The organism is Dorea sp. ICN-14282, from assembly GCF_037890115.1.
Classification (GTDB): domain Bacteria; phylum Bacillota; class Clostridia; order Lachnospirales; family Lachnospiraceae; genus Dorea_B; species Dorea_B phocaeensis.
In genome coordinates this window covers 1-57,671 of the sequence record NZ_JBBKBH010000001.1, presented here as the reverse complement: position 1 = coordinate 57,671, position 57,671 = coordinate 1, and the positions used below count along the sequence as shown (strand labels likewise).

Annotated in this window: 45 protein-coding genes, 1 other RNA gene, 2 pseudogenes, 1 riboswitch and 1 other annotated feature (1 of these 50 running past the window's edge); of the genes and pseudogenes, 7 read left to right on the top strand and 41 right to left on the bottom strand. The window is 43.8% G+C overall.

What is annotated here, in order from left to right; genetic code table 11:
* A protein-coding gene (locus WKT00_RS00240) for a CapA family protein (RefSeq protein ID WP_340260197.1) crosses the window boundary here: on the top strand, nt 1–241 show its 3' end. It extends 992 nt beyond the left edge of the window; only the last 241 of its 1,233 coding nucleotides appear in the window; the start codon falls outside the window, past its left edge; the stop codon is at nt 239–241.
* Between the two features lie 89 nt (nt 242–330).
* On the opposite strand, the gene WKT00_RS00235 is transcribed toward WKT00_RS00240, so the two are convergent.
* The 6 genes from WKT00_RS00235 to WKT00_RS00210 form a co-directional block, all read right to left on the bottom strand.
* The gene (locus tag WKT00_RS00235) at nt 331–1,269 is read right to left on the bottom strand and encodes an AEC family transporter (RefSeq protein WP_340260195.1); all 939 of its coding nucleotides are present in this window, start codon (nt 1,267–1,269) and stop codon (nt 331–333) included.
* Nucleotides 1,269–2,918: a hypothetical protein gene (locus tag WKT00_RS00230; RefSeq protein ID WP_101694698.1), complete on the bottom strand. Its 1,650-nt coding sequence runs from the start codon at nt 2,916–2,918 to the stop codon at nt 1,269–1,271. The genes WKT00_RS00235 and WKT00_RS00230 overlap by 1 nt, the downstream gene beginning before the upstream one ends.
* 30 nt (nt 2,919–2,948) lie before the next feature.
* The gene (locus tag WKT00_RS00225; protein ID WP_340261514.1) at nt 2,949–4,394 is read right to left on the bottom strand and encodes a TrkH family potassium uptake protein; all 1,446 of its coding nucleotides are present in this window, start codon (nt 4,392–4,394) and stop codon (nt 2,949–2,951) included.
* A 10-nt stretch (nt 4,395–4,404) separates the two neighbouring features.
* Nucleotides 4,405–5,781, bottom strand: coding sequence for a Trk system potassium transporter TrkA (gene trkA / locus WKT00_RS00220; protein ID WP_445292923.1), 1,377 nt, complete (start codon nt 5,779–5,781; stop codon nt 4,405–4,407).
* A gap of 113 nt (nt 5,782–5,894) precedes the next feature.
* Nucleotides 5,895–7,970: an elongation factor G gene (locus tag WKT00_RS00215; RefSeq protein ID WP_340260190.1), complete on the bottom strand. Its 2,076-nt coding sequence runs from the start codon at nt 7,968–7,970 to the stop codon at nt 5,895–5,897.
* Between the two features lie 118 nt (nt 7,971–8,088).
* Nucleotides 8,089–8,844, bottom strand: coding sequence for a DUF1638 domain-containing protein (locus WKT00_RS00210; protein WP_340260188.1), 756 nt, complete (start codon nt 8,842–8,844; stop codon nt 8,089–8,091).
* Between the two features lie 234 nt (nt 8,845–9,078).
* On the opposite strand from WKT00_RS00210, the gene WKT00_RS00205 reads away from it, so the two are divergent.
* Both WKT00_RS00205 and aroA read left to right on the top strand, forming a co-directional pair.
* A complete protein-coding gene (locus WKT00_RS00205; protein WP_340260186.1) occupies nt 9,079–10,173 on the top strand; it encodes a prephenate dehydrogenase/arogenate dehydrogenase family protein in 1,095 nt (364 codons plus the stop codon).
* Nucleotides 10,163–11,551, top strand: coding sequence for a 3-phosphoshikimate 1-carboxyvinyltransferase (aroA, locus tag WKT00_RS00200; protein WP_340260184.1), 1,389 nt, complete (start codon nt 10,163–10,165; stop codon nt 11,549–11,551). Before WKT00_RS00205 ends, aroA begins: the two co-directional genes overlap by 11 nt.
* A 68-nt stretch (nt 11,552–11,619) precedes the next feature.
* Here the strand turns inward: aroA and WKT00_RS00195 are convergent, their stop codons facing one another.
* From WKT00_RS00195 to WKT00_RS00115, 17 genes are all read right to left on the bottom strand, one after another.
* Entirely contained in the window at nt 11,620–12,792 is a 1,173-nt protein-coding gene (locus WKT00_RS00195; protein ID WP_173814081.1) for a SpoIIE family protein phosphatase, read from the bottom strand.
* A 2-nt stretch (nt 12,793–12,794) separates the two neighbouring features.
* Entirely contained in the window at nt 12,795–14,507 is a 1,713-nt protein-coding gene (locus tag WKT00_RS00190) for a [Fe-Fe] hydrogenase large subunit C-terminal domain-containing protein (RefSeq protein WP_340260181.1), read from the bottom strand.
* Entirely contained in the window at nt 14,498–14,749 is a 252-nt protein-coding gene (locus WKT00_RS00185) for a (2Fe-2S) ferredoxin domain-containing protein (protein WP_101694707.1), read from the bottom strand. The genes WKT00_RS00190 and WKT00_RS00185 overlap by 10 nt, the downstream gene beginning before the upstream one ends.
* A 109-nt stretch (nt 14,750–14,858) precedes the next feature.
* Nucleotides 14,859–16,601: an NADH-dependent [FeFe] hydrogenase, group A6 gene (locus WKT00_RS00180; protein WP_340260177.1), complete on the bottom strand. Its 1,743-nt coding sequence runs from the start codon at nt 16,599–16,601 to the stop codon at nt 14,859–14,861.
* 15 nt (nt 16,602–16,616) lie between these two features.
* Complete coding sequence (gene nuoF, locus WKT00_RS00175) at nt 16,617–18,527, bottom strand: NADH-quinone oxidoreductase subunit NuoF (protein WP_340260175.1); 1,911 nt, start codon at nt 18,525–18,527, stop codon at nt 16,617–16,619.
* Between the two features lie 26 nt (nt 18,528–18,553).
* Nucleotides 18,554–19,048: an NADH-quinone oxidoreductase subunit NuoE family protein gene (locus WKT00_RS00170; protein WP_340261511.1), complete on the bottom strand. Its 495-nt coding sequence runs from the start codon at nt 19,046–19,048 to the stop codon at nt 18,554–18,556.
* A 270-nt stretch (nt 19,049–19,318) separates the two neighbouring features.
* Complete coding sequence (locus WKT00_RS00165; RefSeq protein WP_340260173.1) at nt 19,319–20,926, bottom strand: ABC transporter ATP-binding protein; 1,608 nt, start codon at nt 20,924–20,926, stop codon at nt 19,319–19,321.
* The gene (locus WKT00_RS00160) at nt 20,923–21,807 is read right to left on the bottom strand and encodes an energy-coupling factor transporter transmembrane component T (RefSeq protein WP_340260171.1); all 885 of its coding nucleotides are present in this window, start codon (nt 21,805–21,807) and stop codon (nt 20,923–20,925) included. The genes WKT00_RS00165 and WKT00_RS00160 overlap by 4 nt, the downstream gene beginning before the upstream one ends.
* A complete protein-coding gene (locus WKT00_RS00155) occupies nt 21,798–22,523 on the bottom strand; it encodes an ECF transporter S component (RefSeq protein ID WP_340260169.1) in 726 nt (241 codons plus the stop codon). The genes WKT00_RS00160 and WKT00_RS00155 overlap by 10 nt, the downstream gene beginning before the upstream one ends.
* Entirely contained in the window at nt 22,499–23,200 is a 702-nt protein-coding gene (locus tag WKT00_RS00150) for a DUF4430 domain-containing protein (RefSeq protein WP_340260167.1), read from the bottom strand. Before WKT00_RS00150 ends, WKT00_RS00155 begins: the two co-directional genes overlap by 25 nt.
* Nucleotides 23,188–26,679 (bottom strand): immunoglobulin-like domain-containing protein, encoded by a 3,492-nt coding sequence (locus tag WKT00_RS00145; protein ID WP_340260165.1) that lies wholly within the window; start codon nt 26,677–26,679, stop codon nt 23,188–23,190. Before WKT00_RS00145 ends, WKT00_RS00150 begins: the two co-directional genes overlap by 13 nt.
* A gap of 184 nt (nt 26,680–26,863) precedes the next feature.
* A riboswitch (cobalamin riboswitch) is annotated at nt 26,864–27,051 on the bottom strand.
* A 94-nt stretch (nt 27,052–27,145) separates the two neighbouring features.
* Nucleotides 27,146–28,315 (bottom strand): CD0519/CD1768 family membrane protein, encoded by a 1,170-nt coding sequence (locus WKT00_RS00140; protein ID WP_173814076.1) that lies wholly within the window; start codon nt 28,313–28,315, stop codon nt 27,146–27,148.
* Nucleotides 28,316–28,404: 89 nt separating this feature from the next.
* Nucleotides 28,405–28,881, bottom strand: a complete 477-nt coding sequence (locus WKT00_RS00135; RefSeq protein ID WP_101694714.1) for a superoxide dismutase family protein — start codon at nt 28,879–28,881, stop codon at nt 28,405–28,407.
* A gap of 80 nt (nt 28,882–28,961) precedes the next feature.
* Complete coding sequence (queA, locus tag WKT00_RS00130) at nt 28,962–29,987, bottom strand: tRNA preQ1(34) S-adenosylmethionine ribosyltransferase-isomerase QueA (protein WP_101694715.1); 1,026 nt, start codon at nt 29,985–29,987, stop codon at nt 28,962–28,964.
* A gap of 32 nt (nt 29,988–30,019) precedes the next feature.
* Nucleotides 30,020–32,440, bottom strand: coding sequence for a phenylalanine--tRNA ligase subunit beta (pheT, locus tag WKT00_RS00125; protein WP_340260160.1), 2,421 nt, complete (start codon nt 32,438–32,440; stop codon nt 30,020–30,022).
* A gap of 58 nt (nt 32,441–32,498) precedes the next feature.
* Entirely contained in the window at nt 32,499–33,518 is a 1,020-nt protein-coding gene (gene pheS / locus WKT00_RS00120; RefSeq protein WP_101694717.1) for a phenylalanine--tRNA ligase subunit alpha, read from the bottom strand.
* Nucleotides 33,519–33,638: 120 nt separating this feature from the next.
* Nucleotides 33,639–33,871, bottom strand: a binding site (T-box leader).
* Between the two features lie 56 nt (nt 33,872–33,927).
* Nucleotides 33,928–34,800: a YihY/virulence factor BrkB family protein gene (locus tag WKT00_RS00115; protein ID WP_101694718.1), complete on the bottom strand. Its 873-nt coding sequence runs from the start codon at nt 34,798–34,800 to the stop codon at nt 33,928–33,930.
* Between the two features lie 124 nt (nt 34,801–34,924).
* On the opposite strand from WKT00_RS00115, the gene WKT00_RS00110 reads away from it, so the two are divergent.
* Nucleotides 34,925–35,494 (top strand): xanthine phosphoribosyltransferase, encoded by a 570-nt coding sequence (locus WKT00_RS00110; protein WP_101694719.1) that lies wholly within the window; start codon nt 34,925–34,927, stop codon nt 35,492–35,494.
* Between the two features lie 49 nt (nt 35,495–35,543).
* On the opposite strand, the gene WKT00_RS00105 is transcribed toward WKT00_RS00110, so the two are convergent.
* The 9 genes from WKT00_RS00105 to WKT00_RS00065 form a co-directional block, all read right to left on the bottom strand.
* The gene (locus tag WKT00_RS00105) at nt 35,544–37,004 is read right to left on the bottom strand and encodes a SpoIID/LytB domain-containing protein (protein ID WP_330595858.1); all 1,461 of its coding nucleotides are present in this window, start codon (nt 37,002–37,004) and stop codon (nt 35,544–35,546) included.
* Between the two features lie 183 nt (nt 37,005–37,187).
* Nucleotides 37,188–37,369, bottom strand: a non-coding RNA gene (gene ssrS / locus WKT00_RS00100) — 6S RNA.
* 89 nt (nt 37,370–37,458) lie between these two features.
* A complete protein-coding gene (pckA, locus tag WKT00_RS00095) occupies nt 37,459–39,063 on the bottom strand; it encodes a phosphoenolpyruvate carboxykinase (ATP) (protein WP_101694720.1) in 1,605 nt (534 codons plus the stop codon).
* A gap of 389 nt (nt 39,064–39,452) precedes the next feature.
* Nucleotides 39,453–40,970, bottom strand: a complete 1,518-nt coding sequence (thrC, locus tag WKT00_RS00090) for a threonine synthase (protein ID WP_101694721.1) — start codon at nt 40,968–40,970, stop codon at nt 39,453–39,455.
* Nucleotides 40,971–40,991: 21 nt separating this feature from the next.
* Nucleotides 40,992–42,269, bottom strand: a complete 1,278-nt coding sequence (locus tag WKT00_RS00085) for a Na+/H+ antiporter NhaC family protein (RefSeq protein WP_173814073.1) — start codon at nt 42,267–42,269, stop codon at nt 40,992–40,994.
* A 29-nt stretch (nt 42,270–42,298) separates the two neighbouring features.
* Nucleotides 42,299–42,793: a 3-isopropylmalate dehydratase small subunit gene (locus tag WKT00_RS00080; RefSeq protein ID WP_101694723.1), complete on the bottom strand. Its 495-nt coding sequence runs from the start codon at nt 42,791–42,793 to the stop codon at nt 42,299–42,301.
* Nucleotides 42,793–44,067 (bottom strand): 3-isopropylmalate dehydratase large subunit, encoded by a 1,275-nt coding sequence (leuC, locus tag WKT00_RS00075; protein ID WP_101694724.1) that lies wholly within the window; start codon nt 44,065–44,067, stop codon nt 42,793–42,795. Before leuC ends, WKT00_RS00080 begins: the two co-directional genes overlap by 1 nt.
* Before the next feature lie 20 nt (nt 44,068–44,087).
* On the bottom strand, nt 44,088–45,605 hold the full coding sequence (locus tag WKT00_RS00070; RefSeq protein WP_340260144.1) for a thioester domain-containing protein: 1,518 nt from the start codon (nt 45,603–45,605) through the stop codon (nt 44,088–44,090).
* A gap of 226 nt (nt 45,606–45,831) precedes the next feature.
* A complete protein-coding gene (locus tag WKT00_RS00065) occupies nt 45,832–46,596 on the bottom strand; it encodes a putative ABC transporter permease (protein ID WP_173814071.1) in 765 nt (254 codons plus the stop codon).
* 168 nt (nt 46,597–46,764) lie between these two features.
* Between WKT00_RS00065 and WKT00_RS00060 the strand changes: the two genes are divergently transcribed.
* Both WKT00_RS00060 and feoB read left to right on the top strand, forming a co-directional pair.
* Nucleotides 46,765–46,995: a FeoA family protein gene (locus WKT00_RS00060; RefSeq protein WP_101694726.1), complete on the top strand. Its 231-nt coding sequence runs from the start codon at nt 46,765–46,767 to the stop codon at nt 46,993–46,995.
* Nucleotides 46,992–49,040 (top strand): ferrous iron transport protein B, encoded by a 2,049-nt coding sequence (gene feoB, locus WKT00_RS00055; RefSeq protein ID WP_173814070.1) that lies wholly within the window; start codon nt 46,992–46,994, stop codon nt 49,038–49,040. Before WKT00_RS00060 ends, feoB begins: the two co-directional genes overlap by 4 nt.
* 68 nt (nt 49,041–49,108) lie before the next feature.
* Here the strand turns inward: feoB and WKT00_RS00050 are convergent, their stop codons facing one another.
* The 8 genes and pseudogenes from WKT00_RS00050 to WKT00_RS00015 all read right to left on the bottom strand — a co-directional run.
* Nucleotides 49,109–49,930, bottom strand: coding sequence for a PHP domain-containing protein (locus tag WKT00_RS00050; RefSeq protein ID WP_101694728.1), 822 nt, complete (start codon nt 49,928–49,930; stop codon nt 49,109–49,111).
* Between the two features lie 104 nt (nt 49,931–50,034).
* Entirely contained in the window at nt 50,035–50,208 is a 174-nt protein-coding gene (locus tag WKT00_RS00045; RefSeq protein ID WP_159459848.1) for a hypothetical protein, read from the bottom strand.
* A 68-nt stretch (nt 50,209–50,276) separates the two neighbouring features.
* Complete coding sequence (locus WKT00_RS00040) at nt 50,277–51,086, bottom strand: hypothetical protein (RefSeq protein WP_173814069.1); 810 nt, start codon at nt 51,084–51,086, stop codon at nt 50,277–50,279.
* Nucleotides 51,087–51,149: 63 nt separating this feature from the next.
* Complete coding sequence (locus WKT00_RS00035) at nt 51,150–51,731, bottom strand: DUF6465 family protein (RefSeq protein WP_340260135.1); 582 nt, start codon at nt 51,729–51,731, stop codon at nt 51,150–51,152.
* A 77-nt stretch (nt 51,732–51,808) separates the two neighbouring features.
* The gene (locus WKT00_RS00030) at nt 51,809–52,666 is read right to left on the bottom strand and encodes a putative manganese transporter (protein ID WP_340260133.1); all 858 of its coding nucleotides are present in this window, start codon (nt 52,664–52,666) and stop codon (nt 51,809–51,811) included.
* Between the two features lie 108 nt (nt 52,667–52,774).
* Nucleotides 52,775–53,395 carry a cytidylate kinase-like family protein gene (locus WKT00_RS00025; protein WP_101694732.1) on the bottom strand — a complete coding sequence of 207 codons (621 nt, stop codon included), beginning with the start codon at nt 53,393–53,395 and terminating at the stop codon, nt 52,775–52,777.
* 18 nt (nt 53,396–53,413) lie between these two features.
* A pseudogene (locus WKT00_RS00020) lies at nt 53,414–54,565 on the bottom strand (ABC1 kinase family protein); the annotation flags it as partial.
* Nucleotides 54,553–54,663, bottom strand: a pseudogene (locus WKT00_RS00015) (diacylglycerol kinase); the annotation flags it as partial. The pseudogenes WKT00_RS00015 and WKT00_RS00020, both read right to left, overlap by 13 nt.
* A 200-nt stretch (nt 54,664–54,863) precedes the next feature.
* Here WKT00_RS00015 and WKT00_RS00010 point away from each other — a divergent pair.
* Nucleotides 54,864–55,850, top strand: a complete 987-nt coding sequence (locus WKT00_RS00010) for a P1 family peptidase (RefSeq protein WP_173814067.1) — start codon at nt 54,864–54,866, stop codon at nt 55,848–55,850.
* Here WKT00_RS00010 and WKT00_RS00005 read toward each other — a convergent pair.
* Nucleotides 55,847–57,502, bottom strand: a complete 1,656-nt coding sequence (locus tag WKT00_RS00005; protein WP_340260124.1) for a Na/Pi cotransporter family protein — start codon at nt 57,500–57,502, stop codon at nt 55,847–55,849. The two genes, WKT00_RS00010 and WKT00_RS00005, sit on opposite strands and share 4 nt — an antisense overlap.
* Between the last annotated feature and the right edge of the window lie 169 nt (nt 57,503–57,671).

Genomic DNA, 57,671 nt, shown 5'->3' with positions numbered 1-57,671 from the left:
CAGTCTTGGCAATTTCTGCTTCGGTGGAAACTCCAATCCCGGAGACAAGGACACGATGATCTTTCAGCAGACCTTTACCTTAAAAGAAGGAAAACTGGAAAAAACGGATGATGTTAACATTATTCCTTGTTCACTTTCTACCGCCAGTGGATACAATGACTATTGTCCGATTCCATTGGAAGGCGATGAAAAACAGCGAGTTCTTGATAAAATTGAAGAATACAGCAATCAAATTCCTTAATCTCTTTCTAAAAAAAGAGTAGATCATCTCAACGAAACGATCCACTCTTTTTTGAGTTCAATTTTTATTTTTCTATCCTCTTTCTTTCACTACAACATATAGAGGAACTCATACAACATCACCACTGCCGGCATCGTAATAATGCAAAACAACACGGACATCACATTGATAACGCTTGCATACTGTTCATCCTTATGATAAATCTGTGAAAGCTGTGTAATCATAGCCGCTGCCGGCGCCGATGTAGCAATCAGAGAGACCATCAGAATATATTCTGCATCTTTGTGAATTCCCATGCGTCCCACCCATGCAAACACTGCTGCTGCCAAAACCGGCACCACAATAAGCCGCAGAAAACAAATCAGATAAGGACGCTTTTTCCGAAACACCTGTCCTAATTTCACTTTTCCAATAATCATTCCAATTACCAGCATGCTTGCCGGACTGATCATATCACCAACCCCTTCAATACAGCTTGCCGGTATGGACGGAATCCGAATCTTCGTCAGGAACAAAGTCAATCCAATTGCTGTTGCAATAATATTAGGATTCCTCAAAATCTTACGATAATTCCCTTCTGATTCTCCTCCCAGGAGTCGGACTCCATGTGTCCAAATCAGTATCGTCTGAACCAGAATATAGGCCGTTGTATAAAATACCCACTCTTCTCCCAGAACCACATCCACAAGAGGAATGACCAGATATCCCGCGTTCGAGTAAATCACAGAAGCTTTCTCAATGCTGGTAAGTCCAAGCGGTTTTTCCAGTAGCTTTACCAGTATAATCAGCACCGCATGAACTGCTACTGCCGCTGTCATTGCCAACAGAAGTCCCTGCACTTTATCCGGCGTCATATCAATCTGAAAGGAATTGACAATTACACACGGCGAACAGATATAGACAACCATGTTGGAAATAACCCGGCTGTCTTCCGACCGGAACAATCCCAGCTTTACCACAGCGTATCCAACTGCCATGGTAAGAAACATCACGATGATCTGTTCTGCCAGCAATCCACTAAGCGCCATTACTCTGCCACCTCATCTTCAGAAGCTTCTGCATTTGCAGGCTCTGCCCCGTCAAACGTCAGTGACATCACTGTATTGGCTTTCTCGCCCTTCTTGTATTCCATCGTAATTTCCTGACCCACTTCACATCTGACAACATCGATGAAGTCCACAACCGATGCATCGAAGATCTCTTCAGATCCTTCCACCATCAGATAGTAGTGAGACGTACCATCCAGTACCGCCTGTGCAATTTTCGTAATCTTACCGGAAATCTCAAGTACCTCTCTGGTATCCTTCTCTTCTTCCTTCACTCCATTACTTAACAAAAGTTCCAGATAATTCTCTTCACACTGGCTGACACTATCTCCAATCGCTACAATCTGGTATCTCTGTACATTAACCATCGCATACTTCTTCACCAGACCCGCATCATCCTTCAACGCAATAAAATACGTCGGCTCGCCGGAAATATTCAAAAGCAGCGGGAATGTAGCCGTATATTTCAGGTTCTGTACCTGACCTTCCGCAGAAGACATTGCCGCAGCCTCAGTAGCGCCTTCTACCTCATAGTATCTTGTCTCCATAGTCCGCTGGTTAGAAAGCACGAATCCAACGTTGGACTGATCTCCATTGACAGAGGTTACTCCTGTGTACATCCACACATCATCCTCAAGAGCCAGATAATTATAACCATCCGTCGTCTCTAGACAGTCTTTCTGGCTTAATACACTATTTAAAAATCCATGCTTTAAAGTTCCATAATAATCAAACAGCTGTACCAGCAGATCTGCGGAATAAACACGATCCACCCACTGCGGAACATCCTCTACATCGTAAGTCTTCATCTCTCCTGTTACCGCATTACAGAGTACCACTTTCCCAACTGTCTCACCGCCAAACAAGCCAATATTGTACTTCTTTACCGGTGCAATCCAATAAGGCACTCCCTTTTCGTCAATCTCAAAGCTGAGCTCGCCATAAATGTAAGTCGGATGTGCAAACCGCAGATGACGGTAAATATTTCGATTAAAATGTTCACTCGTTGTATATTTAATTCCTTCATCCAGCTTTACCAGTTCTGTCTCCTGGGTTGCCATATTAATCCGAATATATGCCGGAATTCCTTCTGATCGGTTGGTAAACCATTTAATCAGGCTGGCATACTTCAGTGGAGTCACACGCACCGGATTATCCTGATAGTTGATCTGGCTGTAAATATTGTCTGCATCGAACTGGGATACCATGTCCACCATGCTTCCCATCTTCCGATCTCCTAAAATCTCAGCAGTCTCCTTATCCAGAAGCGGAACCTTATCAAAAGACTGTTCCTCAATATCTTCGGTAAAAGTTCCCTCTTCTACCTTCATCAGCTTCTGATATTTCTTCGCATTGATAATCGGGGAAGACAAAAGCGTACCTGCCAGATAGATAATTCCAAGTCCCAGAACCACAACACCGAAACTCTTCATCATCTTGCTCTGTTTTAATTCCCGAATTCCAATCTGTCCTTTCTTCATGTAGAGAAGCGCAATCACAATCACCAGTGCAATCATAAAGAACCACGTCTCTGAAGAATGAATATTTACTGCCGGCAGCGCCGCATAATAATAAGCAGCTGCCACCAGAATTATAACAATGCTCAAAAGCAGTTTTTTCTTTCCTTTCATAATACCTCCCTGGTCGCTTCCAACCTTTTTCTAGAATTTTCTTCTCCATGCACTTGCCGTAAACAGCATCAGAAATGGAAAGATTTCCAAACGTCCTGCCAACATATCAATACAGAACACCAGCTTAGACAACGGTGAAAAATCGGAAAAATTTCCTGCCGGTCCCACTTCCGCAAGTCCCGGACCAATATTATTTAGTGTCGCAAACACCGATCCTATCGTCGTTGCAAAATCTTTGTTATCTATAGACACAATCAAAATCGATCCTACCATCAGCACTCCGTATGCCATCAAATACACATACAAACTTCTCAGCACATCGGAACCCACCTTCTTATTATTCACACGAATTACATTGACAGACTTCGGATGCGCCATCTGCATAATCTCTCGCTTAATACATTTGAATACCATCAGAAGCCGGGACACCTTAATACCGCCTCCCGTGGAAGATGCACAGGCACCAATCACCATTAATATCAATAGTATCATCTGCGAAAGCAATGGCCACACTACATAATCAGTCGTCGCATACCCCGTCGTCGTAATTATAGAGGCCACCTGGAAAATGGCGTATCGGAACGCGGTCAATGGGTTCGGATAGGACGGACTGATATTCCAGGTAATTAAAAGCGCTGAAACAAGAATAATCCCCAGATATGCCCGAAGCTCTTCATTTTTCCACACCGGCTTAAAATCTCTTAGCAGTAAAAAGAAATAAAGATTAAAGTTGACCCCAAACAGAATCATAAATACCGTGATCACACCGTCAATGTATGCACTGTTAAAGTGTCCAACGCTGGCCGCATAATTAGAAAATCCTCCGGTTCCCGCTGTACCAAAGGAATGGATCAAACTGTCAAAGAGACTCATTCCACCAAATACCAGCAGCACAACCTCCACAATCGTCAGCCCCAGATACATCGCGTACAGAATTCGCGCAGTACTCATAGCCTTAGGCACCAGCTTATCCTTTTCAGGTCCCGGAACTTCCGCCCGCATCAAAAACATCGTATGGTGTTTATCAAGGGATGTCAGCACCATTACAAATACCAATACCCCCATTCCGCCAACCCAATGGGTAAAACTCCTCCAAAAGGTCATACACTGCGGAAGAATTTCCACATCCGGCATAATAGAAGATCCCGTAGTCGTAAATCCTGACACTGTTTCAAAAAATGCGTCCAGATAATTAGGAATATACCCTGACAAGCAAAACGGCAGCGCACCAAACAATGACCACAAAACCCATGCCAAAGCAACAATAATCATTCCTTCTTTTCCATAAATGGTCTGTTCCTTCGGCCGCTTTCTTCCTCCTATCAGATAGAGCACCGCCAAAAGAGCAATCGGAACCAGAAACCAGACTCCGCTCTTTTCTCCGTAAATCACCGCCACAAATGCAGGAAGAAGCAGAAGAAGCGCCTCTACCCCCAGCATCTTGGCCAGTATATATCGTATCATCTTCGTATTCATCATTTATCTCCTATGCAAGTATGTCACTGAAACTATTAATAATGTGATCCTTCGTTACTACAATCACACTGTCGCCTGCTTCCAGATGATCCTCTCCATTCGGGATAATAATTTTTCCCTTTCGGCCAATACATGCAATCAGATGATTTGCTTTTGTCGCAAGATTCTTAAGCGGCACATTCGTAAACTGGCACTCTTCCTTGATAATAAATTCCAAAGCCTCCACTTTTCCGCCAAGCAATCGATATGCAGTTTCGATATTCACGCTGCTGTAAGAATTATTTCTGGCTCTGACATAGCTCATAATCGCATCTGCCGTCGCTCCTTTTGCCGATACGGTACTGTCAATTCCGAGTTCCTCTACAAGCTGTGCACGGGAGTCTTCGTTAACTTTTGCAACAACTTTTCCCACTCCCTGCGTCTTTGCGAACAGGGACATAATAATATTTTCCTCATCCATACCGGTCAGCGCTACAAATGCATCCGCCTCCCGAATTCCTTCTTCTAAAAGGAGATCATGATCTGCCGCGTCTCCATGAATGATCGTCGCCTTCGGCAGGATTTCACAGAGCTGTTCACACCGTTTCTCATCTCGTTCAATAATCTTCACCTGCATTCCTGCCTGAAGAAGCTGCAAAGCCAAATAGAAGCACACATGGCCTCCACCGCCAATCAGCACTTTCTTTACCTTAAGAATCCGTTTTCCAATAGCTTTAAAGAATGCCTCCAACTCTTGGTGGGACGCCGTGATATGAATCTTATCCCCCTGCTGAAGCACAAATTCTCCATCTGGAATGTAAATCTCGTCTCCACGCTTTACTGCACACACCAGAATCTTGATCTGGAATTTCCGATAAATCTCCTTCAGCGGAAGGCCAACAAGCAGTCCGTTTTCCCGAAGCGTAAATTCTACCAGTTCTACTCTGCCTTTCATAAAAGTCTCTACTTTACTGGTCTCCGGAAGCAGTAAAACTCTGGCAATCTCCATAGCTGCCGTTAATTCCGGATTTACCGCCATACTTAAATGAAGATCTTCTTTTAACAATCCCATCTGACGATAGTAAACTGGATTTCTGACACGGGCAATGGTATGCCTTGCCCCCAGGCGTCTCGCCAAAAGGCAGCTTAACATATTAAGTTCATCGGTGGATGCACAGGCAATCACCAAATCTGCATTTTGAACTCCCGCTTCCTTTTGAACATCCGCATCCGCACCATTTCCTGTAATACAGAAAATATCCAGCCGATTCAGAGCTTCCTTTAATTTTCCTTCATTTTGATCAATTAATACAATGTCATAATCTTCTTCGGACAACTGCGCGGTCAACTTATGACCAACCTTTCCATCTCCGATGATTACTATTTTCATCTTTCTTTTCCTCACCATTTTTCTATGTATTTTTTTGATAGCAAGGAGATTATAGCACCTTTATCCTAAGAAAAAAAGCCCTTCCGGGCTTTTCTTCTATTTATTATAGATCCATAAAATTATATTTTTATCTATTCTTCTGCTGCACGCTTTGCAATCTCTGCTGCCTGTACATCAGACGGCGCCTGCTCATACCGGCTAAACTCATAAGAATAAGTACCTCTTCCACCAGTCATAGACCGAAGCGTTGTACAATATCCAAAGAGTCCTGTCATTGGAATATCTGCAACAATCTCCTGACAGCCATTTGCAACAGGATTCATACCAAGGACACGTCCACGTCTCTTGTTCAGATCTCCCATAACATCTCCGGTATAATCATCTGGAACTGTAACCTTTACAGAAGCAATTGGTTCCAAAAGAACCGGTCCGGCTTCCATAAAGCCTTTCTTGAACGCCTGGCTGGTTGCTGTCTTAAATGCCATCTCTGAAGAATCTACCGGATGATAGGATCCATCATAAAGCGTTGCTTTTACTCCAACTACCGGATATCCAGCCAAAGGTCCCTTCACTACAGATTCCTGAAGTCCTTTTTCTACTGCCGGGAAGTAGTTCTTTGGTACAGCTCCGCCAACAACGGTTTCCTCAAATACATACGGTGTCTCCAGATCTCCGGATGGTCCGAATTTCATCTTTACGTGTCCATATTGTCCATGTCCGCCAGACTGTTTCTTATATTTTGTATCTACATCAGACGTTTTCTTGATTGTTTCACGGAATGCTACCTTTGGTGTCTCCAGTGTGATCTCACATTTATATCTGGATGCCAGTTTGCTTGCCACAATCTCCAGATGCTGATCACCCATTCCATAGAGCAGTGTCTGACGGTTTTCGCTGTCATTGACCGTCTTAAGTGTAACGTCTTCCGCCATCATTTTCTGCAATGCCTGAGAAACTTTGTCTTCGTCTCCTTTATTTTTCACAACATACTTCATATATGTATATGGCTTAGAATATTCCGTCTTTCCATAGATGATCGGTGTTCCTTTTGCTGATAAAGTATCCCCTGTCTTGGTTCCGGATAATTTTGCAATAGCTCCTATATCTCCTGCAAAAAGCTCGCTGACTTCAACCGGCTTATTTCCGCACATGGTATACAGCTTGCCAAGTTTCTCTTCCACTTCCGAATCTGAATTATATAAAGTATCTTCTCCCTTCAATACACCAGAGCAAACTTTTACAAAAGAGTATTTTCCAATGAACGGGTCTACCATCGTCTTAAATACATATGCAGATTTTGCTCTCGCAAAATCATAGTTAGCTTCATAAATTTCATTCGTCTTACGGTTAATTCCCGCACACTCTTTGCAGTCAGGGCTTGGGAAGAATCTTACGATATCAGACAAAAGATTCGTAACTCCTTGCGCCTGAAGATTAGAGCCCATCGCAACCGGAACAATACTTCCATTCATTACTTCCGTACGCATTGCAGAACGAATTTCCTCCACGGAAAATTCTTCTCCTGCAAAATACCGCTCCATAAACTCTTCACTGGTCTCAGCAACAGCTTCCAATAATTTTTCTCTGTAAATCTCAAGATTTGGTTTACAGTAATCTGGGATCTCACACTCTTCCCGCTGTCCTAGACTTGTAAAGCGTCTTCCTGCATTTTTAATTACATTCACATAGCCCACAAGCTTCTCGTTTTCACGAATTGGCTGGAAGTGCGGTGCAATAACTTTTCCGTAACGCTCTGTCAGATCCTGAACTACCTGACGGAAACTTGCATCATCTACATCCATCTCTGTTACATAGACCATACGTGGAAGATTGTATTTATCACACAATTCCCAGGCTTTTTCCGTTCCAACTTCTACGCCTGCTTTTCCAGATACAACAATGACCGCTGCATCTGCTGCACTTACCGCTTCTTCTACTTCTCCGACGAAGTCAAAGTAACCTGGTGTGTCAAGCACATTGATTTTCGCTTTCTCCCATTCAATCGGCACCAGCGTTGTGCTGATAGAAAATTCACGTTTCTGTTCTTCTTTATCAAAATCACTAATCGTATTGCCGTCCGCGATCTTTCCCATACGATTCGTTGCTCCTGATACATAAGACATGGCTTCTACAAGACTTGTCTTGCCGCTTCCTCCGTGTCCTAACAGGACCACGTTTCTGATTTCATCCGTTCTGTAAACTTTCATATTAGCTGCCTCCTTGCTTAGTAAAATCTCATGTATATATTGTACTAAGATTTTCATCTAATTACAACTCTTTTGTGCATTATTTATAAGATTTATCATAGCAATCTGACTATCTATTCTACATTTTTCCTATTTTAATGATGTCCTTGTCATAGCTTGCCTCTACCTGGAACCCCGGCGGGACAACGAGGAACTCTTCTTCTGTCCACTCTCCATCTACGAGCCTTTTAAGAATTGTATTTTTCCCTATAATTTCTTCATATTTCCACCCCTTCTCATTCGCACGCTGCTTGATCTTCTCCTCATATTCCGGAAATGGAATAGTATCCCATTTAATATAAGAAAATCCCTGATAAGAAATAGTAAATGATTTTTCAATTTCTACTGCACGCCTTGCTTTCTTCTCGCTCCCCTTATACCGTGACAAGTACGTCTGATAACGCCTTTCCCATACCGCATCGTCATCCGGATATCCAATTTCTACAAATCCCGGAGTATAGTAGAAAAATCCCTTGTGCGTTTCATAGTAATTCGCATACTCTTCCTTACTCCCCATAAAAAGTGTAATGCAGTCGTGCGCCCTCGGTACCACAATCGGATACTTTCTGCTGTGAAGCCCGATCACCGCATTCGAACATAATCCATATCCCAATAGAATTGCATCAAAATCATTTTCTTTTGTATCATTAGAATATTTATGCTCATTACTCTCCAATTGATCAATCTCATTTTGCAGTACCTTGCGCAGATTATCCGGTCTGTCGTGAAGTTTCTGCCGAATCAATGTCACATCAATTACATTTTTACAAGAGTAAACAACACTCGCGATCTCCCTTTCCATAATTTTGCATCCCAATAGCTTATAACGTCCCATAAATCGACTCCTCATCTGATCATTCTACGCGCTGTGTCCTTCTGATTATCATCATACTCCTTCTGTTTTTACATGTCTATTTAATTTCGTACTTTACCCCGGCAGACTTTCTCACTTTAACGCATTGTAGATTGACAAATAAAATGGGGACAGGGTAAAATGGAAATGGGGACGGAGTTTTTTGAAAAAGTACACGTCCCCGAAGCCATTTTAAATCCATTTCAGGAGGTTACTATGAAAGACAAAGTAGGTTTTATCGGCCTGGGACTGATCGGAGGCTCCATTGCTAAAGCGATCCGCCAGTACCATCCCACATACGAGATCGTAGCGTTTGACAAGAATAAGGAAACACTTGCACTGGCTACGCAGGAATCGGTCATCGATGTAGCGGCCACTACAATAGATGATAACTTTCGCAACTGTTCTTACATATTTTTATGCGCACCGGTTTCTTACAACACAGCTTATTTAAAACAGGTGGCCAAATACCTTGAAAAAGAGTGTATTTTAACCGATGTAGGCAGTGTAAAAACAAATATCCATAACGAGGTGGCAGCGCTTGGACTTGGTTCTCATTTTATTGGCGGCCATCCTATGGCCGGCTCAGAAAAAAGCGGCTATCCCAACTCCAAAGCCATGCTGATTGAAAATGCATATTTTGTGTTAACTCCATGTGCAGAAACCAAACAGGAGAATTTGGACCGCTACGCCGCTTTCGTTCAGCAACTGGGTGCCATCCCCGTTATTCTGGAGGCGCATCAACATGACTATATCACTGGTACTATCAGTCATCTTCCTCACATCATTGCTGCAAGTTTGGTGAACTTTGTCCGTGATAATGACACAAAGGAAGAACTGATGAAAAATCTTGCAGCAGGAGGATTCAAGGATATCACCCGGATTGCCTCTTCCTCCCCAACCATGTGGCAACATATTTGTGTAAAAAACAAGGAAAATATTTCTCAAATACTTGCAAATTATATTGAAACGCTTCAACAGGCAAAGGCTCTGGTTGATCAAGGGGATGAGCAGGGATTGTATCAGTTATTTGACACTTCCAGAAACTACCGCAATTCCCTTCCGTCCACATCTGCCGGACCAATCAAAAAAACTTTCGCCGTATATTGTGATATCATCGACGAAGCCGGTGGAATTGCAACGATTGCAACCATTCTGGCGTCAAACAATCTGAATATCAAAAATATTGGCATTGTTCACAACCGGGAATTTGAAGAAGGGGTTCTGCGAATCGAATTCTACGACGAGAATTCATCCAACAAGGCAGCCTTGCTGCTGCAGAAATACAGGTACATAGTCTATGAACGTTAAATCTATTTTTCCGGCATCTTGCGGACTGCGTGGCGCGATTACAATACCCGGAGACAAATCCATCTCTCACCGCAGTGTAATGCTGGGCGCCATTTCCAAAGGTACTACAGAAATCACTGGATTTTTAAATGGAGCCGACTGCCTCTCCACCATTGCATGTTTTCAGAGTATGGGCATTGAGATCGAGGAGATCCCATCGACTGCTTCCTCCAATCCCTTAACAAGTTCCACCGCCTCTTCCGGTCGGATTTTGGTTCACGGCAAAGGTCTACACGGGCTTTCGGCGCCTTCTAAGACCTTAAATACCGGCAACAGCGGAACCACCACCAGGCTTCTTAGCGGTATCTTATCCGGACAGCATTTTTCGTCTCTGCTCTCCGGCGATGCCTCCTTAAATACACGCCCGATGAAACGGATTATGACTCCGTTAAATGCTATGGGCGCTCATATTGAAAGTCTAAATGGTAATGGATGTGCGCCTCTTCTAATTAATCCAGGCAGCCTCCATGGAATCAACTATACCTCTTCTGTTGCTTCCGCACAGGTAAAGTCTGCCATTCTCCTTGCCGGACTCTATGCCAACGACCCTGTCTCTGTCACAGAACCTTCTTTGTCACGGGATCATACAGAACGAATGCTCCAAAGCTTTGGCGCATCTCTTTCTTCCCGAACATTCCCGGATGGGCAAGCCACCGCAACCATCCTCCCTTGCCAGGAATTATATGGACAAGAGATTGCTATCCCCGGAGATATTTCCTCCGCAGCTTACTTTATTGCTGCCGCACTTCTAGTGCCGGACTCCGAACTTCTCATCAAAAACGTAGGCATCAATCCGACACGTGCAGGATTTCTTGCAGTTTGCAAAGCCATGGGAGCCGATTTAACTTATCTAAACCAGAATATCACCGGCGGAGAGGAACATTCTGACATTCTGGTTCGCAGCAGTCAGCTTTACGCCACCACGATAGAGGGTAGTCTGATTCCTACTCTCATTGATGAGCTTCCGATTCTTGCCGTTATGGCTGCCCACGCGGAAGGCACCACCATCATTCGAGACGCTGCCGAACTGAAAGTGAAGGAAACCAACCGTATCGACACTATTACCACCAACCTTCACGCTATGGGATGTGATATCACCCCAACAGAAGATGGTATGATCATTGAAGGCGGACATCGGATCACTAAAGCTCCTCTTCACCCGGCAGTTATTTCCTCGTTTTTAGATCACCGGATTGCCATGGCCTTTTCCATCGCTGCATTACTGGCCAAAAAGACTGCCGCACAGACACAAGAACAATCCGCCACACAGATCCTTGAAAGTCAATGTATTGATGTCTCATATCCCAACTTCTTTTCAACACTGGAAAGTTGCTTCTAATAGTTTTTTATATCTTTTATGCTTTTTCTTAAAAAATCAGCTTCAGCAAGAAAAAAAGTGAAGGTGACCTAATAACAGGTCACCTTTACTTTTTTCCCCATATGCTCAACACATTCCTTTAATTGTTCCACAAGATTCATCCGGACACTTAGATCAAATGGAAGATTAGAATTTTGATGCGCTGTATTCATAGCCTTTCCAACAAACAGATTCAACTCTGTACACTCTTCAATCAAAAGCTTTGCCAACCTTGATGCTCCATTATCTGCATCCAGTTCATCAAAAAACGCCTCATCAAACGCATCCTGTTCATATCGTTTCAGAAGTCCCAGCGCTTTTCCAAGCGTCAATACCCCTTCCGTTACCAGATCCAGCCCGTCAATAGAAGCCGTTGGCGGAACAGAAGGATCTGCGTAATTCAATGATGTCACAATCTCTTTTTTCAAAACTCTTGCCGCAATATTGGCACTGGTTCCTCCACAGACCACTTTTTTTCCTTCCTGACGCATAAAGTCACGGATCGCTCGATCATCATCCTCTTTTTTCTGAGGCGGTCCGGTAAAAATATTTAGAATCCGCCGTTCAATCACGCGCGCAACAGCAATCGTCGTATCATCTCCCGGCTTCTGTCCGTATAGATCATCACATGCCTGACTTAACATAGCAGCAAGTCTGGATGCCGACAACGTCTGCTTGGTACATTTCAACGTATACTCAGCCATACTCTCCCAAGTCCATCCAAAATTCAAAAGCTCTCCGACTCCTGCATAGATTACCCCATCACTCATCAGCACAAAGCAATCTTTTAGTTTCACCTGAAACCTATATTCCCGGATTTTCTTATCCTCTATCATGCGTTCCTGATAGGGATAATCTACAATCTGTCCCTCCCGAATAAACACACATTTGGGATTATCAAATTCTACCAGATAGGCTTCTCCACTATGGAAAATCTGCAAAATACTGAACGTCGCATATGCTATTTCCCGTACTTTACAGACAGGAAGCGTTTTTGCAATGGTTTCCACACAAGCTTCAATCTCCGCCCCTTCCAGAAACATTGTCCCCAAAATCTTAGACGTCAATGTCGCCAGAATATTGGCTTTAACGCCGCTTCCCATCCCATCTGCCAAAATCACAATCTCAGAATCATCTGTTTTCAGCACTTCCACCTTGTCTCCGCAGAGTTCTTCCTGATGCTTGTTCAAACTTTTCCATGCAATATCGATACTTACGCTCATCTCTACTCTTCCTCTTCAAACAGAATCGAATCCCGAAGCCTTGAAAGCGTTACCTTCGTCTCTGCTGTCGTCTCTCCCAAAAGGCCTGCTATTTCCTGCGCCACCATCATTTGCTTATCAATTACCTTCTGCGCCATCTCTACCGTCTCTACTTTCAGATGATAATGCTGCTCCTTGGCTTTCTCCTCTTTGGTAATATCCTGATAGGTCACCAGCACGGATTCCAGACTATCAATATAGATAATCGTCTCTTTCACCGTCATCCCAACCGAGTCCAAATTTAGTTTCTTATGAAACACTTTCCTTTTCGTCGCCAATACTTCTGCAATATCCTTCTCATCCACAAACTCAAAAATGTATCGCTCCAGTGCTTCCTCTCTGGAAACCCCCAGCATCTTCTGTGCTTTTTTATTACACTCCCGAATCCGCATATCCTTATCCACAATCAGAATCATATTCGGCGTCACATCCATCACAATGTTGGACATCGATTCCGCCTGTGCCACCGCATAAGGCAGACACATACTGATCTCTGCCTTCTTTTGATAGACTGCCACTGCCTTAGCACGACAGGTAGGATAACCACAGGCTCCGCAATTTAATTCATCAGTCTGCGTATATTTTCCCATTGCATGCAGGACTTCCTGCATTTCTGCATCCGTCGGTATCCGGTCTTCCACATGCCGATCCCGAAATGTCTTTGCAAGATCAATCTGTCTTCCGTCAATCCCTTCTGCCTCTTCCCTATAGACCGCCTGATCCTCTACATCCATCTTTGCGCGAATCAAAGACTGCTGCCACTTATCCGACGCCGGTCCCTTAATACAGCCGCCTTCACAGACGTTTACTTCAAAAAAGCTGTGAAGAATTTCTCCCTTTTCCAGTTCTTGAAACAGTTCCATACAAGCTTTCAGACCATCAATATGTATCTTATAATAATTATCTTCCACCGAACTGGCACGAATAGACTGAATAATACCACCGCTTACCGGGTAGAGCTGATTGACTTTCGGACTCGGATTACCAAACGGAAGATTTTCACACTTGTCTACCTCGATGCCTTCCGCCTGCCACCATTTCACAATTTCCTCAAAGGTCAGAATCGCATCTACGGCGCCGCTAACTCTTTCATCTCCGATTGCTTCTTCCTTCTTTGCAATACAGGGGCCTAAAAATACCACTTTTACCTCTTCTTTGTAAATGTCTTTGATCAACCTTCCATGCGCAATCATTGGAGACACCACTGGCGCCATCATTGGAACCAAAGATGGATAATACTTTTCAATCAGATCATTCACACTGGGGCAACAGGTAGTAATAATATTTTCCATCTTCCCTTCTTTTAGTAATTTCCAGTATTCCTTTGTCACAAGAGCTGCACCCTCCGCAGTCTCACGTACCTCATAGAACCCAAGCCGCTTCAGCGCATCCACAACCTGACCCGGCTTTTCATAATCCAGCACACCCAGATAAGACGGCGCCAGGGAAATAATCACCTTCATTCCCTGTCCCAAATATCCCTTGACACGCTCCATATCACTGGCAAACGTCTTGGCGTTCTGCGGACAGACCTCTAGACAATGACCACAGTTAATACAGTGATCTACCATAATATGAGCCTGCTCCTGTTCCACCGAAATCGCTTTCACTTCACAGTGGCGTACACACTTATAACAATGCCTGCAGCTTGCATCCTTAAAATCAATTACCCGCACCTTTCTGCCTCCTTTAGAATCACCTCATAAAAGAAATCTTTGGCATCTTCCGGTCTCACATGGTAAATCCTTTCTCCAATCCGAACGCTGACTCCCTTCGAGCAAGCGCCCATACAGAAAGAACCCGCAAGCTCTATTTCCGCCTTTACATGGTTTTCTTTCACCAATCCAGTTAATGTCTCAACGACTTCCTTCGATCCCCTGACATGGCAGGAACTTCCAATACAAATCCAAACCCGCATAACTCTCCTCCTCATATTCATATGATTATTGTATCACAGTTCCCGATCATGGAACAACTCCCAGGATCCGAGGCTTCACCCCGGACTCTGGGAGTCATCTTTTTATGAATTAGTTCACTTTTCTCTTTACATAACTCGTATGTAATGTCTCATGCGCCTTATGGCTTCCCGGTTCTCCCAGATATTCTTCATACAACTTCTTAATCGCTGGATTCTCATGGGACTTACGGATCTTTTTGCCCTCATCGTTCCGATAGAGTGCCTGAGCGCGAATTCCCGCTACATCCGTAAAATTCCGCACATCCGCAGATACTTGAGGCTGTCCGCCGCCGTTTACACATCCTCCTGGACATCCCATGATCTCAATAAAGTGATAATTTGCTTCTCCCGACTTTACCCGCTCCAACAATGTTCTAGCCTTTCCAAGTCCGGATGCTACTGCGACATTTACTTCCATCCCGGCAACCTGATAAGAAGCCTCTTTTATTCCTTCTGTTCCACGAACATCTTCAAATTCCAACTTGCCCAGCTCTTCTCCTGTGAGCACTTCTACTGCCGTCCGAAGAGCCGCTTCCATCACACCGCCAGTTGCGCCAAAGATAACACCGGCTCCCGTAGATTCTCCCATCGGGTCGTCAAACCATTCCTCCGGAAGCATGGTAAAATCAATACCGCAGCGCCGGATCAGCCTTGCAAGTTCTCTGGTGGTAATGGCAATATCTACATCCGGAACCCCTGCCGCCGCCTGATCATCGCGCCCAATTTCAAACTTCTTTGCCGTACATGGCATCACGCTGACAGAAACAATTTTTTTCGGATCAATTCCTTCTTTCTCAGCAAAACAAGTCTTCAACATCGCGCCGAACATCTGCTGCGGAGATTTACAGCTCGAAAGATTCTCCGTCATATCCGGGAAATAATGCTCACAATACTTAATCCATCCCGGTGAACAGGACGTAATAAGAGGAAGTACACCGCCATTTTTGATTCGATCAAGAAGCTCTGTTGCTTCCTCCATAATCGTAAGATCTGCCGCCCAATCTGTATCAAACACTTTATCAAAGCCAATTCTCCGAAGAGCTGCTGCCATCTTGCCTTCTACATCGGTTCCCATTGGATACCCAAATTCTTCTCCCAAGCCAGCCCGTACTGACGGCGCTGTCTGTACTACTACATATTTATCTGGATCTGCAATTGCTTCCAAAATCTGATTCGTATAATCTTTTTCATAAAGTGCGCCCGTCGGACAGACTGCAATACATTGTCCGCATGAAACACAGCTGGTCTCCCCTAAGCCCATTTCAAAAGCCGAACCAATGACGGTATCAAATCCTCGGTTGTTGGCTCCGATCACTCCGATTCCCTGTACCTTTTCACAGACGGCTACGCATCTGCGGCATAAAATACATTTATTATTATCCCGAATCATATGCGCCGCAGAAGTATCCGGCTCATAGTGATTCATAACGCCTTCATAATAGTTCTCATCATCCACTCCATATTCCCGGCAAAGTTGCTGTAATTCACAGTTTCCGCTTCGCACGCAGGAGAGACATTTCTTATCGTGATTGGAAAGCAGAAGCTGCAGTGTCTTCTTTCTGGATTCTATCAATTTTGGTGTATTGCTATACACCTCCATTCCCTCTCCGATCGGATGCACGCAGGCTGCCACCAGATTCCTTGCTCCTTTTACTTCCACCACACACATGCGGCAGGCACCGATCTCATTGATCTCCTTTAGATAACAAAGCGTAGGAATGCGGATTCCCGCCTGGTGTGCTGCCTCAAGAATCGTAGAACCAGCCGGAGCCGATACATCAAGTCCATTAATTTTTAAATGAATAGTTTCCATAGTCTCCGCCCTCCCTTATTCTTTATAGATCGCGCCGAAGCGGCATTTTTCCATACAAGCTCCGCACTTCACACATTTATCCTGATTAATCACATGAGGCTCTTTCACTGAACCGGTAATTGCATCATTTGGACAAGTCCTTGCACAAAGTGTACATCCCTTACATTTATCAGCATCAATCTTATAAGATAGCAGTGCCTTACAGACACCAGCCGGACATTTTTTATCTACAATATGGGAAATATACTCATCCCGGAAGTACCGCAAAGTAGACAGGACCGGATTCGGAGCCGTCTGTCCCAGCGCACATAAGGATCCCGTCTTCAAATGCTCTGCCAGCTCTTCCAATTTATCCAGGTCTTCCATGGTTCCCTGCCCATTCGTAATCTTTTCCAAAATTTCCAGCATTCTTCGGGTTCCCACACGACACGGCGTGCACTTACCACAAGATTCATCTACTGTAAACTCCAGGAAAAACTTGGCAATATCCACCATACAGGTGTCTTCATCCATAACAATGAGTCCGCCTGATCCCATCATAGAACCAATGGCGATTAAGTTATCATAATCAATCGGCTCATCAAAATGTTCAGCCGGAATACAGCCACCGGACGGTCCGCCGGTCTGCGCCGCCTTAAATTTCTTGCCATGCGGGATTCCTCCGCCGATCTCTTCTACAATCTCCCGAAGGGTCGTTCCCATGGGGATCTCTACCAATCCGGTATTCTCTACCTTTCCGCCTAATGCAAATACTTTCGTTCCCTTGGATTTCTCCGTTCCCATGGACGCAAACCACTGAGCTCCATTTAAAATAATCTGCGGAATATTTGCCAGCGTCTCTACGTTATTTAAAATGGTCGGCTTCTGGAACAATCCTTTGAGCGCCGGGAACGGTGGACGCGGACGCGGTTCCCCACGATTTCCTTCAATAGAAGTCATCAGAGCTGTCTCCTCGCCACAGACAAATGCTCCGGCTCCCAGCCGCAGTTCAATGTCAAAATCAAAACCCGTTCCAAAGATATCTTTTCCAAGCAGTCCACAGGCTCTTGCCTGACCGATCGCAATGGTAAGTCTCTCTACTGCAATCGGATATTCGGCACGCACGTAAATATAGCCCTGAGATGCACCGATAGCATAGCCAGCAATGGCCATTGCCTCTAAAACTACGTGCGGATCTCCTTCCAGCACGGATCGATCCATGAAAGCTCCCGGATCTCCTTCATCCGCATTACAGCAGACATATTTCTGATCAGCTTCATTTGCTGCTGCAAATTTCCATTTCATTCCGGTCGGGAAACCGGCTCCGCCTCTTCCTCTTAATCCACTGTCTAAAATGATCTGAATTACATCCTGAGGTTTCATCGTTGTCAGCACTTTCCCAAGCGCTTCATATCCACCTGTTCCTATGTATTCTTCGATCTTCTCCGGACTGATCACGCCGCAGTTACGAAGCGCAACACGATGCTGCTTCTTATAAAATCTGGTTTCCTGAAGCGGCAGAATGCCCTCTCCGTGCTTCACCGTCTCATCATACAGAAGATGCCGAACCACATTTCCTTTTACCAGATGTTCTTCTACAATCTCAGGAATGTCTTCTTCTTTTACCATGGAATAAAAGGCACCTTCCGGATAAACGATCATAATCGGTCCCAATGCGCACAGACCAAAACACCCCGTTTTAATCACACAGATCTCATTTTCCAGTCCATTCCTTTTTAATTCTGCTTCCAGTTTTTCTCGGATTTTCTGGCTTCCGGAAGAGGTACATCCCGTACCTCCACACACCAACACATGCTTACGGTATTGGGAACCATTTTCCAGACCTTCCGCGCTGCCTGCCTGATAATATTCTTCGCGCTCATAGCGGATTTTTAATTCTTCATGCATCCGTTCCCGAATGCTTTTTAATTCTTCAAGCGACTTCATACCCGTCCTCCCTTCTCGTGATCGGTCTATTCATATTTTGCCAGGATATCATCAATATCATCTACCGTCAGCCGTCCGTAAACTTCATCGTTAATCATCATAACCGGCGCCAAACCGCAGGCACCGACACAACGGCATGCATCCAGGGAAAACTTGCCGTCAGGCGTACATTCTCCTCCCACAATCCCAAGTTTTTCCATCAGCTTATTGTAGATATCACCAGAACCTTTTACGTAACAGGCCGTTCCAAGACAGACGGATATACGATATCGTCCTTTTGGATTCAGGTTAAACTGCGCGTAAAATGTAACCACTCCATAGATCTTCTCCAACGGAATTCCGGTCTCGTCAGAGATGATGGTCTGCACTTCGATGGGCAGATATCCATAAATATCCTGCGCTTTTTGCAAGATCGGCATCAGCGCCCCCTTCTCATCTTTCAGTTCATGGATCATGTTTTTTAATTGTTCTTCCTGTTCCTTCGTTCCATGAAACTGAACTGTGGATTTGTTAGAAAGCATTTTTGCATTACCTCCTTTTTCTGTCATATTATGCTCTTAATCACTATCGTAATTCAAATGAAATTATTAAGTATCATAACATAGTATTTTTTGAAATTCTATATATTTTATTATAATTGTTTGTATTTTCTGACTTTTAAAGCATCGGTAGTGCAGAAGCTATTTTCCCCACTGCAGACAGAGACAAAATGACAATAAAATAGGCAGGTTTATCTCTTTTTCAGAAATAAATCCTGCCTGTTTCAGCCAATGAAAACTTCATTTTGGAGTCTAAATCCCACGTAGAATCCGGTCTGCATCTGTCGTATAAAATGCATTATCCTCAAAAAATGTCTGTGCTGACTCCGTTGATAAAATCTCGCCTTCAAATAAAAGGCTGCACACATCCGCATAAGCCGCCGCAAAATCAACATCGTGGGTCACACACAATACCGTGTGCCCCTGACGTACATAAGTCTCCAAATCATCGCCGATCCGCTTTTTTGCCACCCCGTCAAGACCTTTCGTAGGCTCGTCCAACAGAAGAAGATCCGGCTCTTTTGCCAGAACCATGGCAAGCCCCAGCCTCTGCTGCTCTCCTCCGCTCAAATCATAGGGATGCTGTGAAAGAAGCTGCAAAAGCCCCAGAGATTCTGCCAATTTCTCTGTACATCCGGCTTCCTGCAATTCTTCCTCCACAGTATCTCTGGAAAACATGGCCTTGGGATTCTGTGGAAGAAGCGCAATCCTAGGCAGCTTTCGATCCTCTCCCAGCCGAATCTTTCCCCTATTGGCATACAGCCTCTTCCCAAGTATCGATAAAAGCGTTGTCTTCCCACTTCCATTCCCTCCAAGGATCACATGAAATTCTCCCCGCTCAATCCGAAGTTCCAGCCCCTTTAGTACGAATGGCGTCTGCTTTTGATACTGAAACCAAATATGATCAATCAGCAGGCAGACATTCTTGCGGCTTCCTTTTGTTCCACGCTCTTTGACGCTTTCTTTCTTCCGATAACGCTCCTTAATCTTTTCTATTTGTTGATCCCACTGCCCGGTCTCTTTTCCTTCCTCCTTCTTCTTTCCCAGATATTGCCGTCCCTCTCGAACCGTAAGGGGCAGTTTCTCCACTTTCGCCTCTTTTCGTTCCCGCTCCCAGAAACATGCGATCTCTGCCGCTGCCGAAATACCGCTTTCTAATCCATACAACTTCTTTTTCTGTTCCGCCCTTCTCCTTTTCATATATCGTACATACCCCTGGGCGTCTCCTTCATAATGAAATGAACCTGCTTCCATAAAAAGCACCCGATCCGCAAGCGGCAGCATCTCTTCTAAGTGATGTTCACTTAACACAACTGCAATTCCCAACTCACGATTGACCCGTAAAAGCACATCTAAAAAATTTTTTCTGGCAAGAGGATCCAACTGTGAGACTGGCTCATCCAGTAACAGAAGCTTCGGACGCATAGCGATCACAGATGCCAGATTCAAAAGCTGTTTCTGACCTCCGCTGATCTCATAAACAGACGCATCGATCCATTCATCAATTCCAAAAAACAACGCCGTCTCCGCCACACGCCGACGGATTGTCTCCGTCTGAAGACCCATGTTCTCCAACCCAAATGCCAATTCATGGCGCACAGTGTCTGTTACAATCTGGTTCTCTGGATTTTGAAACACATATCCGATCTCTTTTGCCGGAAGGTCACTCATACTTCCCTTCCTCGTTCCCACCGGAGCAATCTGCGCTTTCATACAACGAAGCAGCGTCGTCTTTCCGCATCCTGAAGGTCCGCACAACAGTATAAATTCTCCTTCTGCAATCGTCAAATCTATCGCATGCAATATATTTTTTCCATTTGGATAAGCAAAACTTAAAGCTTTTACATCCAATACACTCATCGTCTTCTTCCTCCCGCACCTATCAATTCCATCCAGCATGGCATTAGCAAAAATCCCGCTTCGCAAAAACATATCAGGACATTCCAGACAAGCATTTCCTGATTCCATGTAAACGTAGGATAGTAGGAAAATGTAATCTTTCCAAGCACCATCCCCATGATCACAGTTCCGCTCAGGCAAAGCATCACGGCCAATGCCCCCAGGTCATACGACGTAAAATGATACCTCTCGTACTGCCCCCTTCTGCCTGCTCCGTAGCCACGAGCTTTCATGGAATCTGCCGTCTCGATACTGTCCTCCATACTCCATTCCAACAGACAAGAAATCTGGCGCATGCCTTTTTTCAATCGTACTTTCAAAGCTTCCTTCTCCTGGAATGCCGAATCATCCTGCGCCATACGAATCTGCGTAATCTTATACTGTGTCTCCGGAAATAATTTCAAAATCATAGACAAAAGAAGCGCTGCCGTCTGAAACCTACGTCCGAAAAGATACAGAAACTTCTGATTGGATAGCACTGCCGAAAAGCAGCGGAACCAGAAAATCACCGCGCAGAGCAGCAATCCGTTTGCCGCACCATAACAAAGGCTCTCCAGCGTATATCTTCGGGTTCTTGTCTGGAACAAAATAATCATTCCCCGGTGGTTGGTCATAAAATTCAATATCATAATCAGCAAGAACAATAGCCAGGTTCCGCGGATTCCCTGCCACACAAACTGCTCTCCCAGATAAAACCACTCCATCACCAGCGCACATCCAAAGGAGACCAGAAGGCACCACGGATTTCCCATACACATCGTCAAGATTGGCGCTCCCAAAGCATAGCCAAGAAGTATCACCGGATGCAGGGTTGAAAACAAGGTATAAGGTCTTATATGCATGATTCTTCTCCCTTCTCTTCTTGCGCTGACAAAATTCCATACTTCATTTTCAAACGGTGAAGCTTCTTGCCCCACGGTTTCTCTAAAAGCATCAAAAACAATACCGTAGAACTGCCATGTACTAGATCAAAACCTAGTCCCGCTGTATAAGTTAGTACAATCGCCTGCCAAGACACCGGACGAATATATCCAATCAGATATTGGAGATTTAAAAACCAATCGAATAAGATCCCCGCCAAAAAGCCTGCAAAATACAATACACCTCTTCGCCGAAACCACTTTCTTTGTCCTGCTATGCCCGACAAAAAACCAATCAGGCCCCACGCATACATCTGCCATGGCGTCCACGGCCCCTGCCCTAAAAACATATTACTGGCAAGGGCTGACAGTGCACCTGTCAAAAAACCTGCCAATGGGCCAAACTGCATTCCGGTAATCATCACAATTGCAGTCGTCGGTTTAAAATTGGGAACTGCTGCAAACAACGCTCTCCCCAGAGATGCAATCACGCTCATCACTGCGATAGGCACCAGATCTCTTGGCCGTGGTTTCTTCTGTTCAAAACAGATAAAAAATGGCAGCAGCGCCAGCAGAATTACTGCAATACTGGCTGCTGCCGCATAGGGATAAGCAGTAACTGCCATCACCGCCAAAAATATCGGCGGCAACAGCAATGCTGCAATTTGAAATGCTATGGATTTAGTACATATACCCATTGAACCGAATCTCCATCCTTTAATACATAATCTGCACAACTCATCATCGGCGCTGACCCATTTACGTAATACTTCCAGCCACTCTTCGCACTGAAATCTTTTTCCCACAGACCGCCAATTTCTTCGATATACCCATATCCTGTATAGGAAAGTCCCGTTGCTGCCAGTGCATCATAAACGGTTGCTCCTTCCGGAAGTGTCATGGCACTTCCATAAGACACTGACCCGTCCGCATTAGAAGAATCTACAGAAAACTGAATCGATACCGTATGCTTTTGGCTGCTATTTCCGGAAGAACCGGTCCCTCCAGAGGCAGCCCCTCCATTTCCCGATGCCGTCTGATTTCCTCCCTGGCTTTTACTTCCAGCCGAAGAATTATCTGCATAAGCGACGCCGTCTTCTTCTGCTTCCGCTTCGTTGTTTCCGTCTACATCTTCCCCTTCCGTCTGCCCCGGAAGAAGCCCCTGTGGAATTTCCTCTTTCTGCGCCTTTTTCTTTTCTTTCTCCTTCGCCTGTTCTTTCTTATCTTTGTTCTGTTCTTCCGTCTGTTTCTTCGTATTCTGTTCCTGAGACGAAGATTCCCCTGTACAGCCGGAAACGCTAATAGAAAGGATCAGGACTGTAAGTATTACCAGCCAACCCCTTCCTTGTTTCCAATGCTTCTTTAATTTTCCCATGTATCTTCCTTCTTTCTGCGTTTTGAGACAACCAATCCTGTTATCGCTGCACCGATTGCCAGTCCTCCCAGCACTGCACTCCCAACCATCAGCCAACTTGGAGTCAGCTTGCTACTTTGTTTTTGGGTTCCTGACGGCATATTAGAGTCCATTGTTTTCGCCATTGCCAACTCAGTCTCATCTTCCTTTTCCGCTTGTGCTGCCAATACATATTTTCCAGGATCTTTCATGGTAAACATCGCATACCCCTTCTGCATCACAACTTCTTCAACCGCACTAAGATCCCGCTCTTTTACTTTGGAAAATTCATACAACTCGAGCATCTCCATATCCCTTAGGTGCTCAGGAAGCTGATATACCACTGTCACAACTCCAGGAAATTCTCCTTCCTGTTCCAATGCAAGCTGCTGATATGCCTGGAACATTTCTGCTTCTTTGTCACTTAGTTCACTCTCCATTTCCACCAATCTGGTGTGTAAGGATGCCGACGGATCTTTTACATCCATCCCTTTTATGCTAAGGGTATAACTTTCACAGTCAAGCACCAGGGAGAACTGTGGATATTCCGCCAAAGTTTCAAACACTTTCGCCTCTAATACTTCCGGTACATTCCGCACAGTTAAAGAAGTTTCTCCTTTTTCTGCATTTCGTTTAATAGCCTCGGCAATATTTTCACTCTGGCTCTTCTTTCCAGCTTCTCCTTTCTTTTGCTTTACATTCTTTACCGGACGAAGGACAGGTTTCTGCTCCCCTTCATTTTCCTGATTTTCTCCAGAAGTTCCCGCTCCCGGATTTGGTGATGGTTCCGGTAAAGGTTCTGGTGATGGCTCCGAATCTGGTGTCACTGGCTTTTCGCCTTGAATTGCAAACAAATAAGAAGAATCATTCCCGTAGTAAATGGTTCCATCCGCTCCAATAACTACATTTGCCATTCCATAATTGGCATCTTCTCCTTCCGGTGTGTACAACGTTTTGATCGTTACTTCATTCTCTGCCGTCACTGTGGCTACATACAGACTTCCCGGTGTCGTATATTCTGTAAAATACACATAAGTATCTTCATATGCCGTTATCACCGTCGGCGTATTTAACTGACTCTTGGTTTCCACTGTCTTTAATTCGTTCAGATTGTCATCATAGACCGACAAGAATCCCTGATTATACATTCCACCTGTAATATACACTTTCCCGTCAGCTACTGCTGCTGATGCATTGGTCTGCATCGGAAGATCTGCCTGTGCGGCCTTCTGAATACTTCCATCTTCTTTCAAATCTAATTTGTAAATTTTCCCTTTTTGTGTTGTCACCCACAGATACCCATCTGCTTCCACAACCGCACTTCTAATTGCTCCTTCTACCGAGAGTTCACCCTTTACCTCACCGTTTTTTGGAGTAATACTGATTACTTTTCCATCATCACCACCAATGACAATATAAGCATTTTCTCCACGTTCTGCCGCTACAGCTCCGGTTCCATAAAATCCTTCACCATTCTGATAATCCCATACAGGATCCACAATCTCTTCCGCATCTTCTTTTACAAGGTCAAGAGTCTCATACGCAGCGACACCTCCCTGACTGGATCCAGGATTTCCACCGTTGGTATAGCCAACATAGATTTTCCCATCTGCATAGCAGACAGAACTCAGTCCCTGATACCCAAGTCCAAGCCCTGGTACACTAGTAACAAATAAAGACTTCAATGTCTGTGCATCAAAACACTGTACACTTCCATCTGCCAGAGGAACAAAAATTTTTCCATCCCCATATGAAATATAGGAATACCAACCGGTCTGCTTCTTTAGCTTCGTACTTTTTACTACTTCGCCGGTTGCCTTATCCAGCATCTGTATTTCTTCGTTTCTCGCCACGTAAACTTTTTCATTTACCAAGATCGGATATCCTGCACTTCCAAAAAATGCATCTCCCTTGTTGCTGCTTTTCCATATAAGATTTGCATCCTTCACCGGAGTTTCCACAGAAATAACGGCATTGTTTCCCTGATTTCCCAAATGCTGTCCCCAGTCATGGGGAAGATCCGGAAGTGGATCCGCCGGATTTCCGCGCTTCACATGAAGCGTAACCGTTCCAGCCACAGCTCCCATGGTTTCTATCACGATATCCTGTGGTGTCAGCTCTGCTCCACTTTGATTCACCAACCAGGATTCTTTCTCAAATTTAGGATCTACGACCGCCAATACCGTCTCCGTCTTTTCTTCGCCTTTTTCACCTCGTACTTTCAACTTTACAACACTGACACCCTCTTCAGCTGTTCCGCTAATCGAAAGTTTTTTCACGCCATCCGGCACGTAAAGGGTATATTCTTGAATCCCCTTTTCATAAACCAGCTTCCCATAATCTGTATGAAGCTCTGTAAACAGCGCCGTTCCTATCACCGTTGCCTCAAATTTTTTAGAAGCGACTTCGCTGCCTCTCTTTACTTCTGCTGTCAGAGTCACGATTCGGTCCTCTCCTGTCGGACGGGTCACCTTCCCCGTCTCTCCTTCGATCCGAATACAGGATTCATCCGAGCTCGTCCAGGTAATCTGCGTTCCCTGCTTTCCTGCCAACGGAAGAGTTAAGTCCTTCGTCACCTGGCTAAGATCGCCCAAATTCAAGGCTTCCACCGTCTGTTTAACAGCCTCTGCATCTGTTAGCATCTCTCCCGGCGTCACGGTCAGTGTTCCGTGAGGCGTAACCAGATCCCAGGCATAATTTCCCTTTTTATCATAGTAAGCATTCTGGCGCTTTGCCGTCACCGTATAGCTTCCGGCTTCTGCAACTACCACCGATGCCATTCCATCTGCTCCAGTATTCCCTTCTGCCACAACTTCCTGGTCTGCATTTTTCACCTGAATGGTTGCCCCAGAAGGATTGGAAGCTTCATTCCACATCAGAGGTGTGGTATTTAACTGAATCGCAGCCGGTTCTCCCGCTTCTGCCGTCATATTTTCCTGTGCAAACCACCCATACTGGCCACCAAATGACCAATCACTGCTCGCCCAGATATCCACTACAGAAAGCAGATCCCCTTCCTGTACCATCTGCTCCTGCGCTCCCACCTGTAGACTTTCATGGTTTCTAAGAAACATTAAAGTTGACTCTTCCGGAAGATCAAGGAATCCTGAAACGTATCCCCCGTCTGCCTGAATCAGGTCCGGTGCTGTTCCTTCTCCATATTGCTGTTCACAATATTCCGCCATTACGTGCAGCACCGTATAACCAGGTTCTGCCGGTTCCGGCACTCCTTCCAGACCATAGTCTGCAAAGGTGTGGTATGTATCCGGCATCGTAATCTTCATCCCCTGCTCTACCGTTCGGCCATACCCTTCAATCTGAAGTGTCACCGTCATTCCATAGCCTGTAAGCGTCTGATCACCAGCATGCACACTTCCTGCATTAGCCACGCTTCCCAGCAGCAAAAGTGCTGCAAGGAAAAGGCCTGACAACCTCTTTCTTTTCTCTCTTCTCTTTTTCATTGATTCTCCATTCTACTTTCGTACGAAGAACAGAATTGAGCTGCTTTTCACCCCACAGATTTTCTCTGTAAAGAAAAAAATGGCTGCCTTTCGGCAACCACTACACATCACAAGAATGTCTCTTCTTTCCTATATTTTTAACTGAGACCTCTTCCTTTGCGTATCCTCTTATCCTCACCGAAAGATTTTACAATAATTACAGGCAGGTCTCCTGGCTTGGGTTTCTTATCTACTTGCCACCTTCCCGCCATACGTTATTCTGACAGTGGTCTTTGGCGTTCGCCATCCCTTACAGTAGAGTGAGCTGCTGCGGCTTTTCACCGCATTCCCTTTTCATCTGTAACATACAGAACCTGTATCTTTTTTATTGTATCTTCTTCGGCATCGTCTGTCAAATTCTTTTCTCACTTTTTCATGCCAATTTTCGGCATTTACAAATTCTTCCCATATGTTTTTCGAACAGCTTCTATCCGATCATAGACAGTAACTGAAACAGGAAATTTGCCACAATTCCGGCACATAAACCGCCAATAGTATGACTGACGATCGCCTTTCCTGTCATCTTGCTGACTTTCAGCGAAGACATCATTGCTACATGGGTACTTAAATATCCGCTCCAGCACATACACATTGCGGTAAATACTGCAACGTCATTTGCATGAGCCGCTCCGGAAGCAAGCATATTCGGCACCAGTCCGATGGCTGCCCCAGCTGCTCCAAGTGCAGTAATCGGAACTGCAACCGCAGATGCAGAACTAAATCCAAACAATGGTTTCAGAATAAAATCCAGTTTTTCTCCCAACCACGGAAGCAGTGCAACACCTTCGTAAGCTGCTCCTGTGTATGTCCCGTCTGCAGACGGACCATTCGTCAAAATCATTACAACGGTACAGATTGCAAGCACTCCCGGAATAATCGCAAGGCCGACATCCACACCATTCTTTCCACCTTCCAACATGGATTCTAAAAGGCGCCGTCCAACACCGCCGTCCCGAATTTCTCTCTTATTCAGCAGATCATCCATATTTTCATTCTTATCAAGAGGAATACAATATTCCGTCGTTCCAAATTCCTTCTTTGTAAAGTGCATCATCATTCTGACACTGACAATGCTTCCAATCACTGCAGCGATATTTCCGATCAAAACTGCAAGACCGATCTTCTCTCCATCAGAATTCAGACCAATCATAAATGTTGTGACAATCAGTCCCATTCCAAAAGAAGTCCCTAGATTACAAAGCACCGGAAGCTGAAATTTCTTAAAATACTTTTTAAAATTCCGATCCTCCGCCAAGCTTAAAATCGCCGGGTTATCAGACAGATAAGTCGTCATTACTCCGATTGCCGCTGCACCTGGTAAATTATAAAGTGGCTTCATCAACGGCGAAAGAAGTTTGTTTAAAAGTGCAATCACCCCGAATTCCGAAAAAATTCCGGAAAGCGCTCCGGCAATGACTGCAATTGCCATAATATTAAACACCGTATCCAAAAGAAGTTCATACGCTGTTGCCATCAGGGTTTTCATCATATTTCCGCCCCCCATCGTCATACCGATGGTGGCTGCTCCGACTCCAAACAGAACAAGAAATACAAAAGTTTCTAAACTGACTGCGTTTTTTGTTTTTCTGTTTTCCATATTCTTCCTTTCTGTACTATTTGATTTGCTCGTTAAGAAAATGACGAAAACCATCATAACACAAAAACGAAAAATATACAAATGCCGTTTTAACTTTTTTCCCAGCCCTCAATCTCTCCGCAGGCAATCTTCCTGCCACTTCCTCCGGATGGCTGCGTCCGAAAATCATCAGGACAATCGTGAATGATAATGGTTTTCCCAATAACGTCTTCCGGATAAAACCTTCCTGTATAGACCTCCATCCACGCAATTCCCCGATGACTTAAAAGAGGCGGCAAATCTCCTTGATGCTTCGGATGCGGCTCTTTCTCTGGATTTAAATGTCCTCCTGCAAAGGCGAACGCTTCCTCCGGGCTTCCTGTACAGCTTCCACCTTCGTGAATGTGAAAGCCCAAAAAGCCTCCGCTTTCCTTCTCCACTTCATCTGGAATCCCGAAAATCTCTCCTACCAGTATTGTTCCGTTGTAAACTTCATAAAAATAAACATTTCCCTGAATTGTCTCAAATGTCTCACTTCCCCGGATAACCGCATGGGCCGCCGGCATCTCATGGATCACTCGCAGCATACCAATCATCTCCTACAACTATCCATTTATCTTATGCAGAAGATTTAAAAATGTTTCTTTATATGCTGCAGAATCAGCATTTATAAAATCAGCATTGCATCTCCAAATGAGAAGAATCGATATCTCTGCTGCACAGCTTCTTCATAAGCTGCCAGCACAGGTTCCCGACCTGCCAACGCCGAAACCAACATAATCAATGTGGATTCCGGCAAATGGAAATTCGTAATCAGCCCATCCAGCACCTTAAACTGATACCCCGGATAGATAAAGATCTCCGTCCAGCCACTCTTCGCTTCCAGATGTCCATTTTCATCTGCGGCCGATTCTACCGTTCGACAGCTGGTAGTTCCTACACAAATCACACGCCCCCCCCGTTCCTTGGTACAGTTGATTTTCTCTGCTGCCTCTTCATCAATCTGGAAAAACTCTGAATGCATATGATGATCTGTAATCTCATCCACCTTCACCGGTCGAAACGTTCCCAGACCGACATGGAGAGTCACCCTGGCAATATCCACCCCCATCTCTTCCACCTGACGCAGAAGTTCCGGCGTAAAATGAAGCCCTGCCGTCGGCGCTGCCGCAGAACCTGTATGCGTTGCATAGACCGTCTGATAGCGGTTCTTATCCTCTAATTGGTGAGTAATATATGGCGGAAGCGGCATCTGCCCCAACTGATCTAAAATTTCTTCAAAAATCCCATCATAAGTAAACTGAATCAGACGATTTCCTTCTTCCACAATGTCTACTACCTCTCCGATCAGAAGTCCATCACCGAAGCTGATCTTTGCTCCGACTTTTGCCTTTTTTCCCGGTTTCACCAGCGTCTCCCAGACATTATTTTCTTTCCTTTTCAATAATAATACTTCTATCTTGGCATCTGTTCCCACTTTAGAACCGATTAACCGAGCCGGAATTACTTTCGTGTCATTGATCACCAGGCAGTCGCCCTCTTTCAGATAATCCGTAATTTCCCGAAATGTATGATGGGAAACAGCCCCAGACTGCTTATTTAATACAAGCAGCCTGGAGCTGGAACGATCTTCAAGCGGATCCTGAGCAATCAATTCTTCCGGCAATTCATAGTAAAAATCCTGACGTTTCATTTCTCTTTGAATCCCTTCTATATGATAATCTGTTATTTACGAAGTTCAATTCCCATACCTTCCAATGCCTTTAAGATTCGGTTCATTGCTTCCGTAACCTCTGCATCTTCCAAGGTCTTATCCTGCGCACGGAATACGATGGAGTAGGCAACAGATTTATAACCTTCCTTAATCTGCGCACCCTCATAGATATCGAACAGCGCATAGCTTTCCAGATAAGCACCGCCCTTCTTCTCGATCACGTCTTCTATCTGACCAACTAGAATCTCTTTTGGCATCACCATACTGATATCACGAGTCACTGCCGGGAATCTTGCGATTCCGGTATATTTCCGGTCAAATGTGGCACGTTCTACAATCTCCGGCATGTCAATTACCGCAATATATGCACGGGTACCGATTCCATAAGTATCTGCCACATCTGGATGCACTTCACCTAAATATCCAACCACTACGCCATCATACAGGATATTTGCCTGACGTCCTGGATGTAAATATGGCTTGCCGGAATTCGGATCGTAAACCTCTTTCTTGTGAAGACCAATCTTTTCAAAGAATTCTTCTACCACACCCTTCATGCTGAAGAAATCACCGTCTCCATACATTCCCAGCGTAAACTGCATCCGCTCTTTTGGAAGTTCCGTCAGAGGAAGCGCCTTTGGCAAATAAATATTTCCAAGCTCATAAAGTCTTACATTCTTGTTTCTTCTATTATAGTTGGTTGCAAGAGAGGTCAGCATTCCATTTAGCGGCGTCGTACGCATGATACTGTAATCCTCGCCCAGTGGATTCATAATCTCTACTGCCTGACGAAGGGAAGAATCTTCCGGAATCAAAAGCTTATCGAATACCTTCGGGCTTTCAAAAGAGTATGTCATTCCCTGGCTAAATCCACAGAACTCTGCGATGTCACGTGCAACCTCTTCCACACGAAGCTTAAAGGAAAGTTTTCCTGTCGTTGCTTCTCCTCTAGGAAGTGTAGTCGGAATATTATCATATCCATAGAATCTTGCCACTTCCTCTGCCAAATCTGCCATGCGGAACAAATCGTGACGGAATGTTGGTGTAACCACCTCACCAGAAGCTTCATCGTAAACGATACCGATCTTTTCAAAATATCCAATCATATCTTCCTTAGAGATCTGCGTTCCCAACAGCTCATTAATCGCATCTGGATCAAACGCTACCCGAACCGGCTCTTTCTTTTTGCTATATACATCAACCATGCCGCCTACGACTTCACCTGCTCCCATCTCTTCAATCAACTGACATGCCCTATCAATAGCAGCCTGCGCATTATTTGGATCCAGTCCTTTTTCAAATTTTCCAGAAGCATCTGTACGAAGTCCAACCTTTTTGCTGGATTTTCTGATATTTGTTCCGTCAAAACATGCTGCTTCAAACAACATCGTCTTCACATCATCCGTAATCATGGAGTTCTCTCCTCCCATAATTCCGGCAATTCCTATAGATTTTTCCCCATCGCAGATCATCAGCACGGTCTCATCTAATTCCCGTTCCTGTCCATCAAGCGTCGTAAATTTTTCTCCGTTTTCTGCATTACGTACAACAATCTCTTTGCCCGCAATAGTATCCATATCATACGCATGCATCGGCTGCCCATATTCCTCCATTACATAATTGGTAATATCTACCAGATTATTGATCGGACGAATTCCTACAGACGCCAGACGTCTCTGCATCCATTTCGGAGATGGTCCGATCTTGATATTTTTTACCACACGGGCGCAATATCTCGGACACAGATCCTCGTTTTCCACTCTCACTTTAATGTAAGCATTCACATCCTCGTCATTTCCGGTTGGCGTAACAACCGGAGGATGAAATTCCTTTCCGAATGTCGCCGCAGCTTCTCTTGCAATTCCAACCACGCTGAAACAATCCACTCTGTTGGAGGTAACCTCATACTCAAATACCACATCGTTAAGACCTAAGACTTCCACTGCATTCGCGCCGACTTCTGTCTCTTCCGGGAAAATATAAATTCCTTCTTCCGGTGCCTCCGGATACATTTCCCGATTGGAGCCCAGCTCTTCGATGGAACACATCATTCCAAAGCTTTCTACCCCGCGAAGCTTTCCCTTCTTAATCTTCACGCCGCCTTCCACACGGCTTCCCGGCTCATGTCCGCCTGCTACACGACCGCCATCCAACACGACCGGCACCTTATCGCCCTCATGCACGTTATTGGCTCCTGTAACGATCTGTATTGTCTCAGATCCCACATTAACCTGACAAATAATCAGTTTGTCTGCATCCGGGTGCTTTTCAATCTTGTCGATCTGTCCAACCACGATCTTATGAAGGTCTGCATCCAACACTTCATACCCTTCTACCTTCGTACCGGACAATGTCATTGCATCTGTATATTCCTGTGCAGTTACATTAAGATCAGGAACATATGCTTTTATCCATGATAATGATGTATTCATTATAAATCTCCTTTCAATATGTCTCTTATGCCTCTTTCTTCTATCTTCTATCGATTCATTAGAACTGTTTTAAGAAGCGAATATCGTTCTCATACAGCAGACGCATGTCATCAATTTCATATTTCAAAAGTGCAATACGCTCTAAGCCTACACCGAATGCAAAGCCTGTATATTCATTCGGATCAATGCCGCACATTTCCAACACATGCGGATGCACCATACCACAGCCAAGAATCTCGATCCATCCAGATCCCTTACAGAAACGACATCCTTTTCCGCCGCACTTGAAGCAGCTGACATCAACCTCCGCGCTCGGCTCTGTAAATGGGAAATGATGTGGACGGAATTTTGTCTTTGTATCCGGTCCAAATAATTCCTTCGCAAATACTTCCAGCGTTCCTTTTAAATCGGCAAAAGAAACGTTTTTATCAATAACCAGCCCCTCAATCTGATGGAAAGAAGGAGAATGTGTTGCATCTACTTCATCTGAACGGAATACTCGTCCCGGCGCAATCATACGGATTGGAAGCTTACCCTGCTCCATCACACGCGCCTGAACCGGTGAAGTCTGTGTACGAAGCACAATTTCCTTATTCACATAAAATGTATCCTGCTCATCCTTTGCCGGATGTCCATCCGGAATGTTTAATTTTTCAAAATTGTAAAGGTCATATTCTACTTCCGGTCCCTCTACCACTTCATAACCCATTCCTACGAAAATACGCTCTACTTCTTCCAACGCAATGGTATTTGGATGACGGTGACCTACCATATTTTTCTTAGATGGAAGTGTTACGTCAATGACTTCCTCTTTCATCTTCTCTTCACGGATCGCACGCTCCATCTTCGTTCTGCTCTCTTCCAGCAGTGTTTCAATGGCTGACCGTGTTTCGTTTACCATCTGTCCCACCTTCGGTCTATCCTCAGGCGCTACATCCTTCATACTTTTTAACACCGCCGTAAGTTCACCCTTTTTACCAAGGAACTTGACACGTACATCATTCAGTTTCTCCGGCACATCTGCCGCTTCAATCGCTCTTAGCGCTTCTTCTTTGATGTTTTGTAACTTTTCTTTCATCTCTTTCTTTTCCTTTCTAAATACTTTTTAGCTGCTGCCAGTGACTTTTCCAGAAAAATTTTCTTCTATAATCCATGTCTCTTAACAGAAATTCTCTGACAAATAAAAAAACTCGCCCCTAAAAGGGACGAGACGATTACCCGTGGTACCACCCTGATTCTCATATTCTTCTGAATATGAGCACTCATCTGCTGTGTAACGTACAGCGCTCTACGGCATCTCCTACTATTATTTCAAAGATACGGCTTACGTGGGAAATTCGATCCTCATCTGAACCCAAGAAAACTTTCAGCCCGGTGGTCTTCCCTCTCTGATGGAAAATGATTCTCTACTTACACGGTCATTGCCTTTTTACTATCTTCTGTTCACACTTCCTTATTTTATCATATGAATTTGGGTTGTCAAGTCATTACTTGGGATCTTTTTCTTTCTTCTTACTCTCATTCTCCTGATCCTTTGCACCAAACAGCTTATCGTACATCCGCACATTCAGCTCTCCGCCAAGCAGTGTAATATACATACAAAAATACATCCACAGCATAATAACAACAATTGTTGTAAGACTTCCATACATACTGGAAAAGCCCTTAAATACATCCACATAGATCGAAAAGATCCAGGAAACGATCATCCATCCAATCGCCGCAAATACAGCACCTGGAAGCTGCCTTAACATCTTATCTTTCCGGTTTGGCAAAAACTTGTATATCAGCAGCGAAAACGCAATCATTACAATCAGCGTAATGATCGTTCTAGATGCAATCAATTGATCCGCCAGATTCTCCAAAATCGGTATATGTTCCGCGATAAAAATATTCAATGCATTTCCAAATACAGACAGCACCAGCAGCAAAATAATAACCAGAATAAACATCACTGTATAAATCGTTGCACGGATGCGAAGCACAATATAATTACGGGTCTCAACACATTTATATACACAGTTCAAGCCCGTTGTCACTGCCAGCACGCCCTTGCCCGCAGACCAGAGCGCAACCAAAACCGTAACCGGAATGATTCCCATAGACTGATTGTATACCTGATTTACAATCGATGTAATCATGGAATCCACGGAAGATGGAAACACCTGCAGCACAGCCGTCATTACATCCGCTTTCGTAATCGGCGTATACTGCACCATCGTAAGCAACAGCAAAATAATCGGAATCATACACAGCATAAAGAAATAAGAAGACTGAGCCGCATAGGCTCCAACATGATCCGATGCAACATCTCCGGCAATATTCATCATTTCTCGATAGACTTTTTTTACTCTTTTCATTCTCTTCTCTCCAATTATACGTTCTATATTTTACCTGATTTTTGTCTATTTGTCTATTGAAAAACTTTTCACTGTATTATACTATAGAATTTATACACTATGATACATAAGGAAGGTAGATCCCATGGAACTATTAAAAGAACGAATCTTAAAAGACGGGCTGGTAAAACCCGGTAATGTACTGAAAGTTGACAGCTTTTTGAATCATCAGATGGATATCGATCTTATCAATGAAATTGGTAAAGAATTCCGCCGCCGCTTTCCAAGCGACAAGATCACGAAAATTCTTACAATAGAAGCTTCCGGCATCGGAATTGCCTGCATTGCAGCCCAGTACTTTAATGTACCGGTAGTATTTGCTAAAAAATCGCAAAGTATCAATCTGGATGGAGACATATACTCTACAAAAGTTGAATCTTTTACTCACAAAAAAGTTTATGATGTTATCCTATCCAAGAAGTTCTTAGACTCCAATGACCATGTTCTTGTCATTGACGACTTCCTCGCCAATGGCTGTGCACTGATGGGACTGATTGACCTGATTCACAAAGCCGGCGCGACCATCGAAGGCGCTGGAATTGTTATCGAGAAAGGCTTTCAGCAGGGAGGCGATATGATCCGGGAAAAAGGAATCCACCTGGAATCCCTTGCCATAATTAAATCCATGACGGATACTTCTCTGGAGTTTGAATAATTTAATTGGGGACGGAGTTTTTTGAAAAAAACTCCGTCCCCAATTAAATTTACCCCGTCCCCATTTGTACTTTAGCTCCCCGGAAAAAAAACTCGACAATCTCCTCGTAGGATCTCCCCTCCTTCGCCATTTCATTCGCGCCATTCTGACTCATTCCTATCCCATGACCGTATCCTCCCCCCTTAATCAGGAAGATGCCTGCTCCCTTTTCTACTGTAAAAAAGGCGCTTGGAAGCAATTTTGAACTAGGCACTACGCCTCCATCCTGCTTCTTAATCTCATAACCATTTCCTCCCAAAGCAGCCCGAATTTTATTCTCAGTGTCTACTGTCGCATCTCCATTTTCTCCGATAAGCTTAATCTGAAGCACCACTCCCCCCGGCCCTTTCTTCGTCACCTGAATATCCCGAATCATCCCCAGCCCTTTCCCCAAATTCTGTTCCACCAATGTGGATAAGGTCTGTACTGGTATGGCTGCTTCCCATCGATACCAAGGTAGATCTTTTTCATAATCCCCAACTTTTCCACTTACCTCTACCGCCTGTAAGTATCCATTCTCGTCATTTGCCGGAGTTCCCCACGCTTCCAGGCTCGTCGTTTCTCCACAGGATGTGGAATAATAATAAGTTGTCGCAATCTGTCCGTGATACATGACTACTTCTCCACATGTCGCATTCACGGCTTGTGTCGAACGTTCCTGCGGCTTGGAGTTTCCATATACCTGGTAAGCCGTACTATCATCTATATGTGCTTCATATTCCGGATAACCATAAGAAGCCATCTGACGATAAGCATAGCTTCTTGCACACACTGCCTGAACTTTCAACGCTTCCAGCTCGTAAGACGGCGGCATCTCACTGGGAACAACTTTACACAGATAACGTTCCACCGGTAATTCATTGATCAGTATCAATCCGTTCGTTCCACAACGAATTTCCACTGTTCCTTCATAAGATGGTTTCCCGTATGCGCGATCGATGCTGTTTACCGTGATCTCCCCTCCATCCTTCGCCCACGCCCGAACAATCTTATCCTTGACCCATTCATCCCCCGGTGTAATAGACAAGCTTTGTCCTCCTTCCACTTGCCATCTTTCTTCTCCTGCTTCCAAAATCATCCCCGCTGGCGAAACAAGCTCTGCCTGACTATGCTGCGTTCCCTGATATCCATTTGTCATCAGCAATACTCGAATCACCGGATCTTTCTTTGTTTCTTTGTTCTGCTTGTTCCCCCTATTTGCTTTCTTCTTTCCTTTCGCATCTGAACGTTTCCTTTTCCAACTTTCTTTTTCTCCTCTTTCTGATCCCCAAGGTTCTTTCCCCATAAATCCTCCATCGGCATCGTTCTTCTCCACTTCAAAGCTACTTTTTGCTCCCCCGGGTCCACACCCCAAAACAGCCAGCATTCCAGTCATCACCAACAAATGAAGCCAGATACCTGCACAATAGAGGATATAACGAAAAATCAAAAGAGATCTGCTGCCTCTTCTTGTCATCCACTTCACTCTCACCACTTCAGGCTCCTTGTCCTTCTTGCATCATCTTATGCCCATGGTATTCCAATTATACTTTCCACTTTAAAACGCTACCTTTTCTCAGTTTTTTTGCTAGATCTTTTTCAAACCTTATTTCTCCAATTAATCATAAACACGACAAAAAAGGCAGCTGCCTAAGCAACTGCCCTTTATCTTTTGTATATCCCCAAAATGCCGGTTTCTGTATTTTGACTCCTAGCTGCTGCTAGGTGGGTGTCCGCATCCGCTTTTCTGTCTTCCCCTGCGTAACTGGAGGCCTGACATATTACGGAGATATAAGAGTCCCGTTTAAAGTAATGTAGGTTCAAAATAACAGAAGTTGTCGTGCATCCCAGGTGATCACTGAGATTATTATACCTCATTTACATGGATTTTACAACCCATATATTCAATTCAAAACTGTTCCAATTTTTGCAAAATTTGCTGATTCTTACAGTTCCGGTCCAGCAGAAACAAGTGCCTTTCCAGCTTCATTTCCTTCGTATTTTGCGAAGTTCTTAATAAATCTTCCTGCAAGATCTTTTGCTTTCTCTTCCCACTCTGCAGCATCTGCATAAGTATCACGTGGGTCAAGAATTGCAGGATCAACTCCTGGAAGTTCTGTTGGAACTTCGAAGTTAAAGTGTGGAATCTTCTTAGTCGGAGCATCTTTGATATCTCCGTTTAAGATTGCATCGATAATTCCACGAGTATCTTTAATGGAGATACGTTTTCCTGTTCCATTCCATCCTGTGTTTACAAGATATGCTTTCGCACCATTTGCTTCCATCTTCTTAACAAGCTCTTCTGCATACTTGGTTGGATGCAGCTCTAAGAATGCCTGTCCAAAGCAAGCAGAGAATGTTGGTGTAGGCTCTGTGATTCCACGCTCTGTACCAGCCAATTTTGCTGTAAATCCAGACAGGAAGTAGTACTCTGTCTGCTCTGGTGTCAGCACAGATACTGGAGGAAGTACTCCGAATGCATCTGCGGAAAGGAAGATTACGTTCTTTGCTGCTGGTGCGGCAGATACCGGACGTACAATCTTCTCGATGTGATCGATTGGATAAGATACACGTGTATTCTCTGTTACACTCTTATCATCAAAGTCAATCTTTCCTTCTGCATCTAATGTAACGTTCTCAAGAAGAGCGTTTCGTTTAATTGCATTGTAAATGTCTGGCTCAGATTCTTTATCCAGGTTAATTACCTTTGCATAGCATCCACCTTCAAAGTTGAAGATACCATTGTCATCCCATCCGTGCTCATCATCACCGATCAGAAGACGTTTTGGATCTGTAGAAAGTGTTGTCTTACCAGTTCCGGAAAGACCGAAGAAGATTGCTGTATTTTCGCCGTTCATATCTGTGTTTGCAGAACAGTGCATAGAAGCAATTCCCTTTAATGGAAGGTAATAGTTCATCATAGAGAACATACCCTTCTTCATTTCTCCACCATACCATGTATTCAAAATAACCTGCTCACGGCTTGTGATGTTAAACACTACTGCTGTCTCAGAATTCAATCCTAATTCTTTGTAATTCTCAACTTTTGCTTTAGATGCATTATATACTACGAAATCTGGCTCAAAATTCTCAAGTTCTGCTTCTGTAGGCTGGATAAACATATTTTTTACAAAATGTGCCTGCCATGCAACTTCCATAATGAAACGGATTGCCATACGAGTGTCTGCATTTGCACCGCAGAATGCATCTACTACAAACAATCTCTTATCAGAAAGCTCTTTTAATGCAATCTCTTTGCATGTGTCCCAAGCTTCCTGTGTTGCCGGATGGTTATCGTTCTTATATTCATCAGAAGTCCACCATACAGTATCTTTAGAGTTTTCATCCATAACGATGAATTTATCTTTTGGAGAACGTCCGGTATAAATACCTGTCATTACGTTCACTGCGCCCAGTTCGCTTTCCTGACCTCTTTCAAAACCTTCCAGCTCTGGCTTTGTCTCTTCTTCAAAGAGTACTTCGTAGGAAGGATTATACACAATCTCTGTTGTTCCGGTAATACCATACTTAGTTAAATCGATTTTTGCCATCTTTCATTAACCTCTTTTCTTTCATTCATTTTAATCGCCGCCGCTGATACCTGAACTTTTAGATGCCTATACCTAGTCACGACGACATTTGCTTTATTATCTCATTTTTCTTTAAAAAAGTCAACACTTTAACAAGCTTTTTGTGAAAGTTTATATTCTTTATTATTCATTTATCTTTCCTTTCTTCGGTATCATGGTATAAAAAAACGCGAAAATGCAAGATCGTTAGATCAAACTTGCATTTTCGCGTTTTAAATTACAGAAGCTTTTTATCCCTTTAAAAAATGCTTCTTTTATCTTCTCTTCATCAGAATACTACTTCTTTCTCTGCCTTACTCATTATCGCATCGTGCCTTTAAAAAGTCAATAGTCTTTTTTTTAACAATCTCTTAAATTTTTAAAATTCCCTTGACTGTCTCCTTCATCTTATCCGCATCACACTCCAGTGTATGCAAGATTTTTGCATCCAGAATTTCACGAACTGCCTGAGGCATCTCCACACCTGATACTTTCTCCAGCTCTTCAAGAAGCTTTAACTCTTCCGCCTCACCGTACTTTTCATCAATCGCAGTCAATACGCTCTTAACAAATTTATACGGACTTGCCGTAGATGCTACCAAATATTTTTCTGATTGTTCCTCATTCTTTTCAGTATCCTGATCACACCGATTCGCTTTGCGGTATTTACAACACACATCTGCTGCCACTGCTGTATGTGTGTCAATCACGTATCCTGTCTCTTCATATACATTTCGAATACATTCTGATGTCTCAGCTTCTGTCGCATATCCACCTGCAAATTCTGTTAAACGTTCCTTCATTTCATCTGTAATCGTATAGCTTCCATCCACTGTCAACGCCTCCATAAGTGCTTTTGTTTCCGCGGAATTTTCACCAGAAACCAGATAAATCAAACGCTCTAAATTACTGGAAATCAAAATATCCATAGACGGAGACGTTGTCAGTACAAACTCTCTGTTCCTGTCATACGTTCCCGTCTGAAAGAAATCAAACAGAACTTTATTTTCATTGGATGCGCAGATCAGTTTCCCAATTGGAACTCCCATCCGCTTTGCGTAGTATGCTGCAAGAATATTCCCGAAGTTTCCAGTTGGGACTACAACATTCAGAAGTTCTCCCTCTTCCAGTTCTCCATACTCTAATAATTTTGCATATGCATATACATAATAGACCACCTGCGGAACCAGACGCCCAATGTTAATTGAATTTGCAGAAGAAAACTGGTAGCCATGTTCTGCAAGTTCCTTCGCCAACTCCTGGTCACGAAACATTTCCTTCACACCACTCTGAGCCTGATCAAAATTACCGTGGATTGCCACTACATCTACATTTTCCCCATTCTGGGTCACCATCTGCAGTTCCTGAACCTGGCTGACGCCATCCTTCGGATAGAAAACAATAATTCTGGTTCCTTCCACATCCGCAAATCCTGCCATTGCAGCCTTTCCAGTGTCTCCGGAAGTCGCTGTCAAAATAACAATTTCCTTGTCTGCATGGTTTTTCTTTGCCGCCGTTGTCATCAGATGCGGTAAAATCGACAATGCCATATCTTTAAATGCAATCGTTGCTCCATGGAACAATTCCAAATAATAAGTATTTCCCGCTTTTACCAGCGGCGCAATCTCTTCATTGTCAAACTTACTGTCATAAGCCTTGCTGATACAGGATTTCAATTCTTCTTCTGTAAAATCATCTAGGAACTGTTTCATAACCAAATATGCTGTTTCCTGATAGCTTTTTCCCGCCAGTTCCTTCACCGGAATCGGAAGTACCGGCAACTGTTCCGGAACAAACAAACCACCGTCCGGAGCCAATCCTGTCAAAATCGCCTCAGATGCTGTAACCCGCAACTGAGAATTTCTTGTACTTTTATAATATAGATTCATGTTATTCTCACCCTTCTATCATTATTTTGCTTTTCGGAACAGTATGAATACCACCGCACTAATTGCCATCAAAATTGGATAAAAAAGATATGGCATAATCGCAAATGGCGTCAGACCAGTAAGACTTGCAGCTGACAAAAGCTGCGCTCCATAAGGAATCATTCCCTGTCCGACAGATGTAAAAATGTCGAGAAGCGATGCTGATCTTCTTGGAGAAATCTCAAATTCATCGCTGATTTCTTTTGCAATAGGGCCTGCCATTACGATAGCTACTGTGTTGTTCGCCGTACACATATCTACCAGCAAAGACAATCCGGCAATTCCAACCTCTCCACCCTTTTGTCCTTTGATACTTTTCTTAATCAGATTTAAAATAAACTGGATACCGCCAAATTCCTTTACCAGTGAAACAATACATGCCACTACGATGGAAATCACTGTGATATCATACATTCCCGTTACGCCTTCCCCTACAGCTGAGAACATATCTCCCACTGCAAGGCTTCCCGTTGCCACTCCGACAATCAGTGAAATTACTGTACCGCTAATTAAAACCAAAAACACATTGATTCCAATCAGTGCGCCTACCAAAACCAATACATACGGAAGTACCCGCCAAATATTATAGGACAATTCTTCAGCCAGTTTGAAATCACCATTCCTTGTGATAAAAAAGAAAATCACAATGGTAATAATCGCCGCCGGAAGTACAATGAAAAAGTTTTCTCTAAACTTGTCCTTCATCTGACACCCCTGTGTCTTGACTGCCGCAATCGTTGTATCAGAAATCATGGATAGGTTATCGCCAAACATTGCACCACAAACTACTGCTCCAATACAAACTGCCAGGGAAAATCCAGTCTTTTCACTAATCCCCACTGCAATCGGCGCCAATGCTGCAATTGTTCCCATTGAAGTTCCCATGGACACAGATATAAAACATCCGATCACAAATAATCCCACAACTGCTACCTTCGCCGGCAAAATGGAAAGGCCTAAATTTACCGTACTCTCCACTCCGCCTGCTGCTGTTACGGCACCAGAGAACGCCCCTGCACTTAGGAAGATCAAACTCATGGTGATAATGTTTTCATCGCCCACGCCCTTTGATATTACGGAAATTTTTTCCTCAAAGCTCAATCCGCGATTCTGCAGAAATGCAATCATCAACGCAATCAAAAATGCCACAATTGCCGGCATTGCATAAAAATCTCCGGTAATAATTCCAGATCCTAAAAAAATAACTAAAAACACCCCTATCGGCAGCAATGCCGCCCCATTACCTCTCTCGTTTCCCATTCAGATACCTCTCTTACATCTCTTATATCTTATCTATTTTTCTTACTATTTGTATAATTGACTAATCCGCCTGCCGCAATCAACTTCTGCATAAATGGCGGAAACGGCTGTCCCTGAAACTCCGTTTTCTTCGTCCGATTATAGATTTTTCCACTATCAAAATCGACTTCTACTTCATCACCTGCTTCAATTCCATTGGCTGCTTCTGGGCATTCAATAATAGGAAGTCCGATATTAATCGCATTCCGATAAAAAATTCTGGCAAATGTTTCTGCAATCACGCAGCTCACCCCTGCTGTCTTAAGACACAGCGGCGCATGTTCCCTGGAAGATCCACACCCAAAATTCTTATTCGCCACAATCAGATCGCCTGGCTGCACCTTGCCTGCAAATTCCGGATCAATATCCACCATTGCATGACTTGCCAACTCCTGAGGGTCAAAAGAATTCAAATATCTTGCCGGAATAATAACGTCTGTATCTACATTGTCTCCATACTTAAATACATGTCCCAATGCCTTCATTATCTTTCACCTGCTTTCTCTGGATTTGCAATCTGTCCTGCAATCGCACTTGCTGCCGCCACTTCTGGAGATGCAAGATAGATCAAAGAGTCCACATGACCCATCCGTCCTACAAAATTCCGGTTCGTTGTAGACACACACTTCTCTCCCGCTGCCATAACCCCCATATGACCTCCCATACAAGGTCCACAGCTTGGCGTATTAACTGCGCATCCCGCATCCACAAAGATATCGAGAAGCCCTTCTTCAATACACTGTTTATAAATTTTCTGTGTTGCAGGAACAACCATTACACGCACATCCGGATGTACCGTATGTCCTTTCAGGATTGCTGCTGCCTTTCTCATATCTGAGATTCTTCCATTAGTACAAGACCCGATAACGACCTGATCAATCTTAATTGGCTCCATGGCCTCAATCTCATCGATTGTCTTTGCATTTCCCGGAAGATGTGGGAATGCAACGGTTGGGCGTACTTCTGATAAGTCTATTTCAATCGTCTCTTCATACTCTGCATCAGCGTCTGCCTCATAAACCTGATACTGCTTTTCCGTGTGTGCTTTCAAGTATTCCTCTGTCAACGCATCCACCGGAAAGATCCCGTTCTTCGCCCCCGCTTCAATTGCCATGTTTGCCATAGTAAAGCGGTCATCCATCGTCAGATTCGCAATTCCATCTCCTGTGAACTCCATAGACTTATACAATGCTCCATCCACACCGATCTTTCCGATAATATGAATGATCACATCCTTACCACTGACATATGGAGACAGTTTTCCTTTTAAAACAAATCGAATCGCTCCCGGCACCTTAAACCACAATTCTCCCGTTGCCATCCCGGTTGCAATATCCGTCGTCCCAACACCTGTTGAAAACGCACCAAGCGCACCGTACGTACAGGTATGTGAATCTGCTCCAATAATACATTCTCCTGCTGCCACTACACCTGCCTCCGGAAGAATCGCATGCTCTACTCCAGATTTTCCTTGCTCAAAATACCACTTCAATCCCTGCTCTTTCGAAAATTCACGGATCGCCTTAGAATTTTCCGCTGATTTAATATCCTTGTTCGGTGTAAAATGATCTGGTACAAATACAACCTTATCCTTATCAAATACCGTATCTGACATCTGCTTTAAAATCGGTAGCGCCATCGGCCCGGTAATATCATTCGCCATTACTACATCCAGTTTTGCTTCAATTAATTGTCCTGCCGTCACTGATTCAAGTCCTGCATGCGCAGCTAAAATCTTCTGCGTCATCGTCATTCCCATTGCAACACCCTCCTGTTCTTTTACTTAGTCTTACTCGTTATTTTAACACAGGTAATAATTGCGGTGCAAGAAAGAATCACGAACAGCATAAGAACGATTAAATTCGCTCCATCTCCTGTCTTGATGCTTTCTGCCTTTTCTTGCCTTGGCTGTTGCTCTTGTGGCTTCTGTGGCTCTTGTGGCTTCTGTGGTTCTTCTGGTTTCTGCGGTTTTTCCGGCTCCTTTGGTTTTTCTACTTTCACTTTTTCCTCATCTTCTGCTTCCGGCGCGTTATCTGAACGCACCACCACCTGATTTTCAATCTCTTTTCCAATCAGTTCTTCATCAACGATTACCACCTGATATTCTACGGTATATTTTTCTCCCGCTTCTACACTCTGCAGGAAATCCGCTGTATGAATCGTATAAGAATTGCCTGTTACGGATATCTTTGCCTCTGACACGACATGATGTTCTGCATCCAGCAGAACGATAGAATCTTTTTGAAGTTTGACCCCTTCTGTAAGAATAGTATCTGTGAGAATTACATTTTTGGCGACTGCATCCTGAATCTGCTGCGTCACATCCACCGTATAAGTAATCACATCTCCAACCTGATAGAGCTTGCTTTCCTTGTCTGCATACTTATCTACAAACACTTCCGGCTGTGGGATCCATTTGACATTTAAAGATACTGTAGACGGCTCCACCGTTACCAGATGACCGCTGCCCATATCCTGGCTTCCACCGCCTGTTTTTACAACTAACGTTCTCCACGTTTTATCAATCGTCCCCTGAATCGGCCCACTCTCCCAAAAGGTTCCATTTCCCCAGGCAACATCTGCTGCCAAATAGAACCGTTCCTGACCATACACCTCTACTCTGCCCGTCTGTTCTCTTCCTGTGCCTGCATCCACCAGAGCCACTCCTTCCGGCAGAGAAAAGATCAACGAATTGGAAGGATCGCCTGTGCATGTAACCACTTCGGTGCGCTGGCAGCCTTTCTCTTTATCAAAAAACGCTTTGAGGCTGTCAGCAGAAAGAGAAATATCCGTCTTAGGAATGGCAGGCCAGCTCCCAATCGCATTGGTATACTGTACAACCGCTTTCTTTAAATCCTCATTAAGACCAATAAATCCCGCACTGTTCTGACTGCATCCATCATAAATATAAGACAAAATACAATGGGACAGACAATAGGAACGGTCATTCTGATCCCACCCTCCCGTCAAAGTTGGTTTCATATATGCTTCAAAGCCCGGTCCTCCATAAACATAATACATTGCTTTTGCCAGGAGTTCATCACTTCCCAGCTCCTCAGACGGATAAGACCCACTTCCCGGAGACCTCATATCAGGCTCCAGACAGTACGCCAGATTTCCGTTCACATAATAATAGTGGGTTTCATATCCCATATACTGTACCTTTTCTCCTTTTACCAACTGCACTTCTTCTGCTTTCGCTTCCATTTCTCCAATGCCGCTTAAGCACCATCCCAGCGCCATACCAAGACATACCATCACATTCAAAAAGAGACGGCCTGGTTTCTTTCTTTTCATAATTACAACTCCTTCTTTTACGAATCAAAATTTACAAAAGTAACGCCTTAACTGTCCTCCTTTCCTATATGTTGTTCTTCTCGTTTTGGAATCTGGGAATGAACTTTCCCGCGGGGATGCCCCATTGAATAATAAGATTTCTTAGACGAGTGAGATAATCATAGCTGTATTTTTCCCTTTTGTCAATAGTCGTAAGAAAAAGTTTAGATTTCAAAAAAAGACCGGATTATCTCCGGCCTTTCTTTAGATTTTGTCTGATTTCCTCCAGCAGATCCTGATGTCTTCTGGACTGCATTTTCGGGAACGCCTTTACAAACCGACTTCCCAGATGCGTACTGGTCTTTGCAAGTTCTGTATACTTCTCGCGCAGTTTTTCCGCCCGCTCATGCTGCTCCATAACATTTTCGTAAATATTTTCTCCCAGCTTGTCGGACAACTCCTTCAGCTCTTCTGCCACTCTTTCCATCATATCCAAATGATGATTCATCTTCAATACCCGAAGAGTCGTCACACAGATATCCGCGCAGGTTGCACCCACCAAAACGCACAAGATCACAACACCCGCCGTAATAGGAATCATTCCTACAATTCTTGCAATCAACGGATGAATCACTTTCACAATAAACACGCACGCCACGCCCCAGACTAATGAGAACAGCAGACATACATACCCTCCAATATTCAACGGCATATGAGAGTAATCCCACCATTTGTGATGAAAAATTTTGTCCATCAGATAGCCGGTCAGCCATTCAATAAATGTTACCAAAATCGTGGACAATACATACAGCAGTACAATCCGATCCCGATAATCATATAACAAAAACACTACAATACCAACACCTACACCATAGACCGGGCAAATCGGACCATTTAAGAATCCCCGATTCACAAATTTTCCAGATTTGACTGCGGCAAACGCTACTTCCGTGCACCACCCAAGCAATCCGTAAATAAAGAAACACCATAGAAAATCATATAGCAAAAGCAATTTTTTACTCCTTTCTCATTTCCTTTTCTTGTAATTTTTTGTAAGATTCCCTTGAAAAATTGTATGTTACAGTATACTTCACATTGCCAATTCCGTCAATTAGTGTTATGATATCTTCTGACGTAATAGATAATAATTATCAATAACACTTAAGAGGAGCAACTGGATATGACTTTAAAACAAGGAAAGAATCATCATACCTACCAGGTACAATCCATCAATATAGAACTGGAATTGGAACGCCGCCTGGAGGCTCTTGGCCTTACAGAGGGTTCGCAGATCACGATTCTGAACAATGACAAAAAAGGATCCTTGACCGCCAAATTTCGCGGCACGCGATTTGCACTCGGCAAACGAATTGCAGATCATATCGAAGTAACGGAGGTAACGGAATCATGAGCGATATTATCAAAGTCGGATTCATCGGCAATCCAAACTGTGGAAAAACCACACTTTTTAACGCCTATACAGGCGCTAACTTAAAAGTAGCTAACTGGCCCGGCGTTACTGTGGAGAAAAAAGAAGGGAAAACCACCTATCAGGGACAGGAATTTCAACTCATTGATCTGCCCGGTATCTACAGTCTAACTTCTTATACAATGGAAGAGACTGTATCCCGAGAATGTATTCTAAGCGATGAGGTAGATGTCATTGTGGATGTAGTAGACGCTTCTTGCCTGGAGCGCAACCTCTACCTGACACTCCAGCTTATTGAACTTGGGAAACCCGTTGTAATGGCATTAAATATGATGGATATTGTGGAAGAACGTGGTATGGAAATCGATCTTCACCGTCTGCCGGAAATGCTTGGAATCCCAGCCATTCCCGTATCGGCGCGAAAGAAAACCGGTTTATCTATTCTGATGCATGCGGTAGCACATCACAGTGAATACTCGGCACAGGGGCCATTTATTCACCATCATCCGGGCAAGAAATCTTCTTCCCATGAACACAATCACCACGAAGAATATGCCATGGTTTACAGTGATGAAATCGAAGATAAAATTGACCGGATTATGGAACGGCTTCACGCTCAATATCCGGATATTCAAAATCCTCGCTGGCATGCCATCAAAATGCTGGAAATGGACAAAGCCGTCACTGATAATCACCCGATTGATATCAAAGATATTGCCAATCAAAGCTATGAAAAAGAGATTATCAATCAAAAATATGATTTTATTGAGGAAATCATCTCTGAAATTTTGGTAGGCAAATCAAAGAAAGAAGAAAAGACAGAGAAAATTGACCGTTTCCTTACTCATCGGTATCTAGGACTTCCAATTTTCCTTGCCATTATGGCGCTGGTCTTTTTCTTTACCTTTACCATTGGAGACTGGCTGAAGGGATATTTTGAAATCGGTCTGGAATCTTTTTCCGCACTGGTATCCAGTGGTCTTTCTGCCATAAATGCCAGTCCTATGCTTACTTCACTCATTGTGGACGGTATCATTTCCGGTGTGGGCGGTATCCTGACGTTTTTACCTAACATTTTCATCCTGTTCTTGGCTCTTGCTATCCTGGAGGACAGTGGCTATATGTCCCGTGTTGCCTTCGTAATGGATGATATGATGAGTAAACTCGGACTGTCCGGCCGTGCATTCCTGCCATTACTCCTTGGCTTTGGCTGCACCGTACCTGCCGTCATGGCTTCCCGTGCACTGGAAAATAAAAAGGACCGTTTTAAAACGATCCTGGTAACCCCATTTATGTCCTGCAGCGCAAGACTTCCGATTTATGTATTATTTTCCTCTATGTTCTTCGGAAAATATGCCATGCTGGTCTGTTATTCCATGTATCTTTTGGGAATCGCTGTAGCAATCATAACCACATTTATTCTATCTAAAATAGATGGAAGCAAGGCAGAGCATTCACTGATGATTGAGCTTCCGGAGTATAAATCTCCAAACGCACATACCATCGCTATCTACGTCTGGCAGAAAATCAAGGATTACTTAACCAAAGCCGGTACTGTCATCTTCGTAGCTTCTGTAATTATGTGGATTCTTTTAAATTTTGGTCCGCAAGGTTATGTTACGGATATCAGTCAGAGTTTTGGCTCCATGATCGGGAAAACCATCGTCCCACTCTTCAAACCCACAGGACTTGGCTACTGGCAAATCATCGTTGCTTTAATTGCCGGAATTGCTGCAAAAGAAGTCGTTGTATCCAGCTGCAGCGTACTGTTTGGAATCCAGAATATTACTACCGCTGGAGGTATGAACGCTATGGTCGCTACACTTGGAGCGATAGGCTTCGGCCCAGCCAACGCCTATGCCATGATGGTTTTCTGCCTGCTGTATATTCCTTGTACCGCGACAATCGCAACCATTCACAGAGAATTAAAGAGCTGGAAATCTACATTGGGCATTCTCCTGTTCCAATTGTGTATCGCCTGGCTGCTAAGTGCCTTTGTATATCACATTGGTCTTCTGTTTGTATAACTAACATCCCATATATCAAAAACCTGCAGGACGAAAACTCTCGTCCTGCAGGTTTTTTCTAGTCTCTTTTAACGATTCTTTAAATAAGGAATTTCAATAGGATCGATTGGATCCATTGGATTCTCTACTTGTCCTTTCAGCCTTCTCTTTCGGCGCTTGGACAACTCTCCTGCTTTATTATAAAACCAGAAAGAATAGACCAGCAGTTTATTAGCCTTTCCCATCTTGTCTTTGGTTGTCTTACCGTATAATGTACCACCAGCTTCAATCGGAACCTTTCTCCTAATCAGTGAAATTAGTTCTGTCTCACAGGTTACATACTCCGGAAGTTCCGTATACGCCATGGAAACACACTCCAGCTTATGCGCATCACTTCCACCGATTCCCGGCTTCTTATACTTCCTTGCCAACTTCATGGCACCCTCATTTGATTCCTTCGATTCACAGGCATTAAACGCTTCTATGAAATCAAACCGCTTAACAATCTCCGGTGACTGATAGAACCTTTTACTCTTGGTATAACTTAAATATTTCTCTCCGCACGGATGTGCCGGTCCCAAAATCCCGCCATGACGATGAACAAAATCAATCAATACAGAAACCGGAAGTCCCCTAAGTTCCAAAAGCCTCATCTTCACACCTTCCGGCATAATACAAATAATATGTCCCGCATCACAGGTATCATACTCAATCCCCTTCAATACAACAAAATCCTCGTGCTTCTTGCCCTTCATCGTATTCTTCCAATGTCTGTACCCCTTATAGGTATCATGATCTGTGATCAGCATCCCGTCAAATCCATGTTCTTTCAATTTGGTAATATACTCATCCAGACTCACCTTGCTGTCTATCGATCCTTCCTTTACATGGCAGTGCATATCTATCTTCATAAGGAAGCCTCCTTCGCTCATATCTTACTTATAATTATACCACATTTGCCCTAAAATACAACCAAACCAAACAACAGGATAAGATTCCTTTTCCTCCACCTAAACTATGCTGCATTCTTCCTTCCTGCTATCTCCCGAATCACATATGCACACACCGTCCAGATCAGGATGGAAGGGTATGCAGAAATCTCGCCTTCTGTAAAACTATACATTACCAAAACCACTGCCTGTATCATCCCACATAATACCATTGCCAAAATTCTTACTTTTTTTCCCATAATAAAGCACCTCTCCTTCTATAGCTTTTACTATATCAGAAGAGGTGTTCTATAAAACGGACTCCTTTTTACAAGTCCTCTGTATTCATAATTTCAATATCATCATCGTCGTCATCTATGTCCTGCATATCCTCGTCAGCGTCCTCATCAGCGTCTCCCGCCAACTCGTCATCCAGAACCATTCTCGCTTTTTCGACCTCAGATTCCATCGATACTGCTTCACGAAACTTCTCAGAATGGATCTTTTCTTTTCTTCCCATCTTCCTGGAATGCATCATAAACTGAACCACCATGCCTAGCACTGCCAGCAAAACAGTGATCACCCAGGTCAGCAGTCCTATCCTTCCTTGAATGAACCAAGAAGCTGCACTTCCTGTCATCAAGCCTCCGCTTATTGCCGTAACAGATACTGCAACAAGCTCTTCCTGCTTCACGGCCAAAATTGCAAGAAGCAAACCAACTACCAATCCTGCAATCGAAATCATCAGGAAATAGGATGGTGAAATCAGCAGGCCGATTCCGGAAACAATCTCTGCACTCAGAACCAGTACAGACCAAAAGACTCCCGCCTTTCTGAATATTCCAAACAGAATAGCAAGAAGCAGACCGGTTCCTGCAACACATCCCACAAACGCTCCGCCGGAAAGCCCGAATACAACAGCTGCCACTGTTCCTAAAACAGCTCCCGTCAGAAGTCCTGTCACCACGCCAATCACTCGAATTATCTTCTGACCAAACAGACAGAAAACAACACCGATCACAAGCGCCGCAATCAAAATTATCATCTCCAGCTCTTTGGGAAGCGCCACAAAAACGCTGGTCGGCCCATCTGCACCGCCTGTTAGCGACTCCATTATCAGACTTGCTTCATTCATCATAATTCTTATCTCCTTTACCCCTTATTCGCTGCCTATCTTCCCTTAAGTATGTGCCAATTCTGCCTAAAATGCAACGGATCCGGTGTCTACTCCGTTAATCACATAGTAAATCGCACTTTCCTGAGGCTTGATATAAAGATCCATAGACTTGATCTCACCAACTTTTCTTCCAGATTTTGTCCATGCTTTCTTTACTCTTGCGATCATTTCCTTTTCTTCGACCTGTTTTCCGTCGTGTTCCACAATCGCTCTTACCTTCAGTTCTTTCTTTACAGCTGCCTTTTTTGCCACTGTTTTCTTCGTTGCCTTTTCAGCTGTTTTCTCCTCGGATGTCTTAGCCTCAGCTGTCTTCGTCTCTACTGTCTTTGTCTCTACTGTCTTTGTCTCTACTGTCTTTGTCTCAGGTGTCTTCGTCTCAGGCATTTTCTTTGCTGCTGTTTTTTCTTCTGGAGTCTCAACCTTGACTGCTCCTACTGCAACCGTTTTCTTCTCTAGTTCTGCTTTTTCTGCTGAAACCTCATTTGCCACCGGCGCTGCCTTCTCTTCTGCTGTCTTTACGGATGATGTGGTCTTAACTGGCTCTGCTGCAACCTTTTTTGCAGTCTCCTGTTTCTTAGTTACTCGTGTTACTTTCTTTCTAGCCATCTTAATTCCTCCTCATATATCCTAAGCTCTTCACCTAGTCTTACCTATTATAACACATTCCCATAAAAAAGCAATTTTCAGACGAAAAGATCTATTCCAATACCTGCAGCAATAGAAATACCCAAAAGCATTCCCACAATTTTTAAATTTTCTATACGATTATGATTCATTTTAAACAACACTACGAGTCCCACTCCAGCCCCTGTACAAAGGCCTGCTATCACTGACGCAAACGAAATTGCTCCACTTAAGTACAGCTGTGTTAACAGTACCGATGCTGCACAATTTGGAATCAATCCAATCACAGCAGCTGCCACCGGCTGGAATATGGTATCCCCTAAAAGCATGGTAGAAATTTTCTCCACACCGAGTAATTCAATCGCCCCATGTAAAATACAGGTGAATAGAAATAAATAAACAAAGATCCGAATCGTATGCCACCAGGCTGGAAGGAGAATTCCCACCTGAGGTTCCTGACATCCGCATTCCGTACAGAGCTCTCCCTGTTCCTTAGGAACCATAATCTTATCTTTCAAGAACAGGTCAACCAGATATCCTGCCGACGCACCAATCAGCACTTTCACTGCAAGCAGTGCTCCTACTTCCTTCATGTACCCCGGACTTCCCATAATAATCAGAATTGCCTCATCCGATGTTGCGATAAATACAGACAAAAGCGTCCCCGGAGAAATCACACCTCCGGCATACAGATTGGCTGCCATTACTGAAAAACCACACTGGGGAACACATCCGGCGATCGCCCCTACCAACGGTCCTGCTACTCCCACTTTTTTTAGTATTCGCGCCAAAGCTCCGCCGGAATAGTGCTCTAATCCCTCTATCAACAAAAATGCGGCAAACAGAAACGGTAACATCTTCACACAATCTATACCGCTGTCTAATACCACTTCTTTGAGCGATTCAAATAAATCCATATTTTGTCATCCTTCCTAAACCTGTCAATGATCTCAATGGATCTATTTTAGACTCTGCTCTGAAATTTGGCAAGGAGATTTTTCTAAAACTTTCTTCTTATCTGATCCTTACCAGTTCTTATACATTCCTTCCAGCACATCTACCGTCCGCTCAATACCAAGCCTGCTGACATTTAAAAGAATCTGACGAGATTCTATACTTCCCCACTCCTGACCTGTGTGCGATTCATAATAATATCTTCTCTCACGGTCAATTTTCTTAATCTTATCTGCTGCCTTCCGCTCTGATACATCATACCTCTTTGCGATCCGCCGAATCCGGTCCTCTTTGTCTGCACAGATAAAAATGTGAATACAATTAGGATTCTTTGCCAACACATAGTCTGCACAGCGCCCGACAATCACACATGGTCCACGTTCCGCCAGTTTATGAATAATCTCTGACTGCAGATCATACATCTGCTCTCCCAGTGGCTGCGCACACTCCATAGAATTAGTATACGGCGAATATTCCAATGGCGCCAACACATATCCTGCCAGGAAACTATTTAATGTCGTCTCATCCACTGCCTGCGCCGTCTCTTCACGAATTCCCAGCTTATCTGCTGCCATCCTAACCAAATTGTTGTCATACATAGGAATATCCAGCCTCGTTGCCAGCAAATTTCCAATCTCATGGCCACCGCTTCCAAACTGTCTCCCTATCGTAATAATCTTGTGATCTGTCATCTTACTCCCTCCTTCATCCTACTTCCTTGAAAAAATATGTTTCAAAAATACATACATTACAATTCCAAATGCAATCAGATATCCAAATGCTCCAAGCGCTGGAATTCCCCATATCTTCGGCTTCATATCCGTTGTACAGATAATACTGGAGCTGATCAAAAGCGCCATCACCCAAAGTCCCATCACAATATTGCGTACCAGTCTGCGAAGAAGTCGCTCTAATTCTGTTGATGCATGCAGATCCAGATTCACCTTTGTCTGCCCTTTTAAATGACCTTGCAGAATATCTGAAACCAATGACGGGATACCAATTGCTTTATGAATAGAGCGATATAGTTCCCGCCCTCCTTTTTTCAATTCCTGACTAAAGCTTCGCTCTTCCAATACAATTCCTGCCATATGAGCAGACACAATTCCAACCATATTGATCTGTGGAGCAATTTCTGCCAGCACGCCCTGCATGTGCGTCAATCCCCTCGCCAGCATCGTCATCCCGTGAGGCATAATAATTTTGTTTTCCTTCATCACCTCCATAAGGCTCATCGTAATCTCTGCCAGATCAATCTTTCCAATATGCATAGAACCATATTTCACAAGAAGCCCCCGGATATCTTCATACGACCGGCTCTGATCTGGCTTTTCTTTAAATTCTCCCAACGTCAGCACAACTTCTTCAATCAAGCCCACATCCTGCAATGCAATTCCCTGAATCGCTTTTCCGATCTGTTCCCGATCCGAATCCGTCAGCCGCCCCATCATCCCCATATCAAGCCAGACAATTTTTCCTTCCCGTACTTTCACATTGCCCGGATGTGGATCTGCATGGAAAAAACCATCTTCCATCACCTGCTTAATGTAATGATCGACCAGCTTACTTCCAATCTCTTCCAAATCGTAGCCTTCTGCTTCCAGATGTTCCCGGTCATCAATTGCATACCCTTCTATGTATTCCATCACCAATACCAAATGATTCGTATACACTTGATAAAGCTTTGGAACGCCTACAAAAGCAATCTCTTTATTTCTTCTGGCAAACTCCTCTAGGTTGGCTGCCTCCGTCTGGAAATCCATTTCTTCCTTCGTCACCATCCATAATTCATCCAGCACCATATCAAGATCTACCAAATCCTTAAAGCTTACCGGCGGAAGCAGCTTGACACAGCAATGCAATGAATTTTCATATTTCTCTCTTTGCGTATCCCGCTGAAAATCCCCTCGAATGCATAACCAAAACTCCGATACAAAGGATTCTTTTTTTGCCTGTCCATTTCGTCCACCTTCTCGTCCAAGATTTTCTTATATTATACTACAATTAAGATTAGAAGTATTTATTTTCAGATAGTTTTTATGGAAATTTTCTTTTTCCTATATACTGACAACGTTCAACTTGAAATGCTATAATAAAAATAATTAACTGCTATCATTTTTAGCAATTGCTATATTACTTATACTATAATGGAGGCTTTTTATGAATCATCGAACAATCCTGCAAGAAATCTCAATCTTAGCTCTTCCCGGTCTTCACATCGGGCATGCTCAGAATACTACTGCAAAAACAGGGGTAACCGTTCTGCTCTTTGATCATGGTGCCCGCGTCGGCATCGATATCAGTGGTGGCGGACCGGCTTCCAGAGAAACCCCTCTTGCCAACCCTGAAACCGCCGACAATCCAGTCAATGCCATCGTACTGTCCGGTGGTTCCGCTTACGGTCTCTCCGCTTCAGAGGGTGTCATGCGCTATCTGGAAGAACACGGAATTGGCTACCCTACCGGATTTGCAAATGTTCCCTTAGTGTTACAATCCTGCATTTATGATCTTGGAATTGGCGATGCAAACATCCGACCAGATGCACAAATGGGTTATGACGCATGTGCAAACGCTCAGATTCCCTGCACAGATCCTTCCCTTCTTCAAGGAAATGTAGGCGCTGGAATCGGAGCAACCGTTGGGAAAATCTGTGGAATGGAACGTGCTGATAAATCTGGTATCGGAATTCACGCAGTATCCATCGGTCCCTTAAAAATAGCTGCCATCGTCGTTCTGAATGCTTTGGGAGACATTTTCAATCCAGAAACCGGTCAAAAGATTGCCGGACTGCACAATGAAGATAGAAGCGATTATGTCGACACGCGTGATATCCTCTATCAGATGTTTACCCCTACGGACCTCTTTACTGGAGAAGAAAAGTCCGGTAATCCGGTCCCCCTTCCTTCTACTAATACAACCATTGGCGCAATTATTACCAACGGAAATTTTTCTAAAGCAGAACTTTGCAAACTGGCATCCATGACTCGATGTGCCTATGCAAGATGTATCAATCCGGTAGGTACCATGGCTGACGGCGATTCTATCTATGCTGCATCCATTGGCAAAATTGATGCTGATATTAACATGGTGGGAACCCTTGCCGCTGAAGTTATGGAAAAGGCAATTCAAAAAGCAGTGAGTATTTAACTCACTGCTTCTTCCGCTATTCCAATACATCCATCAGCAATTCGATCCAAATTATATAAAATTTGAGAAAATTCTTTCGTCATGGACACATCACACTCTTTAGCTTTTATACGTTTTAAATGATCCTTCTTCAGCTTCTTCTGCGCTTTTCGAAGCTTGTCCTTAACCCCTATCACTTCCTGTGCGTAATCCTGATTCCCTTCTCTAACCGCTTCCATAGAGCCTTCAAATAAGCTTTGGGAAATACGAATACATTCCCTAAGATCAGAAAGTGCTTTCTCTGACATCTGCTTTCCTTCTTCATTCATCTGTTTACAAATCTCCGAAACCTCTCCACACCGATCCGCAATTCGATCAATGTTGTTGGATACATAAAGATGAACCGCTGCCTGTTCGGATTGTTCTTCTGTCAGATTTCCACTCGAAAATAATCTTGTAATATAATTGTTCAATAAGTCACTTAGTTTTTTCACTGCATGGAAAGATTCATCCAGCTTCTCCTGCCAAAGTCTGTCCTGCTTTTCTGTAATGGCGTCCTTCATCGTTCCCAGCATAGAAGCTGCCAATTCAGAAAGATGATCAACTTCATTTGCAACAAGATAGATCGCAGCAGCCGGCTGACTTACCACTTTATCATCCAGATATTTCGGTTTCCAGAACACGGTAGCTTTCTCGTCATTGCCGCGAACAAGCCATGTAACAATCTTCACCATCAGCGGAATCAATGGAAGCCAAATCAATGTACACACTACATTAAATGTTGTGTGGGCGTTTGCAATCTGTCTAGAAATAATATCAACTTCATTTCCCTTAGGTGAAATAAATTCTACAAACTTAACCAGAACCGGAATAATCCAAATAAATACCATACTTCCCGTAATATTGAATACACTGTGGGCAACCGCTGTCCGTTTCGCATTTTTAGACTGTCCAATGGACGCCAGAAGTGCCGTAATTGTTGTACCAATATTATCTCCCAGCAGAATTGGAATCGCTCCTGCCAGACCAATGACGCTGGTCACACCATCCGGTCCTGCCTGAGCTGCAAAATTCTGAAGCACCGCAATAGTAGCTGAACTGCTCTGTACTACAAGTGTCATCACAAGACCAAGCAAAACACCCAGAACTGGAATCTCTGATACTTTCCCCATCATGTCAATAAAAATCGGACTGTTTGCAAGCGGCTTCATCACACTTCCCATTATTTCAATTCCTTCAAACAGAAGACCAAAAGAAAAAATTACCATACCAATATTTTTGATTTTTTCTTTTTTACTGATGAAATAAATCATAAATCCAATAAATATAATTGGATAAATATAATCACTGATCTTAAACGCAATCAACTGTGCTGTCATTGTGGTTCCGATATTTGCACCAAAGATTACGGAAATCGCTTGCGGAAGTTTCATAAGTCCTGCACTTACAAATCCTATCACCATAACCGTTGTTGCCGAACTACTCTGAAGTACTGCCGTTACGAGCGCCCCTGCAAGAGCACCCATGATAGGGTTCTTTGTAAGAAATTCCAAAATCTTTTTCATACGCTCTCCCGCTGCTTTCTGAAGCGCATCACTCATACTGTTCATTCCATAAAGGAATAACGCCAGGCCTCCTGCCAGGCCAAAAATTACAGAAACATTCTCATTCATCTTTTGTTTTACCTTTCTTTAACTTCTTGTTAAACCAGATAAAACATAACATCCTCAGATCAAATTTTAATAATACCTATGTTAAATCTATGTAAAATTATTTTACAAAACCTGATTTTAGCATAAAAAAAACAACTGGAAATTACCAGTTGTTTCCTATTATATATAT

Bases quoted from the DNA above. Each gene is read 5' to 3' on its own strand.
- WKT00_RS00235 (WP_340260195.1), bottom strand. From the start codon at position 1,269: ATGGCGCTTAGTGGATTGCTGGCAGAACAGATCATCGTGATGTTTCTT.
- WKT00_RS00230 (WP_101694698.1), bottom strand. From the start codon at position 2,918: ATGAAAGGAAAGAAAAAACTGCTTTTGAGCATTGTTATAATTCTGGTG.
- WKT00_RS00225 (WP_340261514.1), bottom strand. From the start codon at position 4,394: ATGAATACGAAGATGATACGATATATACTGGCCAAGATGCTGGGGGTA.
- trkA (WP_445292923.1), bottom strand. From the start codon at position 5,781: ATGGTGAGGAAAAGAAAGATGAAAATAGTAATCATCGGAGATGGAAAG.
- WKT00_RS00215 (WP_340260190.1), bottom strand. From the start codon at position 7,970: ATGAAAGTTTACAGAACGGATGAAATCAGAAACGTGGTCCTGTTAGGA.
- WKT00_RS00210 (WP_340260188.1), bottom strand. From the start codon at position 8,844: ATGGGACGTTATAAGCTATTGGGATGCAAAATTATGGAAAGGGAGATC.
- WKT00_RS00205 (WP_340260186.1), top strand. From the start codon at position 9,079: ATGAAAGACAAAGTAGGTTTTATCGGCCTGGGACTGATCGGAGGCTCC.
- aroA (WP_340260184.1), top strand. From the start codon at position 10,163: ATGAACGTTAAATCTATTTTTCCGGCATCTTGCGGACTGCGTGGCGCG.
- WKT00_RS00195 (WP_173814081.1), bottom strand. From the start codon at position 12,792: ATGAGCGTAAGTATCGATATTGCATGGAAAAGTTTGAACAAGCATCAG.
- WKT00_RS00185 (WP_101694707.1), bottom strand. From the start codon at position 14,749: ATGCGGGTTTGGATTTGTATTGGAAGTTCCTGCCATGTCAGGGGATCG.
- WKT00_RS00180 (WP_340260177.1), bottom strand. From the start codon at position 16,601: ATGGAAACTATTCATTTAAAAATTAATGGACTTGATGTATCGGCTCCG.
- nuoF (WP_340260175.1), bottom strand. From the start codon at position 18,527: ATGAAGTCGCTTGAAGAATTAAAAAGCATTCGGGAACGGATGCATGAA.
- WKT00_RS00170 (WP_340261511.1), bottom strand. From the start codon at position 19,048: ATGCTTTCTAACAAATCCACAGTTCAGTTTCATGGAACGAAGGAACAG.
- WKT00_RS00165 (WP_340260173.1), bottom strand. From the start codon at position 20,926: ATGAGTGTATTGGATGTAAAAGCTTTAAGTTTTGCTTATCCAAATGGA.
- WKT00_RS00160 (WP_340260171.1), bottom strand. From the start codon at position 21,807: ATGCATATAAGACCTTATACCTTGTTTTCAACCCTGCATCCGGTGATA.
- WKT00_RS00155 (WP_340260169.1), bottom strand. From the start codon at position 22,523: ATGGGTATATGTACTAAATCCATAGCATTTCAAATTGCAGCATTGCTG.
- WKT00_RS00150 (WP_340260167.1), bottom strand. From the start codon at position 23,200: ATGGGAAAATTAAAGAAGCATTGGAAACAAGGAAGGGGTTGGCTGGTA.
- WKT00_RS00145 (WP_340260165.1), bottom strand. From the start codon at position 26,679: ATGAAAAAGAGAAGAGAGAAAAGAAAGAGGTTGTCAGGCCTTTTCCTT.
- WKT00_RS00140 (WP_173814076.1), bottom strand. From the start codon at position 28,315: ATGGAAAACAGAAAAACAAAAAACGCAGTCAGTTTAGAAACTTTTGTA.
- WKT00_RS00135 (WP_101694714.1), bottom strand. From the start codon at position 28,881: ATGCTGCGAGTGATCCATGAGATGCCGGCGGCCCATGCGGTTATCCGG.
- queA (WP_101694715.1), bottom strand. From the start codon at position 29,987: ATGAAACGTCAGGATTTTTACTATGAATTGCCGGAAGAATTGATTGCT.
- pheT (WP_340260160.1), bottom strand. From the start codon at position 32,440: ATGAATACATCATTATCATGGATAAAAGCATATGTTCCTGATCTTAAT.
- pheS (WP_101694717.1), bottom strand. From the start codon at position 33,518: ATGAAAGAAAAGTTACAAAACATCAAAGAAGAAGCGCTAAGAGCGATT.
- WKT00_RS00115 (WP_101694718.1), bottom strand. From the start codon at position 34,800: ATGAAAAGAGTAAAAAAAGTCTATCGAGAAATGATGAATATTGCCGGA.
- WKT00_RS00110 (WP_101694719.1), top strand. From the start codon at position 34,925: ATGGAACTATTAAAAGAACGAATCTTAAAAGACGGGCTGGTAAAACCC.
- pckA (WP_101694720.1), bottom strand. From the start codon at position 39,063: ATGGCAAAAATCGATTTAACTAAGTATGGTATTACCGGAACAACAGAG.
- thrC (WP_101694721.1), bottom strand. From the start codon at position 40,970: ATGAATCTATATTATAAAAGTACAAGAAATTCTCAGTTGCGGGTTACA.
- WKT00_RS00085 (WP_173814073.1), bottom strand. From the start codon at position 42,269: ATGGGAAACGAGAGAGGTAATGGGGCGGCATTGCTGCCGATAGGGGTG.
- WKT00_RS00080 (WP_101694723.1), bottom strand. From the start codon at position 42,793: ATGAAGGCATTGGGACATGTATTTAAGTATGGAGACAATGTAGATACA.
- leuC (WP_101694724.1), bottom strand. From the start codon at position 44,067: ATGGGAATGACGATGACGCAGAAGATTTTAGCTGCGCATGCAGGACTT.
- WKT00_RS00070 (WP_340260144.1), bottom strand. From the start codon at position 45,605: ATGAAAAGAAAGAAACCAGGCCGTCTCTTTTTGAATGTGATGGTATGT.
- WKT00_RS00060 (WP_101694726.1), top strand. From the start codon at position 46,765: ATGACTTTAAAACAAGGAAAGAATCATCATACCTACCAGGTACAATCC.
- feoB (WP_173814070.1), top strand. From the start codon at position 46,992: ATGAGCGATATTATCAAAGTCGGATTCATCGGCAATCCAAACTGTGGA.
- WKT00_RS00050 (WP_101694728.1), bottom strand. From the start codon at position 49,930: ATGAAGATAGATATGCACTGCCATGTAAAGGAAGGATCGATAGACAGC.
- WKT00_RS00045 (WP_159459848.1), bottom strand. From the start codon at position 50,208: ATGGGAAAAAAAGTAAGAATTTTGGCAATGGTATTATGTGGGATGATA.
- WKT00_RS00040 (WP_173814069.1), bottom strand. From the start codon at position 51,086: ATGATGAATGAAGCAAGTCTGATAATGGAGTCGCTAACAGGCGGTGCA.
- WKT00_RS00035 (WP_340260135.1), bottom strand. From the start codon at position 51,731: ATGGCTAGAAAGAAAGTAACACGAGTAACTAAGAAACAGGAGACTGCA.
- WKT00_RS00030 (WP_340260133.1), bottom strand. From the start codon at position 52,666: ATGGATTTATTTGAATCGCTCAAAGAAGTGGTATTAGACAGCGGTATA.
- WKT00_RS00025 (WP_101694732.1), bottom strand. From the start codon at position 53,395: ATGACAGATCACAAGATTATTACGATAGGGAGACAGTTTGGAAGCGGT.
- WKT00_RS00010 (WP_173814067.1), top strand. From the start codon at position 54,864: ATGAATCATCGAACAATCCTGCAAGAAATCTCAATCTTAGCTCTTCCC.
- WKT00_RS00005 (WP_340260124.1), bottom strand. From the start codon at position 57,502: ATGAATGAGAATGTTTCTGTAATTTTTGGCCTGGCAGGAGGCCTGGCG.